Here is a 57,671-nt window from a genome sequence, read left to right on the forward strand (position 1 = left end):
TTAAGACTAATGTAAGCTGATGGTGGACTATTTAATATGAAAAGATACGTCTATTTGCGGAGGGAAAAGAGATCAATAAAATGTACAATGAGGGTGTTAATCGTAATATTTTACGAGTGTATGGAGGTATTTTTATGGAACGATTATGGACGAAATCATTTATTCAAATGACTTTCGCAATGTTATTTTTATTTACAGGATTTTATTTACTTGTTCCAACGCTCCCGCTCTTTATTAAAGAGATAGGTGGCAATGAATCGCAAGTTGGACTCATGATGGGAATGTTTACAATAGCTGCTGTTGTAATACGACCGATTATTGGAGGAATGTTAGATCAATATGGTAGAAGATCCTTTATTATTTTCGGACTCATCTTTTTTGGATTAACGATGTATTCCTATAATATAGCATCGACTATTGTCCTTTTAGCTGTTTTACGTGTTATTCACGGAGTAACATGGGCTGTTTCTACAACAGCTGTTGGAACAGCAATAACGGATATTATTCCAGATTCACGCCGCGGTGAAGGTATGGGTTGGTACGGGATGGCGATGACAATTGCAATGGCGATCGGACCTATGATTGGATTATGGGTTGTGCAAAATTATTCATTTCATGGTCTGTTTTTATTAGCGACGTTGTTATCTTTTATGGCAGTCGTATTATCACTAATAACGAAGATGCCATTTACGCCACAAAAAGAAAAAGGGAAAATTCAGCTATTTGAGAAATCCGTATTAACAATCACGATTGTAGTATTCTTTTTATCGTTTGCATATGGAGGAATAACAACCTTTTTACCGTTATTTGCATCATCAATTCATGTAAACCCGGGAACTTTCTTTCTTGTATATGCAATTGCATTAACAATTGTAAGACCAATTTCAGGGAAACTATTAGATAAGTATGGAGAAGTATTCATCATACTCCCAGCATTATGTATTACTATTTTAGCTATAGTTGTTTTAACTATTTCAAATGGTTTGTTAGGTGTAATTATCGCAGCAACATTATACGGTATTGGATTTGGATCAGCGCAGCCAGCTTTGCAAGCGGCAATGCTTACAATTGTTGATCCGAGTAAAAGAGGAGTTGCAAATGCTTCATTTTTTACAGCGTTTGATTTAGGAATCGGGTTAGGTGCTATTTTACTTGGAGTTGTTTCACAAATGTTTGGTTATCGTATTTTATTTTCAGGGAGTGCAATTTCGGCATTAATAGCCTTAATTATTTTCGTCTTCTTTGTAAAACAACGATTAGGAAAAAAAGAGTTTGCGTAAACTGGAGGAATAAAGATGAAAATTTCAATTGATCGTAAAGCTCTGCAATGGTTCCAGGAAGAATTACGTATAAAGCACGGTGAATCTGTACGTTTTACTGTAAGGTACGGAGGGGATAGTTCAATTCAGCCCGGATATTCTTTAGGGGTTGTTGCTGAGAAACCAGAGGGGGAAATAGTGTCAGTTGAGAAGGAAGGTATTATATTTTTTGTAGATTCTGATGATCTTTGGTATTTTCAAAACTATGATTTATTTGTAAGTTATCATGAGGAGATGGAAGAAATTCAATTTAATTATGTAAAATAATAACTTTATTAAAAATGAATAAGTTTTATATAAAAATTATATTTAAGAGATAGTGAAATAAATATCATATAGTAACGAGCTGTATTTATGTACAGCTCGTTTTTTTATTTCTCAAATAAAATTAGAATAATTGTATATTTGGCGGTGTTATATGAAAAATCTTTATATCTTGTTTTTGAAAATACGCAAAGAAGTCTATTCTTTCTTTATAAAATATAAGAATTATTTTCAAAAAATTGTATTGTTACAGTAAGAAAAGTGTAGGAAACTTATCATTATAAAATAAATTGAAATCTTCTAAAAACTCTGATACATTGAAATAGAAATGTAGTTTCACAATATTGTAAAGGCTTACAGTTATGTGCACGAAGATCTATTAGGATTGGAGGAAATAATGATGAAAGCTGAAGAAAAATTTTCCCCGGGATTAGATGGTATAGTGGCAGCGGAGACGAAAATCTCGTTTCTTGACACAGTAAAAGGTGAAATTGTAATTCAAGGGTATGACTTAATCGAACTCTCAAAAACAAAAGAGTATTTAGACATTGTGCACCTTTTATTGGAGGAACACCTACCGAATGAAGATGAAAAAGCAACACTTGAAAAGAAATTAAAAGAAGAATATGCAGTACCAGAAGGTGTATTCAACGTACTAAAGGCATTGCCTAAAGAGACGCATCCCATGGATGGATTACGTACAGGTGTGTCAGCGTTAGCTGGTTACGATAATGATATCGAAAACCGCTCGTTAGAAGTGAATAAAAGCCGAGGGTACAAGCTGTTAAGTAAAGTGCCAAACATTGTAGCGAATAGCTATCATATTTTAAATAATGAGGAGCCAATTGAACCTCTTAAAGAATTATCTTATAGTGCGAATTTCTTCTATATGTTAACTGGTAAAAAACCAACTGAACTTGAGGAAAAGATCTTTGATCGTTCCCTTGTTTTATATAGTGAGCATGAAATGCCAAACTCTACATTTACAGCTCGCGTTATTGCATCAACACAATCAGATTTATACGGTGCTTTAACAGGTGCAGTTGCATCTTTAAAAGGAAGTTTACATGGCGGTGCAAATGAAGCGGTTATGTACATGCTTTTAGAAGCTGGTAATGTTGAGAAATTTGAAGAGTTATTACAGAAGAAATTATATAACAAAGAAAAAATTATGGGCTTTGGACACCGTGTTTATATGAAGAAGATGGATCCAAGAGCACTTATGATGAAGGAAGCTTTAAAACAGTTATGTGATGTAAAAGGTGATTATACACTATATGAAATGTGTGAAGCTGGAGAAAAGATTATGGAAAAAGAAAAAGGAATTTATCCAAATCTTGATTATTATGCAGCTCCAGTATATTGGATGCTAGGTATTCCAATTCAACTTTACACACCTATCTTCTTTAGCTCTAGAACAGTGGGATTATGTGCGCACGTTATTGAGCAACATGCAAATAATCGTTTGTTCCGTCCGCGTGTAAATTATATTGGCGAGCGACATGTACTTAGTAAATAAGAACAACTGGGGAGTTGTTAGCACCGCCCGCCAGATGGGTGTTTGACCGACACCCATCATTAATAATAACGAATTTTCGACAGAAAGGGAAGGATAGCATGATTAAAACAAATGAAATTAAGCAAAAAGATGCATTATTAGAAGAGATTACGGATTATGTATTAAATAAAGAGGTTACTAGTGCAGAAGCATTCAGTACAGCTCGTTACGTATTACTTGATACACTTGGATGTGGAATTTTAGCATTACAATATCCAGAATGTACGAAATTACTAGGACCAGTTGTGCCAGGAACAGTCGTGCCAAATGGTACACGTGTACCAGGTACGTCTTATGTACTAGATCCAGTAAAAGGTGCATTTAATATCGGATGTATGATCCGTTGGTTAGACTATAACGATACTTGGCTTGCAGCAGAGTGGGGACATCCATCTGATAACCTAGGCGGAATTTTAGCGGTCGCAGATTATATTAGCCGTGTTCGTATTTCAGAAGGAAAAGAAGCTTTAAAAGTACGTGAAGTATTAGAAATGATGATTAAAGCACATGAAATTCAAGGCGTGCTGGCTTTAGAAAACAGCTTAAACAGAGTTGGTCTTGACCATGTATTATATGTAAAAGTAGCAACAACTGCAGTAGTTGCGAAAATGCTTGGCGGAACACGTGAAGAAATCTTTAATGCATTATCACATGCGTGGATTGATAATTCTAGTCTTCGTACATATCGTCATGCTCCAAATACAGGCTCACGTAAATCATGGGCTGCAGGTGACGCAACGAGCCGCGGTGTTCATCTTGCAATGACTGCTCTAAAAGGTGAAATGGGTTATCCAACAGCATTATCTGCGCCAGGATGGGGATTCCAAGATGTATTATTCAATAAACAAGAATTAAAATTAGCAAGACCACTAGAGTCATATGTAATGGAAAATGTATTATTTAAAGTGTCATATCCAGCAGAATTCCATGCACAAACAGCTGCAGAATGTGCAGTGAAGTTGAATCCGGAAATTAAAGAGAGATTGGATGAAATTGACCGCATTACAATTACAACTCATGAATCAGCAATTCGTATTATTGATAAAGAAGGTCCATTAAATAACCCAGCTGATCGTGATCATTGCTTACAATACATTACGGCAATTGGTTTATTAAAAGGAGATATCGTTGCAGACGATTATGAAGATGCAGTAGCAAACGATCCACGTGTAGACGAATTACGTAATAAGATGGTTGTTGTTGAAAACAAACAGTACAGTTTAGATTACCTTGACCCGAACAAGCGCTCAATCGCCAACGCTGTTCAAGTTCACTTTAAAGATGGCACAGTAACAGAAAATGTGGAATGTGAATATCCACTTGGTCACCGTTTCCGTAGAGACGAAGCAATTCCAAAAGTTGTTCAAAAATTCACTGCAAATATGGCAGGTCATTATTCTAGTAAGCAACAAGAACAAATTCATGAAGTTTGTTTAAATGAAGAAAAGCTAGAAAATATGAATGTAAATGAATTTGTAGATCTATTCTTAATTTAATAATAGGGGGAATTTAGAATGGCTTGGGTTGTGAAAAAGCAGTCAACACAAGAGGAGCTTGCGAATCGATTCCGAGCTTTAGTAGAAGCAAATGAAATTTTGCAAATTCCAGGTGCTCATGATGCAATGGCGGCTTTAGTTGCAAAAAATACAGGTTTTTCAGCTCTTTATTTATCAGGAGCTGCTTATACTGCAAGTAAAGGCTTACCAGATTTAGGTATCGTGACGTCTACTGAAGTGGCTGAGAGAGCAAGAGATTTAGTAAGAGCTACAGACTTACCTGTTCTTGTTGACATTGATACAGGATTTGGTGGTGTACTAAATGTAGCGAGAACAGCTGTAGAAATGGTGGAAGCGAAAGTAGCAGCTGTCCAAATTGAAGATCAGCAATTACCAAAAAAATGTGGACATTTAAATGGTAAGAAACTTGTTACTACAGAAGAATTGGTTCAAAAAATTAAAGCGATTAAAGAAGTTGCACCGAGCTTATACATTGTAGCACGTACTGATGCTCGCGGCGTTGAAGGATTAGATGAAGCAATTGAAAGAGCAAATGCATATGTAAAAGCAGGTGCAGATGCAATTTTCCCTGAAGCGCTTCAATCAGAGGAAGAATTCCGTCTATTTAATAGCAAGGTAAATGCACCTTTACTTGCGAATATGACTGAATTCGGAAAAACTCCATATTATAGTGCAGAGGAATTTGCGAATATGGGCTTCCAAATGGTTATTTATCCTGTAACTTCACTTCGCGTTGCAGCGAAAGCGTATGAAAATGTGTTTACTTTAATTAAAGAAACAGGTTCTCAAAAAGATGCACTTTCTAATATGCAAACGAGAAGTGAATTATACGAAACAATTTCATATCATGACTTTGAAGAGTTAGATACTGGTATTGCAAAAACAGTATTATCAGAAGATCAATAGATAAAGCAGCGAAGGCGATGAAAATACATCTTTGGCAAAATAAAATGCTTGATGTGAAAAATCATCGCCTTCTATTTTCAAAAAAGATATTCCACTCATCGTAGACGAGCATAAGCAAAAAGCTATGAAAGCCGAATGATAGGGGGATACATATGGAGAAAACGAAGTTACCATGGGATGAATTTTTTTCACTCAATAAAGATATAAATCATACTTACTTTACACCAGAAGATTTTTCAGGTGATGAAGATTTAATCGCAAAAACGACAGAACAATTCGTTAAACAAGAAATTGTTCCACAAATGGAGAATATTGAACAACATAACTATAAAGTTTCTCGTCAATTATTTGAGAAAGCTGGGGAACTTGGATTATTAGGCATTGAGGTACCAGAAGATTATGGCGGGTTCGAGTTAGGAAAGGCTGTCTCAGGTCTTGTAGCAGAGAAAATGGGTTACGCTGGTGCGTTTAGCGTTTCTTTTAATATACACGCTGGTGTCGGTACATTGCCTTACATATATTATGGAACGAAAGAACAGAAAGAAAAATATTTACCGAAAATCGCATCGGGAGAATGGATTGGTGCTTATGCTTTAACTGAGCCAAATGCTGGTTCGGATGCATTAAGTGCAAAAACAAGCGCCGTATTGAATGAAGAGGGAACAGCTTGGAAGTTAAATGGTGAGAAGCAATGGATTACAAATGCTCATATGGCAGATGTATACGTTGTTTTTGCGAAGACAAATAAAGGAATGACAGCGTTTATTGTCGAAAGAACATGTGAAGGTGTATCTATTGGATTAGAAGAAAAGAAAATGGGGATTAAAGGTTCTTCAACAGCGACTCTTATTTTAGAAGATGTTGTCATCCCTGCTGAAAATGTTTTAGGGGAAGTTGGGAAAGGGCATCACGTAGCCCTTAATATTCTTAACTTTGCAAGACTTAAACTTGCTTTTGGAAATATTGGAACAGCAAAACAAGCAATTGGTTTGTCGGTTCAATATGGAAAAGAGCGAAAACAGTTCCAAACGGAATTAGTAGACTTTACGATGATTCAAGAAAAAATTGCAAATATGATCATTGCTACATATGGAGCAGAAAGTGCAGCTTATCGTACAGCAGGTGTAATCGATGAAGCAATTCATGAGAGCGATGAAGATCTTATGAAGAAAATGTCCCAATTTGCAATTGAATGTGCACTTAATAAAGTGAACGCTTCTGAAACACTTGCTTATATCGTAGATGAAGCTGTACAAATTCATGGTGGTTATGGTTATATGCAAGAGTATGAGGTAGAACGATTATATCGTGATGCTAGAATTAGTCGTATTTTTGAAGGAACGAATGAAATTAATAGATTAACAGTTGCCAAAATGTTAATGAAGCAAATCGAACAATTAGAAGATACTGAAGTAGAAAGTGATGTAGCAAATGTCGAAAGAAACCATCGTTACATTTTATTAGCGAAAAAATTGTTGAAACAATCTTTGAAAACGCTCTCTAAAACTCCAGGTCTAAAAATCGACCAAGAACAAGAATATTCACGTGTAATTTCAAATATGTTGACGGACGTGTACGTCATGGAATCAGCGTTTTTACGTACGAGAAAAGCGGTAAGTAAAAATGGTGAGGAAAAAGAACGTACGAAGCAACTCATAACGGATGTTATTTGTGAAGAAGGATACCGTAAAGTAGAAGAAGCAGCGATTTCTGTACTTTCGGCGGCTGTCACAGAAGAACAAGATAGACATGTGATTTTAGCTGAAATCCGTCAATTATTAGTACCTTTATACACGAACGTATTTACGAAGAAGAGAGAAATTGCGAAAGCTATTATAAATCGCGGGAAATATATTGTGTAAATAGGAGGAAAGCGATATGAAAAAGATTGGTTTTATCGGTTTAGGTAACATGGGTCTTCCGATGTCAAAAAATCTAGCTAAATCAGGTTACACAGTATATGGCGTGGACTTAAATAAAGAGGCAGAAGCGTCCTTTGAAAAAGAAGGCGGAATTATCGGTCTATCAATCTCAAAACTAGCAGAAACATGTGATGTAGTTTTTACAAGTTTACCTTCACCTCGCGCTGTTGAAGCGGTATATTTTGGAGCAGAAGGATTATTTGAAAATGGTCACTCGAATGTAGTTTTCATTGATACAAGTACGGTATCGCCGCAGTTAAACAAACAATTAGAGGAAGCTGCAAAGGAAAAGAAAGTAAACTTTTTAGCAGCACCTGTGAGCGGCGGTGTAATTGGAGCCGAAAATCGTACATTAACGTTTATGGTTGGTGGATCAAAAGAGGTATATGAGAAAACGGAATCTATCATGGGCGTTCTAGGCGCGAACATTTTCCATGTTAGTGAGCAGATTGATAGTGGTACAACTGTTAAGTTAATTAATAACTTATTAATTGGTTTTTATACAGCTGGTGTAAGTGAGGCTTTAACATTAGCGAAAAAGAACAATATGGATTTAGATAAAATGTTTGATATTTTAAATGTAAGTTACGGCCAAAGCAGAATTTATGAACGTAATTTTAAAAGTTTTATAGCACCTGAAAACTACGAGCCAGGATTTACTGTGAACTTATTGAAGAAAGATTTAGGGTTTGCAGTTGACTTAGCTAAGGAAAGCGAACTCCATTTACCGGTAAGCGAAATGTTATTAAATGTATATGACGAAGCGAGTCAAGCTGGATATGGTGAAAACGATATGGCTGCTTTATATAAGAAAGTTAGCGAGCAATTAATTTCTAATCAAAAATAAATTATACAAAGGAGAGAATACAATGATTACAACTGAAATTAAACGAGTGAGAAATCACATTAACGGTGAGTGGGTTGAATCGACAGGTACGGAAGTAGAAGCAGTTCCAAATCCAGCGACTGGAAAAATTATCGCTTACGTTCCACTATCTCCAAAAGAGGATGTTGAAAAAGCTGTTGAAGCGGCAAAAGCAGCATTCGAAACATGGTCTAAAGTACCAGTTCCGAATCGTTCAAGAAATTTATATAAATATTTACAGCTATTACAAGAAAACAAAGATGAGCTTGCAAAAATCATTACGCTAGAAAATGGTAAGACGCTAACGGATGCAACAGGTGAAGTACAGCGTGGTATTGAAGCGGTAGAACTTGCAACATCGGCACCTAATTTAATGATGGGACAAGCGCTTCCGAATATTGCTAGCGGAATTGATGGATCAATTTGGCGCTACCCAATCGGAGTTGTTGCTGGTATTACACCGTTCAACTTCCCAATGATGATTCCATTATGGATGTTCCCACTTGCAATTGCTTGCGGTAATACATTCGTATTAAAAACATCGGAAAGAACGCCACTTTTAGCGGAGCGACTTGTAGAATTATTCTATGAAGCAGGTTTCCCAAAAGGCGTATTAAATTTAGTACAAGGCGGAAAAGATGTTGTAAATAGCATTTTAGAAAATAAAGATATTCAAGCTGTTTCGTTCGTTGGATCTGAGCCGGTAGCTCGTTACGTATATGAAACAGGTACAAAACACGGAAAACGTGTACAAGCGTTAGCAGGTGCGAAAAACCATGCGATTGTAATGCCAGATTGCAATCTTGAGAAAACAGTACAAGGTGTAATTGGATCTGCATTTGCAAGTAGTGGAGAGCGCTGTATGGCATGCTCAGTAGTAGCAGTAGTGGATGAAATTGCTGATGAATTCATTGATGTATTAGTAGCAGAAACGAAAAAATTAAAAGTAGGCGATGGCTTTAACGAAGATAACTATGTTGGACCATTAATCCGTGAATCTCATAAAGAGCGCGTTTTAGGCTATATTAATAGCGGTGTAGCAGATGGGGCAACTTTATTAGTAGATGGCCGTAAAATTAATGAAGAAGTTGGAGAAGGTTACTTTGTAGGTGCGACAATCTTTGATGGCGTGAATCAAGAAATGAAAATTTGGCAAGATGAAATTTTTGCTCCAGTATTAAGCATTGTACGTGTTAAAGATTTAGAAGAAGGTATTAAACTAACAAATCAATCTAAATTTGCAAACGGTGCGGTTATTTATACGTCAAATGGTAAACATGCACAAACATTCCGTGATAACATCGATGCTGGTATGATCGGTGTAAATGTAAACGTTCCAGCACCAATGGCATTCTTCGCATTTGCAGGAAATAAAGCTTCATTCTTTGGTGATTTAGGTACAAATGGTACAGATGGCGTTCAATTCTATACACGTAAAAAAGTTGTAACTGAGCGCTGGTTTTAATATAGAGTAAACAGCCAAATCAGCTATTAAATGAAAACCACCACCACTATTAATAGTGGTGGTGGTTTTCATCTTGTTAATTATTTTTTTCAAAAGCTAGTTTAATACCAAATCCAATTAGGACGACTCCTGTTAGCCCTTGAATATAACGTTGCGTCTTTGGTTTTTTCATAAAAGCACTAATTTTATCAATTAAAAATATATAAAATGCAAACCAAATGACTGTTAAAACGAGGTAAGTAAGGCCCATTACAAGAAGTTGAATAAATGTATTATGATTTGGATTTAAAAATTGCGGTAAAAAAGTTAAAAAGAAGACTGCAACTTTAGGATTTAATAAATTTGTAAGAAATCCTTGGCGAAAGCAAGAAGTATGTTCGTTTTCATTATTCAAAGATAGATCATTTGTATCTAAGTTTTCTTTGTTTCTTACTGCTAAAAGGGCTTTAATACCGATATATATTAAATAGAGAGCCCCAACGTACTTGAAAATAGAAAATAAAAGAGCTGACTTTACAATAAGTGCAGAAAGACCAATTACAGCAGCTAAAGTATGAATTAATAGTGCAATACATGTACCAAACACTGTTTTCACTCCACCGATTTTACCAGCAACCAATGTGTTTTTCGTAGCCATTGCTGTATCTGGACCAGGTAAAATGATAAGGCAAATAGACATAATGATGAAAAGAAGATAATTTTCTATCATAGCCGCCCCTCCTTTTTATTTTTAGAATATTTGATTAAAATCAGTGTAGCACAAAAATGGATTTAATAAAATTACATTTTATTAAAAATTATTAAATAAAAAAGGCTATATAGTAGCTGTAATTACACTACTATATAGCCTCGATTTTATCCCGCTATTTGCGAGTAGTAAGATTTCCACCGCACAAGATTTAACTGGAGCAAAGAAGTTAGGTGGGGGATGAACAAAGCACCCACTCATTACAGTTTCATATTATGCATTAAGTAAATTAAAGAAACGATTCACATCTTCTTCTGAAACGTCAATTAACTGTTTATATTTATAATTCGGATTTTGATCTTTATCAACGACAACGGAGCGTACTCCTTCGAAGAAATCTTCATGTCTCATGAAGTTTTTAGCAAGTATAAGGTCCGTAGCGAAACATTCTTCAACGGATTTATCTTGTCCATCAATAAACTGTTTTAATGTTACTTTTAGTGAAATAGGTGATTTTGATAACAGTGTTTCTTTCGTTTTTAGAGCAAAGGAGCTTTCATCTTTCTCCAATGAATGGATGATTTCTTCAATTGTATCGTAAGCAAAATGTGAATTAATTACTTCTAATGAAGGAGTCAGCTCGCTTTCTAAGTTTGGAGCAGTTGCGAATGTACGAATAACTTCTTTTAAATTAGTATGTACATCAACTTCTTTATGCCAATTTACACTTTCAAGTTCAGTAAGAAACTCTGGTAATGAATCAGATGTCATAAAGTAATCAGCAGCATTAATAAATAATACGTCAGAAGCTTTTAAAATAGATGCTGTTAAAGCAACGAAGCGTCCTGTATATCCAGGTGCTTTATTTAAGAAATATGCAGCTCCGACGTCTGGGAAGAAGCCGATATTCATCTCTGGCATTGCCCATTTCGTACGTTCAGTTACAATGCGATACTTCGCACCATTTGTAAGACCGACACCACCGCCCATTACAATTCCATCTAAACAAGCAATAATCGGTTTTGTATATTGATAAATATATGTATCAATTTCATACTCTTCTTCAAAAAAACGTTCTGCATGTTGCAATGCCACTTCATTGGAACGCGCTTCATAAAGAGTTTTAATGTCGCCACCTGCACAAAAACCTTTTGTGCCAGCTCCTTTTAACACGATAAGTGCAATACGCTCATCGTGTTCCCACTCTTTAAGTTTTTGTCCGATAGGTTGTAACATGTCATAAGATAAAGAATTAAGTGCTTTTGGACGGTTTAAAGTAATTGTTGCAACGCCGTTTTCACTAACAGAAAATAAAACGTGTTCAGTCATAATGCATCCTCCTTTACATATCTTCTTATTCTTAATTCTTGATATGTACTGAAATGTCCTTTATAAATTTTGTCAAAAGTTGACGGTAAATATTAATTTGGTCACCGCATATTTTGACGAGTTATCTTTGCAGGATTTCAGAGACTGAGGGGGAATATTACAACATTACTGTAAGTGTAATTATTTGAAGTTATAATGATAAAAGCGCTATTATATAGGTGTGAATTGTTCATTATCAATTCTAAAAAGAGTGTTTGAAGAAAAAATGAATCGTACAATTGTAATAAAAAATTTTACACTGAATTAGAAATAGAGAAAGGAGAAATCGGAATGCCAGGACCTTTACTATTGTCGGTTATTATTTTGTCTTCTTTAATGATAGGGATAACGCAGTATTTTCATCATACAGATACGACAGAAGAAGTGAAGGATAAAGTACGTCTCGTATTTCCGATTTTTATAATATCTATTTCATTCTGTATTTTATTAAATAAAGATGGGTACATTGTCGCAGTGTTCTCATTTTTCGTCGCAATCGTTTTAATTACCGTTTTATATTATGTAATGAAAGACTTTATACAAAAATAAAGATGTCACAATAGGCATTTTTATTTTGGAGAAAATATAAAATTTCACATACCGTATTTTATATAAAATACATAAAACATATAACAATAGAAAAGTGTGTACTTTGCTGTGTATGTACTTGTCAATCTTGCATAGCCACTATACTATTAAAATGTAGAGATTATAAAAAGGGGTTGTATCTATCATGAAATTTGAGATGCACACAAAAATTATTTCAAATGAAAAAGAAGTAAGATTACATATTGAAGAAAATATATTTCAATTAATATTGGATGGTTATCACTTATTTACAATTCAAGAAATATTGCCTTTATATAAATCAAATGAAGAAAGAATTGGAAGTGCAACGATATTGAAGCTAGAGTGGGAGAACGGAAAAACTACAATAAACTATCAACTCGTTTCACTAAAATCAGTAAATTAAAAGGAGTAGAAAAATATGAAGTTATTTCATACAGCGGATTGGCATTTAGGTAAGCTTGTTCATGGCGTGTATATGACTGAAGACCAAAAGATTGTATTAGATCAGTTTGTACAGGCTGTTGAAGAAGAAAAACCAGATGCTGTAATTATTGCAGGGGATTTATATGACCGAGCAATTCCACCTACAGAAGCAGTAGACTTATTAAATGATGTGCTGCAAAAAATAGTTATTGATTTACAAACACCAGTTATTGCAGTAGCTGGTAATCATGATAGTCCGGATCGTATCCATTTTGGGAGTAGTTTAATGAAAAAACAGGGATTACATATTGCAGGCCAATTTCAATTCCCGTATGAACCTGTTGTACTAAATGATGAATATGGAGAGGTTCACTTCCATCTAATACCGTATGCAGACCCAAGCATAGTTAGACACGTGTTGAAAAATGAAGATGTACGTTCTCATGATGATGCGATGCGCATTTTTATGAATGAGCTCTCTGAAACAATGGATAAAGAAGCTAGACATGTATTTGTTGGACATGCATTTGTAACTTCTTCAGGAGAAGCGGAGGAGAATACAAGTGATGCAGAACGACCACTTTCAATTGGTGGTGCTGAATATGTAAATAGTCATTATTTTGATAAGTTTCATTACACAGCGCTTGGACATTTACATCAAGCGCATTTCGTACGTAATGAGACCATTAGATATTCAGGTTCACCACTTGCCTATTCAATTTCTGAAGAGAAACATAAAAAAGGTTATTACATTGTAGAACTGAATGAAACTGGTGAAGTAGCAATTGAAAAAAGGTTACTTTCACCACGTCGTAAAATGCGAACAGTAGAAGCGAAAATAGATGAATTATTACAGCACCCAGTAAGTGAAGATTACGTATTTGTAAAATTATTAGATGAAAACCCTGTCTTACAGCCAATGGAGAAAATACGATCTGTATATCCAAATGCAATGCACGTTGAAAGAGCGATGCAAAGGCGAGAACTCACAGATACAAATGAAGTAACGGTTTCAAGACATAAAACGGATGATTTATCTCTTTTAAAGGCTTTCTATAAAGAAATGAAAGGGTTAGATTTATCAGAAGAGAAAGAACGTCTATTTATAGATGTATTACAAACAGTGCAAGAACGGGAAGGTGAACGAGGATGAGACCGATTCAGCTTATTATGACAGCATTCGGGCCATATAAACAGAAAGAAGTAATCGATTTTGAAGATCTTGGAGAACATCGTATTTTCGCTATTTCTGGGAATACGGGAGCTGGAAAAACAACGATTTTTGATGCGATTTGTTATGTGTTATATGGTGAGGCTAGTGGAGAAGAACGTAGTGATACGAGCATGCTTCGAAGTCAATTTGCTGATGATGATGTTTATACAAGTGTAGAACTAACCTTTCAATTAAAAGGGAAACGCTATGAAATAAAAAGACAACTTGGACATAAAAAACAAGGGAATAAGACCATTACAGGACATGCAGTAGAATTATATGAAGTTATTGATGGAGAAAACGTTCCAGCCGTCGATCGTTTTCATGTAACAGACGTAAACAAAAAAGTGGAAGATTTAATTGGGTTAAGTAAACATCAATTTAGTCAAATTGTTATGTTACCACAAGGTGAATTCCGAAAACTATTAACATCTGAGACGGAAAACAAAGAAGAGATTTTACGTCGTATTTTTAAAACGGATCGTTATAAATTAATGCGTGAGTTACTTGATCAAAAGAGAAAACAATGGAAAGATGTTTTACAAGAAAAACAAAAAGAGAGAGAGCTCTATTTCCGTAATGTTTTTAAATTACCAATCCGTGATGGAGCATTATTAGAGACATTAGCGGCACAAGAACATGTAAATACGCATCAAGTAGTAGAAGCGTTAGAACAAGAAACAACAGTGTATAAGGCAGAGGTTGAGCAATTACAAGTAGAACAAGATGTTCAAACGAAGCAATTAAAGGATGCAGAAACACGTTTTCATGCAGCAAAATCTGTAAATGAGAAATTTATAGATTTACAACAAAAGAATGAGAAATATAACACTTTACAAGAGAACCGTGCAGCAATTGAAAGGAAAGAAAAATCCTTTAAACGTGCGGAACAAGCAAAGCGCTTATTACCATTTGAACAATGGTATGAAGAAGCGATGCAAAATGAGCAGAAAGCTGAAAGTTTGTTAAAACAGATAATCGTCAAACAAGAACAGATAATGAACAGCTTTGAACTTGCTCAGGAGAAGTATGAAGTAGTAAAGAATAAAGAAGCTGAACGAGAAGAGGCTAAAAAACTTGTTCAAAGATTAGAAGAGTTACAAGCAATCATTGAATCATTAGCTGAGAGAAAGCTGAATTTACAAAATGCCGAAATTCAAATAGGGAAATTAAAAGAAAGTATGCAAAAGTTGGATCAACAACTAGAAGAGCATACAAGCCAAAAACAGAGAATGTCTGATGAATTGCAGCAATTAGAACAAGCACTTGAGCAATATGTAGCTAAAGTAGAAGAACTAACGAATATGCGAGAAGATGCAAAAGTTTTAAAGCAAGCGTATGATGTTTGGCAAGAAAAACAAAAATTCGAGCAAGAAAAAGAAGTGGCAAATAATAAAATGCACGTGGTAGTTCGTGCATATGAAAACATGGAGCGCCGTTGGTTAAGTGAACAAGCTGGTATATTAGCTCTTCATTTACATGACGGTGCATCTTGTCCGGTATGTGGTAGTACGAATCATCCGCAAAAAGCTACAGAGCAAAGTAATGCGATCGATGAAAAAGAGTTAAACGATTTAAGAGATAAGAAGAACATTGCTGAAAAATTACATGTGCAAGTAGAGGAGAAATGGAATTTTTATCGACTACAATATGAACAAGTGATAGAAGAAGTTGTGAAGCGTGGCTATAACTCCGAAAAATTAGTTGAAACATATAGTGTACTTGTTCAAAAAGGAAAACAATTAGCAGCAGACGTTAATACGTTAAAAGCAAGTGAAGAAACACGTAAGCAGATTGCTGCGAACATGAAAAGCGTAGAAGAAAGAATAGAAGAACTTCAGAAACAAAAACGGGAAGTAGAAATAATGCAGCACCGTACAGAAATGGAGTGCATGCAACTTCGTACGTCATATGAACATGATAAACGAAATATTCCAGAAAACTTGCAAACAGTACAAGCTTGGAAAGCACAGTTTGACCAAGCTATGCACGAACTTAGGTTAATGGAGGACGAATGGAAGAAAGTGCAGGAAGCGTATCAACATTGGCAAAATGAAAATATACGTATTCAAGCAGAACAGAAAGGTGCTTCTAATCAATTTGAAAGTGCAAAATTGAAGAAAGAAGAGACTTTCGCACGCTTTATGAAAGAGCTAGAACAAAGCGGATTTACAGATCAATTCACGTATAAAGAAGCCAAATTAAGCGATGCCGAGATGGAGATGTTACAGAAAGAAATTCAAGGTTATTATTCATCTCTTGAAGTGCTTGCAAAACAAATTGAAGAGCTAAACTCAGAATTAAAAGATAAAGAGTATATGGATATTACATCTTTAGGTGAACACATAAAAGAACTAGAAATTAATCTCGATATAATTAAAGAAAAACGTCAACGTGCGCAAAATGCAGTAACATATATTTCTGATTTACATGAAAACATTAGAAGTATTGACGAACAAATTCACGAGGAAGAAAAAGCCTTCCAAGAACTTGTTGACTTATATGAAGTAATGAAAGGTGATAACGAGAGCCGTATATCATTTGAACGTTACATTTTAATTGAGTATTTAGAACAAATCGTTCAAATCGCAAACGAACGACTACGTAAATTATCAAATGGACAATTTTATTTAAAACGAAGTGAACGAGTTGAAAAAAGAAACCGTCAAAGTGGATTAGGCTTAGATGTATACGATGCATACACTGGCCAAACACGCGATGTAAAAACACTTTCCGGCGGAGAGAAATTTAACGCATCACTTTGCCTAGCGCTAGGGATGGCAGATGTCATTCAAGCATATGAAGGTGGTATTTCCATCGAAACGATGTTCATCGATGAAGGGTTCGGTTCATTAGATGAAGAATCATTAACGAAAGCAGTAGATGCTTTAATTGACTTACAAAAATCAGGCCGATTTATCGGTGTCATTTCACACGTACAAGAATTGAAAAACGCAATGCCAGCTGTATTAGAAGTAACGAAGCAGAAGGATGGGTGTAGTCAGACGCGGTTTGTGGTGAAGTAAGCTTAAAAAATGGAGTAGGGAATCTACCGATACTTTTAGTGTCATATATATGAATAATAAAACGTCGTCTCTTCATATTGGAGGCGACGTTTTATTTTATAAAATATCTATGAATTATCTGTAGAAGGCGGCGTATTCTCCAAACGATTATAAGCTTTAAAAGCTGAAATTGCTGAAATAACCCCGCCTACTAAAAATAAAGTCGATCCTCCAACTAAGATGATACGACTGACATATGTTTCCCGTGCTTCTTCGACTTCTTCTTGTAACGCTGTAGGCATATGAATCCTCCCTTTATAAAAGTTGTTTTATAAATAGTATATACAAACGCCTAAAATGTGTTAAAATAACTGATGATTTTATGCAGTGGGTAATTAGATGAGTAGGATGCGAGTGGCTAAGTAAATCTTCATCACAAATTTATGTGAACTTCACATAGAGCACATATTAACATTGTATTATGTATATGTACCAAATAAATAAATAAATAAAGTGAATGTAAGTTCTGTTTTCAAAAATTTAAAATCCTTTTATTTCTATATGAAAGTTTTAATCAAGGGTTTTAAAAAATTTGGAAATAGATCTTATGAATATGGAATTCATATAAAAGGGGAATGTCTTATGACAACATATACGAGTGAAATGAGAAAAACTTTAGTTTCAGAAGAAGATGTAGATATTTTAAAAATTATGGCGCATCCAATCAGACTGCAAATTGTAAATGAATTAAGTACGAGAAAAACTTGTAATGTAACACAATTAACAGAGTTACTGAATATTCCGCAATCTACTGTTTCACAACATTTATCAAAAATGAAGGGTAAAGTGTTACGAGCAGAGAGAAGAGGTTTAGAAATTTATTATCATATTAACAATTTAAAAGCGAGTAAGATTGTTAATGTTTTAGGGTATATAAACTAGTGAAATATTTTTATATAAAATAGCCCCTGCTGTTGAGCAGGGGCTATTTTGTGTTGTTTTATGTATTTGTATTTAAAACTTTATAGTTTTTATGATTTACAATTGTTCGATCAAATTCAAAAGTACCACCGCTTACATTTGTAATTTCAACTAAGACCGATTCAGTATAAAGTTTTAATACAGATCCTGTAATCTTTAAATTATTTCGTTGAAAAAGTATAGTATCCCCTACGTTTGCTTTCATAGTACCTCCTCATTAAAGACAGAAATATTTTTTTATTATATATATTAAACCACGGATAGATATATTAGTGAATATTTAGTTTTATTTATTGGAAAAAAATTTGTGATTTTATAAAAAATAAGGTGAATCGAAGTATAAAAAATTTTTCTATTGTATTTAATCAGTAGTTTTTTGTATTTCATCCTTCGTTTTTTGTAACTGATTCCATGTTTTTGACGCTCTATCTTGTAAGTGCTTACATAAGCGAAAACATCTTATACAATGAAGGTGTCAAATCAAAAGAGGTGACCAAAATGAACATAAAAAAAGTAAATTTAGCGAATAGCATTGAAATAGAAAGAGGAGGCGGAAAGGTATGAAAAAATCAACTGTTAATCCATGGCTTGTTGTCCTTGGCACAGTTATAGTACAAATGGGGCTTGGGACGATATATACATGGAGTTTATTCAATCAGCCTTTAGTTAGTAAATACGGTTGGAGTCTTAACGCTGTTGCGATAACTTTTTCAATTACTAGTCTTTCTTTAGCATTTTCAACTTTATTTGCGAGTAAATTGCAAGAAAAATGGGGACTTCGTAAACTTATTATGATAGCTGGATTAGCATTAGGACTAGGGTTAATACTTAGCTCACAAGCGTCCTCATTAATATTACTTTATGTACTAGCAGGAGTTGTTGTAGGTTATGCAGATGGTACAGCATATATCACTTCACTATCAAATTTAATAAAGTGGTTTCCAGAGCGTAAAGGTTTAATTGCTGGTATTTCTGTCTCTGCATATGGTTCAGGTAGCTTAATCTTTAAATACGTTAACGCAAAGTTGATTGAATCAGTTGGTGTATCGCAAGCATTTATATACTGGGGTTTAATTGTTACAACTATGATTGTAATTGGTGCTTGTTTAATCCATCAAGCTGCAGATCAAGGAGCAGTTCATGAAACAAAAACTAAGGAATACACAACGAAAGAAATGTTAGGCACAAAACAAGTATACTTATTATTTATCATGTTATTTACATCATGTATGAGTGGCTTATACTTAATTGGTATGGTAAAAGACATTGGTGTTCAACTTGTAGGGCTTAGCGCAGCAACAGCAGCTAATGCGGTGGCTATGGTTGCAATCTTCAATACATTAGGTCGTATCATTTTAGGACCGTTATCGGATAAAATTGGGCGTTTAAAAATCGTTACTGTTACTTTTGTTGTTATGGCGAGTTCAGTCTTAGTTCTAAGTTTTGTAGATTTAAATTATGGTATTTACTTCGTATGTGTAGCAAGTGTAGCGTTTTGCTTTGGTGGAAATATCACTATTTTCCCAGCTATTGTTGGTGATTTCTTCGGTATGAAAAACCATAGTAAGAACTACGGAATTGTGTATCAAGGATTTGGATTTGGGGCGCTTGCAGGTTCCTTTATCGGTGCACTTCTAGGTGGATTCAAACCAACGTTCATGGTGATCGGTGTATTATGTGTCGTGTCATTCATTATCGCAATTTTAATTCAAGCACCTAAACAGAAAAAAGAACAAGAAGAAGAGTATCGCAGCGTAGCATAAGTATACAAATCTTCTATAACACTATGATTACGAAAAAGCATCCTATTCTATTAATTAGGATGCTTTTTTTATGAGTTATTTTAACAAGGTTAAATTACTTTTGTGATTTTTATAGATGTAAAAGTGAGTGGAATACCCATTTGGAATATAATAAATTGATACATCATATTCGAAATATATATTAAATCTTAAATGATAAAGAAGACATTCATTAGTATTTGTAAGATATATTTTCAGAAAAATATTGAGAAAATATATACTTGAGTTTTTCATAAAGCATTGTAAATGAACGTATCTCTAGTTTATCTTCTTCAATTTTAAAAAGAGGAGTTTGAATTTTATTTATAATATAAGTACATTTAATGCGTTTAGGTATGATTTTATTAAGAAGCATTAAAATACTTTATCTGAAAAATAAAAAAAGATTGACAAGTTTATTGAGAAACATTATCATTTCGGTGTAAGATAGTAAATGAAAAACATTATCAATAAAATGGATTTTAAAGTAATGCGCACTTGACCAATTAGTTTAGTAAGTGTATTATTTTTTACAACATGACTGATAATGAAAATCAATATCATTTATGTTACTTAATGAAATTAATGTTTATGTGAAAGGATAGAGAAAATGAACTTAGGGGAATTTGATGGGCAAACAGTTTTAGTAACAGGTGCAGCACAAGGCATAGGCAGTGTTGTTGCCAAAATGTTTTTAGAAAGAGGAGCCACAGTTATTGCGGTTGATCAAAATGAAGAGGGGTTAAATGTACTCTTAAATCAAAATGAATTAAATAAAACACGTATGAAAACGTTTCGTTTAGATGTGAGTAATAGCGCTGCTGTTGAAGACATGGTAAATCATATTGCAAATGAAATAGCGCCAATAGATATTTTAATAAATGTTGCAGGGGTTTTACGTATGGGACCAATTCATTCGTTAAGTGATGAAGATTGGAATAAAACATTCTCTGTAAATACTACAGGGGTTTTCAATATGTCCCGAGCGGTAAGTAAAAATATGATGTTAAGAAAATCAGGGGCAATTGTTACAGTCGGTTCAAATGCGGCAAATACGCCGAGAATGGAGATGGCAGCGTATGCTGCGTCAAAGGCTGCAACGACGATGTTTATGAAATGTTTAGGACTAGAGCTTGCGGCATACAATATACGCTGCAACTTAGTTTCTCCAGGTTCTACTGAAACTGAGATGCAAAGATTACTATGGGCTGATGAGAATGGAGCTAAAAATATAATTACTGGTTCTCAAAATACATATAGACTCGGAATTCCATTACAAAAAATTGCACAACCTTCAGAAGTTGCTGAAGCAGTGTTATTTTTAGCCTCAGATAGAGCAAGTCATATTACAATGCACAATTTATGTGTCGATGGCGGTGCTACGTTAGGAGTTTAATAAAAATTCAGGAGGTTATTATATTATGAATGAACATATAGCTGTAAAAGAATTGTCAGAAAAACTTTTAGAAGATTATAAGACTGAATCTTCATTCTTTTTCGCTTCACCAACTCGAACTATATTAGCAGAAGGAGAGTTTACTACAGTAAAGCATCGTGAAATTGAAAATTTCCCAGAGCTTGTGCAAGCGACATTAAGTAATGCGAAACAAGCTGGAAATCCAAATCCTATCGTTGTGGGTGCTTTGCCATTCGATCGTAGAAAAGAAGTCCAACTTATCGTACCAGAATATAGTAGGATTTCTGAGCGTTTACAATTGGATACAACAAATCAGCTTGAAACAAATGAGAACGTAACATTTGAAATGACGCCAGTACCAGACCCTGAAGTTTATATGAATGGTGTGAAGCAAGGAATTAAAAAAATACAGGACGGTGATTTAAAGAAAATCGTTCTATCTAGATCGTTAGATGTTAAATCTTCGGAAAAGATTGATAAGCAAAAACTTCTGCGAGAATTAGCAGAACATAATAAGCATGGTTATACATTTGCTGTGAATTTACCGAAAGATGAAAAAGAGAACAGTAAGACGCTAATTGGAGCAAGTCCTGAATTACTTGTTTCACGTAATGGTATGCAAGTTATTTCTAATCCGTTAGCTGGTTCAAGGCCACGTAGTGAGGACCCAGTAGAAGATAAAAGAAGAGCAGAGGAATTACTTTCTTCTCCAAAAGATTTACATGAACATGCGGTAGTAGTTGAAGCGGTTGCTGCTGCACTTCGTCCGTATTGTCATACATTACATGTTCCAGAAAAGCCATCAGTTATTCATAGTGAAGCGATGTGGCATTTGTCTACAGAAGTGAAAGGTGAACTGAAGAATCCAAATACTTCTTCTTTACAATTAGCAATTGCCCTTCATCCTACGCCAGCAGTTTGCGGAACTCCAATGGAAAAAGCAAGAGAGGCTATACAGCATATTGAGCCATTTGACCGCGAGTTCTTTACAGGAATGCTAGGATGGAGCGATTTAAATGGAGATGGAGAATGGATTGTTACAATTCGTTGTGCTGAAGTACAAGAAAATACACTGCGTTTATATGCAGGAGCTGGAGTTGTTGCTGAGTCAAAACCAGAAGATGAGTTAGCAGAAACATCAGCTAAGTTCCAAACAATGCTAAAAGCTTTAGGGTTAAGAGATAGTTCACTTAATGAAAAATAGGGGGAAGAAAGAATGCTAGTAGGTTATACAGAATGGCCAAAAGAATTTGCCGATCATTATCGAGAAGAAGGATGTTGGCTTGGTGAAACATTTGGAGGAGTGTTAAGAGAGCGGGCTGAGAAATATGGAGATCGAATCGCGGTTGTAAGTGGTAAGAAGCATATAACATATAGTGAACTTGATAAAAATGCAGATCGTTTAGCAGCAGGTTTACTGAATTTAGGAATAAAGAAAGAGGACAGAGTTGTAATCCAGTTACCTAACATTATCGAGTTTTTCGAAATATGTTTTGCACTATTTCGAATTGGAGCGCTTCCTGTCTTTGCACTACCTTCACATCGAAGCAGTGAAATTAGTTATTTTTGTGAGTTTGGCGAGGCGAGCGCTTACGTTATTTCAGATAAGGCTCTCGGTTTTGATTATCGAAAACTAGCAAGAGAAGTGAAAGAGAAAGTGCCAACTTTACAACGTGTAATTGTAGTGGGGGAAGAAGAAGAGTTTGTGAACATAAATGATCTGTATATGGATCCCGTCTCATTACCAGAAGTTCAGCCAAGTGATGTTGCATTTCTCCAATTATCAGGAGGGACAACAGGTCTTTCTAAATTAATTCCTAGAACACATGATGACTATATTTATAGTTTACGTGTAAGCGCTGAAATTTGTAATTTGAATGCAGAAAGCGTCTATATGGCAGTTCTTCCAGTAGCACACAATTACCCAATGAGTTCTCCAGGGACATTTGGAACTTTCTATGCGGGTGGAAAAGTGGTATTGGCAACTGGTGGTAGTCCAGATGAGGCATTTGCTCTTATTGAAAAAGAAAAAGTTACAATTACAGCGCTCGTTCCGCCATTAGCAATGATTTGGCTTGATGCTGCATCTTCTCGTAATACCAATTTATCGAGCCTAGAGGTTATTCAAGTAGGTGGTGCTAAGTTTAGCGCTGAGGTTGCAAGACGTATACGCCCTACATTTGGATGTACGTTACAGCAAGTATTCGGTATGGCGGAAGGATTAGTGAACTATACAAGATTAGACGATCCGGAAGAAATTATTATTCATACACAAGGTAGACCAATGTCTGCACTCGATGAAGTACGAGTTGTTGATGAAAATGACAACGATGTACAACCTGGCGAAGTAGGTAGTTTATTAACAAGAGGTCCATATACAATTCATGGTTACTATAAAGCTGAAGAGCATAATGCACGATCATTTACAAAGGATGGATTTTATCGCACAGGTGATCTTGTAAAAGTAAATGAACAAGGATACATCATTGTAGAAGGAAGAGATAAAGATCAAATTAACCGTGGTGGTGAGAAAGTTGCTGCGGAAGAAGTTGAAAATCATTTATTAGCACACGATGCGGTCCATGACGTAGCAATTGTATCTATGCCTGACGATTATTTAGGTGAACGCACCTGTGCTTTTGTTATAGCCCGCGGACAAGTTCCGGCAGTAAGTGAATTAAAAATGTTTTTAAGAGAACGTGGTATAGCGGCTTATAAAATTCCAGATCGAATTGAATTTATTGAATCATTCCCGCAAACAGGAGTCGGAAAAGTCAGCAAAAAAGAACTACGTAAAGTCATTGCTGAAAAACTTATTACAGTAAAACAATAATAAAAACCGGAAGGAAGTGATTAGATGGCTATCCCATCTATTTCAGTATATAAAATGCCAATTGAATCAGAACTACCAAAAAATAAAGTGAATTGGACACCAGACCCGAAACGTGCAGTACTTTTAATTCATGACATGCAAGAATATTTTCTTGATGCATATAGCGATAAAGAATCACCAAAAGTAGAACTTATTTCAAATATTAAAATGATAAGAGAAAAATGTAAGGAACTTGGTATACCAGTTGTTTATACAGCACAACCTGGTGGACAAACGTTAGAACAAAGAGGTTTATTACAAGACTTTTGGGGTGACGGTATTCCTGCTGGACCAGATAAAAAGAAAATTGTTGATGAACTTACTCCTGATGAGGATGATATATTCCTAACAAAATGGAGATATAGTGCATTTAAAAAGACAAATCTATTAGAAATATTAAATGAACAAGGAAGAGATCAACTCATTATTTGCGGTATTTATGCGCATATTGGATGCCTTTTAACAGCTTGTGAAGCATTTATGGATGGTATAGAGCCGTTCTTTGTAGCAGATGCAGTTGCTGATTTTTCACTAGAGCATCATAAACAAGCATTGGAGTATGCATCTAATAGATGTGCAGTAACGACATCAACAAACCTACTGTTAAAAGATTTACAAAGTGTAAAAGGTGATGAGAGTGAAGGAATCATTATACAGGAAGTGCATGAACTAGTTGCACAACTACTTCGTGAGCCAGTAGAGAGTATTGATATTGATGAGGACTTATTAAATAGAGGGCTTGATTCGGTCAGAATTATGAGTTTAGTAGAGAAGTGGCGTCGTGAAGGGAAAGAAATCACTTTTGCAGATTTAGCAGAACGTCCAACTGTTGCAGGTTGGTACAGTTTACTATCTTCACAAACAGCACAGGTGCTGTAACAAATAGACTACATAATAAAGGGGTAGTAAAGAATGCCTAACAGTCAAAAGATTCGTCATTCGTTATCATCTGCGCAGTCTGGTATGTGGTTTGCGCAACAATTAGATCCGCTTAATCCGATATATAATACTGGGGAATATGTAGAAATAAACGGAAATATTTATCAAGACATTTTTGAATTAGCTGTACGTAAAGTTGTAAGGGAAGCAGAGGCACTTCACGTCCGCTTCGAAGAGGATGAAATTGGCCCATGGCAAGTTGTTGAAGAATCACAGTTTCATATGCATTTTATTGACGTTCGTAAAGAAGAAAACCCTGAAGAAGCTGCTAAAGTATGGATGAAAAATGATTTATCTATACCAGTCAATTTGAAAAAAGATATATTATTTACTGAAGCACTTATTCAAGTTGAAAATAATCGTTTCTTTTGGTATCAGCGCATCCATCACATTGTGATGGATGGCTATGGATTTTCACTTCTTAGCCAAAAGGTAGCGAATGAGTATACATCACTTATAGAAGAAACAAACAAGAGTGAAAAGCCATTTGGTTCTCTTGCAAAAGTCGTGCAAGAAGATATCGAGTATCGTGAGTCTAAACAATTTCAGGAAAATCGTACTTTTTGGTTAGAAAAGTTTGCAGATGCCCCAGAAGTTGTAAGTTTGGCAGAACGAGCACCGAGAACATCAAATGGATTTTCACGAGAAACAGCTTATTTATCTAGTTCTAGCACGAAAACTTTACTAGAAGATATCAATATTTCGTTAACAAGTTGGCCGGAATTCATTGTGGCTGTAACAAGTATTTATATGCATAAATTAACAGGTGAAAATGATATTGTTTTAGGTTTACCGATGATGGGACGTCTAGGTTCTGTATCTATTCATACACCAAGTATGGTAATGAATTTAGTTCCACTTCGTATTACAGTAACTCCAAATATAACTCTTGCGGAATTATTGCAGCAAGTTTCTAAAGAAATCCGAGATGTACGTCGCCATTATAAATACCGTCATGAGGAATTAAGAAGAGACTTAAAGTTACTAGGTGAAAATCAAAGGTTGTTTGGACCGTTAGTGAATGTTATGCCTTTTGATTACGGGCTTAATTTTGCTGGAAATCGTGGTATTACGCATAACTTATCAGCAGGACCTGTAGATGATTTATCGATAAATGTATATAAACGTTTTGATCAAAATGAGCTAATGATTCATTTTGATGCGAATCCCGAAGTATATAATGGCGCAGAGCTAGCATTGCATAAAGAAAGATTTATGAATCTATTTGAATTAGTAATAAATAATTATGAGAAAAACGAGCCGATTGGAAAAATAAACATTACTCTGCCTGAAGAAAATCATAAAGTTTTATTGGAATGGAATGAAACGAAGGAAGACGATGAGTTAATCAGTTTACCTATATCATTTGAAAAACAAGTGCAAAAAAATCCAAATAAACTAGCGATTACTTGTGACGGTGTAATCCTTACGTATAAAGAGCTAAATGAACGAGCGAATGAACTAGCACATTATTTAGTAGAAGAAGGAATACGACCAAATCAGTTTGTAGCTTTAGTATTCCCTAGATCAATAGAAATGGTAGTTAGTATGCTAGCAGTCTTAAAGGCTGGTGCAGCGTATTTACCAATAGATCCAGAATACCCAGCAGAAAGAGTTAATTATATAGTAAATGATGCAAAACCAGTTTGTATCATAACACATTCATCTGTTTCATCTAAGTTAGTTATAGAAAAGGATATGAAAAAAATTGTATTAGATGACGAAGAAACGAAACTAGCGTTACATACATATTCTCGTATGAATATAGCATGTAAGAATGATGTATCACTTTTAAACCCAGCCTATACAATATATACTTCAGGCTCAACAGGAAACCCAAAAGGTGTAATTGTTCCTATGAGAGGTTTAAGTAACTTTTTAATGGCTATGCAGCAAAAGTTTTCATTAAATGAAAATGATCATTTATTAGCAGTTACAACGTTTGCGTTTGATATTTCTGCTCTAGAAATTTATTTACCTCTTATTAGTGGTGCAAGTTTAACAATTGCGCAAAAAGAAGACATACAAGAGCCATCAGCATTAACGACACTTTTACAAGAAGAAAGAGTGACAATTATGCAGGCTACACCGACGCTTTGGCAGGCGTTAGTAACTGATTATCCAGAGAAGCTACAAGGGCTAAATATACTTGTTGGTGGTGAAGCTCTCCCAGCGCATTTAGCAAATAAATTAAAAGAATTAGGTTGTTCAATAACTAATTTATATGGACCAACTGAAACGACGATTTGGTCTACTTTCATGAACATTGATGAAGGTGAAAAGGGTATACCACCTATTGGAAAGCCAATTTGCAATACAGAAGTGTATGTATTGGATGCAGGGCTACAACCAGTTCCACCTGGAATTATTGGTGAATTATATATTGCAGGGGAAGGACTTGCAAGCGGATATTTAGGAAAACCTGAGTTAACAGCTGAACGGTTTGTTGCAAATCCTTATGGAGAATCAGGGAAGCGCATGTACCGTACAGGAGATCTTGTGAAATGGCGTAGTGATGGTGCGTTAGAGTACATTAGTCGCGCAGATTATCAAATTAAAATTCGTGGATTCCGAATTGAATTAGCTGAAATTGAAACGGTATTACAACGACATGAAAATATTCAACAAGCGGTAGTAATGGTACGAGAAGATCGTCCAAATGATAAACGCATCATTGCGTATATCGTTGCAGAAGAAAAGGAACCGATTAATCTTTCAGAAATTCGTTCTTATGTTTCAGAAAGTTTAGCGAATTATATGATACCATCGGCATTTGTTGTGCTAGAAGAATTACCATTAACGCCAAATGGTAAGGTTGACAGAAAGAAATTACCTGCTCCTGATTTTAATGGAATGAACAATGAGAGAGTTGCTAGAAATCCGAAAGAAGAAATATTATGTGATTTATTTGCAGAAGTACTAGGTGTTTCTCGAATTAGCATTGATGATAATTTCTTTGAAATGGGTGGACATTCACTTCTCGCATCTCGTTTAATGGCAAGAATTCGTGAAACGTTAAGTGTGGAATTAGGAATCGGGAAACTATTTGAATCACCAACTGTTGCCGAACTGGCGAAACAATTAAACCATGCAAAAAGTGCAAGACCAGCTATTCAGAAAGCAAGTAGGCCAAATGAAATTCCACTTTCATTTGCACAGCGCAGGTTATGGTTCTTAAATTGTTTAGAAGGTCCAAGTCCTACTTATAATATTCCGCTAGTCATTCGTATGAATGGAATATTGAATCGGGAAGCATTACAAGGTGCTTTTTATGATGTAGTTGAGAAACATGAAACACTTAGAACAATTTTCCCTAACGTATTAGGTAGTTCCTATCAGAAAATTTTAGATATGGAAAACTTAAATCTAGAAATGGTAATAACTAATACATGTAAAGATGAATTAGAAAGTGTACTTTCAAAGGCGGTAAGATATAGTTTTAACCTCGATATTGAGCCGGCAGTTCGTTTGCAACTTTTTACAGTGAGTGAAACCGAACATGTATTATTAATTCTATTGCATCATATTGTAGGTGATGGCTGGTCATTACAGCCGTTAACGAGAGATTTTACAGCGGCGTATAAAGCACGATGTCAAGGTGACAGAGTTCAGCTGGAGACACTACCAGTTCAATACGCAGATTATGCACTTTGGCAACAGCAATTGCTAGGTGATGAAACGACACCAGAGAGTCTTATTTCAACACAATTAGATTTTTGGAAAGAAGAACTTAAAGGTTTACCAGACCAAATGGAGTTACCTACAGATTTCCAGCGTCCAATTGAGACGAGTTACCGCGGGGAAACAATTCATTTTCATATAGATGAAGGTATGCATAGTAGGTTAGTAGAGCTTGCACGTAAAAATGGAGTTAGTTTGTTTATGGTATTGCAAGCAGGGCTTAGTGCACTATTTACAAGATTAGGTGCAGGCACTGATATACCAATTGGAAGTCCGATTGCTGGAAGAAATGATGATGTACTTTCAGATATTGTTGGTTTATTTGTAAATACATTAGTGTTACGTACAAATACGTCAGGAGATCCAAGTTTTAAAGAATTATTAAATAGAGTGAAGCAGGTAAATCTTGCAGCTTATGAAAATCAAGATGTTCCATTTGAAAGGCTTGTTGAAGTGTTAAATCCAGTACGTACTCGAAACAGCCACCCGTTGTTTCAAGTTATGTTAGCTTTTCAAAATACACCAGAAGCAACGTTTCATGTACCAGGTTTAGAAGCGAGCCTTGAAATTCAAAGCGTTGGTTCTGCAAAATTTGATTTAACATTTGAAATTATTGAGAGTAACGAGGTTGATGGTACTCCGAACGGTTTACATGGATTACTAGAGTTTAGTACCGATTTATATAAACGTGAAACGGTTCAAAAACTAATAGAACGATTCATTTTGTTATTAGATGATGCAGCTACAAATCCGGATCAATCAATTGGCAGATTAGAAATATTAACTGTAGCAGAGAAAAATACAGTGTTAGAAAAGTGGAATGGTGGTTTTCAAATTGCACCAGAAATGACATTGCTACAATTGTTTGAAAAGCAGGCTCATATAAATGCAAATTCTATAGCTGTTGTCTTTGAAAATAAGAAATTAACTTATGAAGAGTTAAATAGAAAAGCAAATAAAATTGCTCGATTCCTAATAGCAAAAGGGATTGGTCCTGATCAACTCGTTGCTTTAGCGATGCCAAGATCATTAAACATGGTTGTAAGCTTATTAGCTGTTCTTAAAGCTGGTGCTGGATACCTTCCGTTAGATCCAGATTACCCAGCAGACCGCATTTCATTTATGCTACACGATGCGAAACCATCATGTGTTTTAACGAATTCAGAAGTGGAAATTGAATGTGATGAGACACTAAAAGTTTTAGTTGATGATGTGAAAGTAATAGCAGAAGTTGAGAAATATAGTGATGACAATATTGATGAAGTGGAACGAATTAAGCCATTATCTCCATCACATATTGCTTACGTTATTTATACGTCAGGCTCAACGGGTAGACCGAAAGGCGTTATGATACCTCATCAAAATGTAGTAAGACTTTTAGGAGCAACTGATCATTGGTTCCAGTTTGACGGAAACGATGTTTGGACGATGTTCCATTCATACGCTTTTGATTTCTCGGTTTGGGAAATTTGGGGACCTTTATTATACGGAGGGCGTTTAGTTGTAGTTCCACATACTGTAAGTCGCTCACCGAAAGAATTTTTACAGCTTCTTGTTAAAGAAAAGGTTACGGTTTTAAACCAAACTCCATCAGCGTTCTATCAATTGATGCAAGCAGATCGTGAAAATGAAGAGATTGGCCAAAAATTATCTTTACGATATGTTGTTTTTGGAGGAGAAGCACTTGAGCTAAGTCGCTTAGAAGATTGGTATAGTCGACATCCTCATAACGCACCAAAGCTTATTAATATGTACGGTATTACGGAGACGACAGTACATGTTAGTTATATTGAATTAGATGAAACTATCGTCTCTTTACGAGCAAATAGTTTAATTGGGTGCAGTATACCTGACCTTAAAGTGTATGTGTTAGACAACTATTTACAACCAGTGCCACCTGGAGTAGTTGGAGAAATGTATGTTGCAGGTGCAGGGCTTGCGCGTGGATATTTAGGAAGAGCAGGATTAACGGCTGACCGCTTTATCGCAGATCCATTTGGAAAGCCAGGTACAAGAATGTATCGTACAGGAGACTTAGCTCGCTGGCGTAAAGATGGGACGCTAGATTATATAGGACGTGCAGATCATCAAATAAAAATTCGTGGATTCCGAATTGAATTAGGAGAAATAGAAGCAGTCATAATGAAGCACCCTAAAGTTGAGCAAGTAGCCGTTATTGTACGGGAAGATCAACCAGGGGATAAACGGTTAGTTTCTTATATCGTTGCATCAAATAATGAAGCGATTGATACGAATGAAATGCGTCAGTTTGCTAGTGGTAGTTTACCAGATTATATGGTTCCATACGCTTTTGTAGTAGTAAATGAGTTACCTTTAACTCCAAACGGTAAATTAGATAGAAAGGCATTGCCAGCTCCAGAATTTATCGCATCATCTTCTAGTCGTGGTCCAAGAACACCGCAAGAAGAAATGTTATGTGACTTGTTTACAGAAGTGCTAAGTGTACCTCAAATTGGAATTGATGACGGATTCTTTGATCTTGGTGGGCATTCACTCCTTGCAGTACAGCTTATGAGCCGCATTAAAGAGGCGCTTGGAGTGGAACTAAACATTGGTACTTTATTTGCAGCACCGAATGTTGCAGGGTTAGCTGAAAGACTTGAGATGGGGAATGGTCAAAGTGCACTTGATGTGTTGCTTCCATTACGAGCAAGCGGGGATCAATTACCACTATTTTGTGTACATCCAGCAGGTGGATTAAGTTGGTGCTATGCAGGACTTATGAAATCTTTAGGAACAGATTATCCAATCTATGGTGTACAAGCACGTGGTATTGCTAAAAATGAAGAACTTCCAAAAAGTTTAGAGGAGATGGCGGCGGATTACTTGAAACACGTTCGTGAAGTACAGCCTCATGGACCATATCGTTTATTAGGTTGGTCGCTTGGAGGAAATGTTGTGCATGCAATGGCGGCGCAATTACAAAATGAAGGGGAAAAAGTAGAATTACTCGTTATGCTTGATTCTTACCCTGGACACTTCTTACCGAATACGGAAGAGCCTACTGAAGAGGAAGCGTTAATCGCATTACTTGCTTTAGGCGGATATGACCCAGATAACATGGATGGTAAACCACTTACAATGGAAAGTGCAGTTGAAATCCTTCGTAAAGATGGAAGTGCATTAGCAAGTCTTGAAGAAGAGACTATATTGAACTTGAAAGAAACATATGTAAATTCAGTAGGGTTGTTAGGGAAATATGTACCGAAAGTTTATAACGGGGATATCTTATTCTTTAGATCTACTGTTATACCAGACTGGTTTGATCCTATTTCTCCAAATACGTGGCTAAATTATTTAGATGGGCAAATTGTGCAGCATGATATTGACTGTAGACATAAAGATTTATGTCAGCCAGGTCCACTTACGGAAATTGGACAAGTATTAGCGAAATATTTGCAGAATAAGAAAGGGGTAAGTAGAGTATGACGAATCCATTTGAAAATGATAATTACACATATAAAGTATTAATAAATGAGGAGGGCCAGTATTCTCTCTGGCCTGCTTTTCTCGATGTACCTATTGGCTGGAGTGTCGTATATGAAGAAGCTAGTAGGCAGAGCTGCTTAGAATATGTTGAATATAACTGGAAAGATCTGAATCCAAAAAGTAATCAAGTTCGTGAAAAAACATTAGCAGGAAAACGATAATGAAAGCAAAACTAAATCCAAAAGTAGTCGTAAGTATCGTTTATATAACTGCGATGTTTATGGCTGCGATGGACGCAACGATTGTAAATGTAGCACTACAAACGATAAGTAAAGAACTACAAGTACCTCCATCTGCAATGGGGACGGTTAATGTTGGGTATTTAGTTAGTTTAGCTGTTTTCCTTCCGATTTCTGGTTGGTTAGGAGATCGATTTGGTACGAAAAGAGTATTTTTAATTGCTCTTTTCGTATTTACAATTGCCTCTGCTTTATGCGGAATGGCTAACGATATTACTTCATTGAATATTTTCCGTATCATTCAAGGTGCTGGTGGAGGGCTTTTAACACCGGTCGGAATGGCGATGTTATTTCGAACATTTTCACCAGAGGAAAGACCGAAGATTTCTCGGTTCATTGTACTTCCAATTGCTGTAGCACCAGCAGTTGGTCCTATCATAGGTGGTTTCTTTGTAGATCAAATGTCTTGGCGTTGGGCATTTTATATTAATCTACCGTTTGGAATCGTTGCATTGCTATTTGGACTTCTATTTTTAGCAGAGCATGTTGAAAAATCAGCTGGTCGCTTTGATTCTCTCGGCTTTATTTTATCAGCACCAGGATTTGCGATGCTCATATATGCACTCAGCCAGGGGCCATCAAAAGGGTGGATTTCTCCAGAAATTATGAGTACTGGGATAGCTGGGGTTGTATTCATTACATTGTTTATAATCGTAGAACTGAAAGTAAAGCAACCGATGTTAGATTTACGCTTATTAAAAGAACCAGTCTTTAGAAAGATGAGCCTTATATCATTATTTTCATCAGCTGGTTTACTAGGAATGTTATTTGTTTTTCCACTTATGTATCAAAATGTGATAGGAGTTTCCGCGCTGGAATCAGGACTTACGACATTTCCAGAGGCGATTGGATTAATGATTTCTTCACAAATTGTGCCATGGTCATATAAAAATTTAGGAGCGCGAAAGGTAATTTCTATTGGATTAATTTGTACCGTGGTTATCTTTGTTTTATTAAGTTTTGTAAATCACGATACGAATCCGTGGCAAATCCGCGCATTATTGTTTGGTATCGGTATTTTCTTAGGTCAATCTGTCGGTGCGGTTCAATTTTCTGCCTTTAACAATATCACGCCGCCTTCTATGGGAAGAGCGACTACTATATTCAATGTGCAAAATCGACTAGGTTCAGCAATAGGAGTAGCTGTTTTAGCTAGTATACTAGCTGGTTTTGGAAGTAATAACGCTCAATCCGATTTTTTACCATATCAAGCAGCACTAATTGGATCAGCAATATTTTTGCTCATAGCACTACTATTTTCTTTACGTATTTCCGATAAAGAGGTAATGTCAAAGAAGAAAGAAAAAACATTATCTGTATCAAAAAAAGAGAAAGTACTTGTCAATGAATAACAATATACGTATGCTTTCTTATGAAAATTGATATTCGTTGAATAAAGGAGAGTTTACATGATAGAAAGTAAAGTTGTAGATTCTGTTCCAACTTTGAATGAGAATGATTGTCAAATATGGTGGGCAAGAATTTCGGATTTACAATCATGGCATTACAAATTACTAAATGATATAGAGCAAGAGAAAGCAAATTCGTATCACCATTCGGCAGATCGAGCTCGTTTTATAATAGGTTGCGTAATAAGTAGATTAGTTCTCGGTAAGATACTTTCTATGTCACCAGTCCAAGTACCAATTGATCGAATGTGCTCAGTATGTAAATTGCAGCATGGAAGACCACAATTACCAGAAGGTATGCCGCAATTATCCGTTTCACATTCAGGTGAGTGGGTTGTCGTTGCTTTTACAAAATCTGCACCTGTTGGCATAGATGTAGAACAAATGAATCCAAATGTAGATGTTATGAAAATGGCAGAAGGTGTATTAACAGACATTGAAATAGCGCAAGTTATGAAAATGCCAAATGAACAGAAAATAGAAGGATTTTTAACATATTGGACTCGAAAAGAAGCGGTGCTGAAAGCGACAGGTGAAGGACTAATGATTCCGCCAGTACATATTACAGTATCAGCTCCAAATGATCCTCCAAACTTGTTGGTTTTTAAGGATAGACAAGAGTTAGCAAGTAATACAATGATGGAAGATGTAAGGCCTAGTTTAGATTATAGGGCCTCTGTTGCAATATTCAGTAAGGAAGTGACTGAAATTACGCAATTAGATGCGGCAGCACTTTTAAATCTTAAATAAAAAAATTATAGAAGAGGTGTTCCTCATGTTAGTAGCGGAAAATAGAAAGAATGAATTCACTTATAACGTACAAGCAATTAAAAATATTTTATTTTCTGGAGATACATCATCCATTCATGCTTTAGAAAAGCTTTTAAATGATACAGTTCAGTTTGATGTTATTGAACAAGAGGCACTTGGTAGACAGTACATTCCGAAAGAAGCAAAGAATTTCTTTGATAAAGATGGAACGTTTCTTTACCGTGTATCTAATGTTAGTTATAAAGGCAAGGTGTTATCTGAAAATCTAATTTTTGCAGACACTTCGTTTTTACCGGACGCAATAAAGAGTGAATTAGAGAGTGGAAATATTCCTGTTGAAAAGCTTATAGAAAAGATGGAAGTAAGAAGAAATGTATTATATGAAGGATATCAGCCATCTGGAAATATTATTGAATTGTTTGATGGATGTTCTGTTACAGCGAATGTGTATCCAACTAGAAAGTATCAAATTGTAAGTAAATGCAAATGTGTATTTTATATTTGTGAAGTGTATCATGCAGAGAATATAAAGCAATTGCTTAAATAAAACCAAGAAACCAGCCTATAAAATGGCTGGTTTCTTGGTTATTTAACAGCTTCTTTTAATTCTTTACCTGCTTTAAATGCAGGAACTTTACCAGCGGCGATTTGAATTTCTTCGCCAGTTTGCGGATTACGTCCTGTACGAGCAGATCTTTCGCGCACTTCAAAAGTTCCAAAACCGATTAGTTGAACTTTATCGCCAGATTGTAATGCATTAGCAATTGTGTCAAATACGGATTGTACAGCTGCAGAAGCGTCCTTTTGAGAAATATCAGCTGATTGAGCTACGTTTTTAATTAATTCTGTTTTGTTCATGTTTTCACCTCATAAAAAAATTTTTGGAATGAATGTTTTAGTATAATAGATAGTAAAGATAAAGCTATCACTATGATTAGATAGAATACTATATAATTATGTTAATTTCGTTGCAAGAGACTGAATCCCTTCTATTATTTAGGGATTAATTAAGAATCGATGCATATAAAAAGCTTTAATATGAGGATGAGGGGGAGTATATGAATGATTTTTCGTGAAAAAAATGAGAAGGAAAGTATATTAATTCGTCAACATGATCATGGTTTTTTAGCTGGAGAGATTGCAAAACATATAAAAGAAGACTTTTTTGAAAGTAAAACATATTTAAAAGAAACAGTTGATGCAATATATGAGCATGACAGAGGATGGATAGAGCTTGATAAAGTACCAATTTTGAATGATGCTAAAAATATTCCATATACATTTATGGATTGTCCAAGCCCATTACGTTTTGTTTTTTATACGATTGGTTTGAATGAAATTGAAAATTCTAATCCATACGGGGCATTGCTTTGTAGTAAACATTTTTTATCATTTCCACTAAACGAGGAAGATGAAGAGATGATGTCATTTTATAAACATGAATTAGAACGACAAAAAAGAATTTTAAAAACGTTAACAAAGGAACAGTTTGCGATGTTCGATAAACATTATAGATTATTAAAGTTTTGTGATGAACTTTCTTTATACGTATGTATGAATAAGCCTGGTGTCAAAAAGAAAGATGAAATTGATTTATTTAAAGATGGTTTTGAAGGAACAGAAATGTTTAATAGTAAAGAGGAGAAACTTATTCAAGCTGAATGGGTGGACGAGGAAATAATTCGGATTACACCATTTCCATTTCAAACGGAATTTTATACGTATGTAAAATATAAAACGATAAATAAGCATGAAATGAAAGAAAAAGGGATTGCAAAGGCTGATAGAGAATCAGAAATGAAGAAACAAACCATTCGTTTCATACAATAAGGAGGTAATATAAATTGAAAGATTATATATTAAAACAGTGTGATTATCATGCTTGGGCTAATACAAGATTATTCAATCGATTAAAAGAGTTACCAAACTATGAGACAATTTTTAAGGAGCAGATACAGAGTGTATTTCCATCCATTAAGGATACTTTTGTGCATATTTATATTACAGATCAAGTGTGGTTACATATATTGCATGGTAAAAGCATGAATGAAGCAATACAAGACCGAGAAGATTTACGAAAACAAATTGAAACTAAATCGTTACATGAATTAGAAAAAATGTTTGAAAACATGGCAAATCAATATAAAGATTTTTTAATTACAATACAAGATGTGAATGCTGTATTTGTTATTGAGAATCCATATGTAGGGAAATTAGAAACTTCGATTTTAGAATTAGTGCAACATGTCGTAAATCATGGTACATATCATAGAGGAAATATAACAGCGATGATCCGTCAACTTGGTCATTCGTCGACAATGATGGATTTTGTACTGTATTTACATATGGTTAAAAAGCAGGGAGAGTAATATAGTTTGTAAGAAGGAGAGGCTTTAATTATAGAAGTCTCTCCTTCTATTTTATTCCGCATTCATGGTAGATCGACTGATTAAAGTTTTCTTAAGAAGCTTTATTTTCTTGTAATTGCTTAGCGTATTGTACAGCCTTATATGCATTGACTCTACCGTTTTTCCAGTACGTACCTGTACCACTAATTTTATCAGAAGTTGATTCAATAATTTGGCGGATTTGTGTATTACTATATCCTTGATTTGCTAAAAGAGCAGCGACTCCTGCAACATGAGGTGTTGCCATAGATGTACCACTTAATGATTGATACGTGCTTCCTTTATATGTTGAATATATATTTGAACCTGGTGCTGCAACATCTACCCAGCTACCATAAGTAGAAAATGAAGATTTTCTATCTGATTGATCTGTAGAACCAACTGCAATTACTTCGCTGTAATAAGCAGGGTAATTAGCTTTTGTATTTCCAGCATTTCCAGCAGCTGCAACTATAACAGAGCCTTTATTCCATGCATATTGAACGGCTTGTTGTAATGCAGTACCACCATTTGGAGCTCCTAAACTTAAACTAATTACTTTTGCACCCGAATCAGCAGCTTCTCGAATACCTTGCGCTACAGCATCAAGAGTACCACTTCCTTGATTATCTAATACGCGGACAGCATAAATTGAAGTTTGTGGGGCAACACCAGCAATTCCGACGCTGTTATTCGTAAGTGCTCCAGTAATTCCAGCGCAATGTGTACCATGACCATTACCATCATCAGATGTATTGTCGTTATCAACATAGTCATGCCCGTAAATTACTTTCGAAGCCAAATCAGGGTGTGAGCCTTGAACTCCTGTATCAATAATAGCTACTTTTACACCAGGATCACTTCGTTGGCTATCCCAAGCTTGTGGAGCTTGAATCTTTTGTAATCCATATTGATTATTAAAATATGGGTCGTTTGGAGTCCAAAAGGCGTGAACGTAATAATTCGGTTCTGCATATTCCACATCTGGATTATTTTTATAACTCTTTATTTTTTCTTTTACAGTACCTTTTGAAAATTGTACGACTTCAAAACCTAACTTATCATCTTTAGATAAGACATTAGCTCCGACAGATTTATGAAAAGATTGCACATTACTTAAAGATGTATTTTGTTTGAACTTAACGATTAATTGGTTAGGAACGTAATCAGTAGATGATGTTTCAGCACTTGAAGCATTCGTGTTAAAGAAGAAACCACCAATAATAAATGATAAAACAGATAGGAAAACAATGATTTTGTTTTTCAAAAGATTTTTCCTCCCTTTTCTTGGATGAGTTTTTCAGCGACACTTTAATGTCGCATTCCTTTTCAACTATATAGTTAGACCATACGATTTATGACATTTATGTGAAAAACTTTTGGAGGAATAAAAAGGAGTAAACATTGATATAAATATATTTTTAATGATAGTAATTAAGTAAAAGAGGGGATGAAAAAAGGAATGCCCATCATGTATGAGTCATTCCTTTTTTCATAGATTAACTTGCCTGTTTTTTATTATTTTCTTTCAATTTCTCTGCTTGTAAAAAGCGATTCGTTTCAGCAACAACAATACTACTTAATCCAATTAGACCAATTAAGTTTGGAATGGCCATAAGTCCATTTGCAATATCAGCAAATGTCCATACGATTCCTAGCTTTAAATTAGCACCAATTGCAATCATGACGATAAAGATTGCTTTATAATATTTAACAGCACTTTCTCCGAATAAATAAGCTACACATTTTTCTCCATAATACGACCAGCCTAAAATAGTAGAGTAGGCAAATAAAATAATTGCGATACCGAGAATCATACTACCAGCAGTACCAAATACAGATTGGAATGCAAGTGTTGTAGCTTCAACGCCAGTTTTACCAGATTTCCAAGCACCTGTAGTAATTAATACTAGTCCTGTAATTGTACATACAATAAACGTATCTAGAAAAGTACCAGTCATTGAAACTAAAGCTTGTTTTGCAGGGGAATCAGTTTTTGCAGCCGCAGCAGCAATTGGTGCACTCCCTAAACCAGCTTCGTTCGCAAATACACCACGCGCCATTCCGATTTGAATAGCTGATGCAACTGTTGCCCCAATAAAACCACCAGCAGCTGCTGTACCATTAAATGCACCAGAAAAAATAAGTGAAAATGCTTCAGGAATTTGGTCGTAGTGATAGAAAATAATTATAAGACCAGCAATTATATAAAAGAAAGCTTTAATAGGAACAACATATCCCGTCACTTTCCCAATTTTTTTTACACCGCCTAAAATAACAATTGCGATTAAAAATGCCATTAGTATACCAGTTAAAGCAGGAGGGAAAGAGAAATTAATTCGCATTGCCTCTGCAACTGAATTAGATTGCACCATATTACCAATACCGAAAGAAGCAGTTGTACCGAATATAGCGAATAATACTGCTAGCCATTTCTTACCTAAACCACGTTCTAAATAATACATTGGCCCACCTGAATATTCACCATTTTCATTACTAACACGGTATTTCACTGCAAGTATTGCTTCAGCATACTTTGTTGCCATACCGAACAATGCGGTAATCCACATCCAAAATATTGCACCAGGTCCACCTATAGTAACAGCTGTTGCAACACCAGCTATATTTCCCATACCAATCGTTGCGGCCATAGCTGTCATAAGTGCTTGGAAGTGACTGATATCTCCAGAAGAAGTAGTATCTTCTGATTTTTTAAAAGCTAGTTTGTGAGCGTATAATAGTTTACTAAACTGTAAACCTTTTAAACGCACTGTGAGAACGACACCAGTTCCAACGAGTAGCAGCAAAGTTGGTAATCCCCACACGTATTGATTTAGTTGTTCTAATACTTTACTTACTGTCTCCATCTTTATTCTCCTTTTTTAGAAAAAATAAAAACCACTTCAAGTAAATGAAATGGTCTCTGGAGAAACAAGGGATAGAAAAATAAACCGATACAATCGGCTTTTTCTTTCGCTTGTCTCTGTCCTTTTACCTGAGAGATTATCCGCTAAAGTAGCGGATTTGCTCCTTCGGTGCTCGTTTTCCTCCGCGCTCTATAAAAGCGAGAGGGAGTCTCTCCAGAGATTCGTCCCCATGCAGTTCTACTTGTAACCAAGACCTGAGAGTTTCAAAGTTGGTATAACAACTTTTTGCCCCGTCGGTAGATCAATAGACCTTCTCCTGAATGGTTCATCCGAATTATAAAATTTATAAACACATTGATTGTAAATCAATAAAAATATTATAGACATACAAATTGTGAATTGCAATCATTTTTTATTTTAAAATAGTAAATAGTTTTATTTTTTTGTAAGTCCTAATTTATCTTCAACTTCATTTAAAGTAGATAAAGCGATGACAATATGTTGATCCGCAAGTCCTAAAGCTTGTGTTGTTTTTTCAATAGTTTCATTGGTTGGAATAGAGTTATTTGTTCCGTCTATAATCAAATTTGCTGCATTTTTCATGAAATTTGATGCGGATTTAAACTGAGTTGTGAATTGAAGTAGTTGTTTTTGTATATCTATATCTGTGATGTTTTCTTCAATTTTAAGTGTGTCTATTTCGTTCATAATTGTTTCATACTGCTTGGAAACGGCATTCATTGTAACTAATAGTTTATTTCGATCTACTGAATCTCCATTCGTGTTAATCTCTTCCCAGGCAGGCAACCAATCTTTTTCGATGATGTTATTATAAGTAGTAGTCAATTCATTAATTTTAGGTTGTAATTTCGTTTTGAAAGTTTTTGTATCCGCTGTTTCTACAGGTGCTTTTTCGTTGTTATTTTTAACATTAGTAACGTAGAAAATTGTACCGAAAATGATGAAAATAGAAATAATAACTGTCCATTTAGTAAAAAGTAATTTCTGCAATATGTAACGCCTCCAAAATTTAAAAACTTATAATTATAATATATAACAATAATGTTGTTTTAAGTAGAGAAAATAGGTTAGAAATGATTTAAAATATATCTTTTCTATACATAAATAATTAAAGTTAGTAAAATGATGAAAGTTATATGTGAGAAAAGAGGGTTTTTAGTGAAAATGAATAGAAGAAAACTAGTTTCAAGTATTTCAATGGCTATGTTATTAGTTGGTGTAATTGCATTCATATTTATGAATAAAGAATCTAAATTTAAAGGTTTTCCAGTACCAATGTCAGCAATTCATATTAACGATGATAAGGAAGAGGACTATCAATATATAAGTGTAATGCCAATTACAAAGGCGAGTGGATGGGAGAACTTAGGGGAAAACGGGCATACTGTTAGTTTTAAAAAAGGGGAGCGGAAGGTAGCAGTAGTACATTATCCAGGAGACATTACGTATTATTTATTTGAAAAATAATTGATGATAAAAGGGATAGGGAGTAGATGATAATGTAAGATTGTTTACTTTCTATCTTTTTTGGATTTTAATTCTGAATTGTTTGAATTAAAATTATTATGCGTATAGAATAAAATAATATGTTTTATTGAATGATATAGATAATAATGTTATGTAAACTATAATCAGGGGAAGAAAGCAAATCAAGAGATTTTAATTTTTATATTTTAGATGTATTTTTACACGGTAAGTATTCCAATAATCAACTTACAACATTTACGGAGGGCATCAAACTTTGAATAAGTAATGGAGTTGATAACAAAATAAATTAACGTTTGTGTATATGGAAAAATAGAAAGTATGGCGAGTGGGAAATGTATCGGATCATAAGGGGGAATTAAAAATGTTACTAAAAACAATCTACTGTAAGGTGGAAGAAGAGAAAAAGGAATTGTTTTCAAATGCGCAAGAAAAATGGCGTGATATACAGCACCTAGATGGTTTTCATGGACAATTTGGTGGATGGAATGAAGATGAGGCATGTGTATTTACTTTATGGGAAGATAGAAGTGTATATCAATCATTTATGAATGGTGCTCACGATACAATTTATTTAAATAGTAATCAAGAGGATACGTTTCTTTCATGTGAAATTGAATTATTTCAAACGTTGTATGATATAACTGATATGCATTTGAAAGACGTTGTAATAGAGGGAGCATTCGTAAGAGTTGCTATATGTGATGTAAAGTTGGAAAAGGAAAAGCATTTTTTACATAAGCAAGAAACAATTTGGAATAAAGGAATGGAAAAAGCAAAAGGAATGCTAGGTGGGGTAGTTGGGAAGTCTTTAAAAAATGAAAATCGTTACATAGTGTTAACGTATTGGAAAGATGAAATAGCGCACCAACATTATGTGGAAGAGATTTTCCCAGATTTATATAAATTAGCTAATATTCATGAAGATATAGAAAAGATACAAGGAAAACAAGCTGTATGTAAGGAAGAATGGCTTGTATATTAAACGCTGAAAAAGTGCATAAATGATTGTATAATAACGATATTTTCTTATAAACAAGCAATTAATAGAAGACGTTATATACCCTTTCATGTTAATATATTTAAGTTATAATAGGAGGCTTACCCTTTTGTATTGTACGGTAGAAGCAGTGTGAGCTTGAAATTTTTTTTAGAAAAGGATGTGCCTAATTTGCGTATTAATAAATTTATTAGTGAAGCTGGAAAAGCGTCTCGACGTGGAGCGGATAAACTAATTAATGAGAGAAGAGTAATTATTAACGGTAAGGTTGCAAAAATTGGTGACCAAGTAAATCCAGGTGATGATGTACGAGTAAATGGAGAGCAGCTTCGAATTGCTCGAGATCACGTATATATCGCTTTAAATAAACCAGTAGGTATTACATGTACGAGTGAAAAAGCTGTAAAAGGTAATATTATCGATTTAGTGAACCATCCTTTACGAATTAGTCACATTGGACGTCTTGATAAAGACTCAGACGGTTTAATTTTATTAACGAATGATGGTGATATTGTTAATGAAATTTTACGTGCTGAAAACAAACATGAGAAAGAATATATCGTTTCAGTAGATAAGCCAATTACACCTGATTTCTTAGAGAAAATGGCAGCGGGTGTTAAAATTTTAGGAACAAAAACGCTTCCTTGTGAGGTTACACAGTTATCAAAATATGAGTTCCAAATTATTTTAACACAAGGGCTAAATCGTCAAATTCGCCGTATGTGTGAAGCTTTAGGTTATCAAGTATACACGTTAAAACGTACGAGAATTATGAATATCGAATTGAATAATTTACCAGTTGGGCAGTGGAGAGATTTAACGAAGAAAGAGAAAAGACGTCTATTTGCAGACTTAAATTACGAACCACAAGATTGGTAAAATTGTGAAGTGAAACCAAAAAAATTTGGTTTCACTTTTTTAATTAAATAAATAATTTTTTTAAACACTTGCAAAAATAAAATGAATAAGATATATTAAATAACAATAAATGGATGTTTTACAAAAAGCAAAGAAAAGGACACGAGTTATTTTACCCGGTTATACAGAGAAGGAAGGAAAGCTGAGAACTTCCTAACGCAGAAAAATAACTTACCACCTTAGAGCTGCACTAGGGAAATTAAGTATCTAGTGCCGTGTATGCGACGTTATCGCAAAAGAAGCCATTATGTTTTTTGTGATGGGAATCTGGGTGGAACCACGGATATAAGCATATTCGTCCCTATATTTAGGGATGAATATGCTTTTTTGCATTCAATTTCATAATAAGCGAAGAAAAGGACACGAGTTATTTTACCCGGTTATACAGAGAAGGAAGGAAAGCTGAGAACTTCCTAACGCAGAAAAATAACTTACCACCTTAGAGCTGCACTGGGGAAATTAAGTATCTAGTGCCGTATAAACGACGTTACCGTAAAAGAAGCCATTGCATTTTGTGATGGGAATCTGGGTGGAACCACGGGTAAAAGCACGCTCGTCCCTATGTTAGGGATGAGTGTGCTTTTTATTATGAAATGGAGAGATGAAAAATGAAAGAACAAATGATTGAAATTAAATTTCCAGATGGTAGCGTGAAAGAATTTGGAAAAGGAATTACTTTAGAAGAAATTGCGGGATCTATTAGTAGTAGTTTGAAAAAGAAAGCAGTCGCGGGGAAAGTAAATGATGGATTATATGATTTACGCCGAAATATTGAAGAAAATGCGGAAGTAGAAATCATTACTATAGATTCAAATGAAGGTGTAGAAATTGCAAGACACTCTGCGGCACATATTTTAGCGCAATCTGTAAAAAGAATGTATGGTGATATAAATCTTGGGGTAGGGCCTGTTATTGAAAATGGATTTTATTATGATATGGATTTTCCAAGTAGTGTAAACGTAGAAGATTTACGAAAAATCGAAAAAGAAATGAAAAAGATTATAAATGAAAATATAAAGATAGAACGAGTTGAGGTTTCTCGAGAAGAAGCAGCAAAACTGTTTCAAGAAATGAACGATCGCTTGAAATTAGAACTTTTAGAAGCAATTCCTAGTGGGGAAAGTGTAACACTATATAAACAAGGTGAATTTGTAGATTTATGTAGAGGGCCACATTTACCATCAACAGGTTATTTGAAAGCATTTCAATTAACTCACGTTTCCGGTGCATATTGGCGAGGTGATAGTAATAACCAAGTGCTTCAGCGCATATATGGTGTTGCATTCTCTTCTCAAAAAGAATTAGAAGAGTATTTACATTTCGTTGAAGAAGCAGCAAAAAGAAATCATCGTAAGTTAGGCAATGAGCTTGAGTTATTTATGTTTTCTGAAGAGGCTCCGGGAATGCCGTTTTATTTACCGAAAGGACAAATGATTCGTAACGAATTGGAAGCATTTTTAAGAGAAATTCAAAAAGAGTACAATTATCAAGAAGTACGCACTCCGTTCATGATGAACCAAGAAGTATGGGAGAAATCAGGGCACTGGGGACATTATAAAGATAATATGTATTTCTCTGAAGTAGATAATAAAAGTTTTGCATTAAAACCGATGAACTGCCCAGGGCACATGCTTATGTTTAAAAATAAATTGCATTCTTATCGTGAATTACCGATTCGTATGTGTGAATTTGGTCAAGTACATCGCCATGAATTTAGTGGTGCGTTAAACGGATTATTAAGAGTACGTACTTTCTGCCAAGATGATGCACATTTATTTGTAACTCCAAAACAAATTGAAGATGAAATTAAATCAGTAATGGCGCAAATTGATTACGTATATAAAACTTTTGGATTCGAATATGAAGTAGAGCTTTCTACTCGTCCAGAAGATTCAATGGGTGATGATAAATTATGGGAGCAAGCAGAAGCGGCATTAGAAAATGTGTTACAATCGCTAAATTATAAATATAGACTAAATGAAGGTGACGGTGCTTTTTACGGGCCGAAAATTGATTTTCATATTAAAGATGCTTTAAATAGAAGTCACCAATGCGGAACAATCCAGCTTGATTTCCAAATGCCAGAGAAATTTGATTTAAATTATATAGATGAAAATAATGATAAGAAAAGACCAGTTGTTATTCACAGGGCAGTTTTAGGGTCATTAGATCGCTTCTTAGCAATATTAATTGAGCACTTTGGAGGTGCGTTCCCGGCATGGGTGGCACCAGTTCAAGTGAAAGTAATTCCAGTTTCAAATGCAGTACATGAACAATATGCCAATGAGATTACACTTAAATTAGCACAAGCTGGCGTTCGTGTTGAACAAGATGCACGAGATGAAAAATTAGGATATAAAATAAGAGAAGCACAAATGCAAAAAGTACCGTATGTTCTTGTTATTGGGGATAAGGAAATGGAAAACGGAGCTGTAAATGTACGTAAATATGGAGAAGAGAAGTCAGAAGTTGTTGCGCTAGATGTATTTGTGGCAAGTATTGAAGAAGAAATAAAGAATAGAAAATATTGATTGTAAAGAAAACACACTATTAGAAATTAGTGTGTTTTCTTTTTTATCTTACAAAAATGTAAGGTAAATGTAAGCGAAATCGAGGGAACGAGTTGTAGAAAAATGAGAATATGAAGTAGGAAATAGGATCATGTTAAGGGTGTAAATCTTATTGGATGAATAATTAAAAAATTCTTAAGAATTTACATGACAAAATAATAAGAAATATGTGAGAAATTGATTTTATACAAAAGGGATGGAGTGAAAGAGATGTCAACAAATGTAGTTACTGTAGAAAGTGTAGAAAAAACGTATGGGAAAAGAAATGAGAATCAGTCAAAAGCATTAAGAGGCGTATCGTTAAGTATTAAAGAAGGAGAATTTGTCGGGATCATGGGGCCTTCTGGATCTGGAAAAACGACATTACTTAATGTGATAAGTACACTTGACCAGGCGACAGGTGGTAGTGTGACGATAGCTGGTACAAATATTACTTCTATGAAAGGTAATGCATTATCAGATTTTCGATCTCAAAAATTAGGTTTTATCTTTCAAGATTTTAACTTACTAGAAAATTTATCAATTTATGAAAATATCGCTTTACCACTTTCTTTGCAAGGCGTCCCATCAAGTGAGATTACTGGAAAGGTAAATGACGTTGCGAAGAAATTAGGCATCACTGAAATTTTAACAAAATATCCGACGGCTGTTTCTGGGGGACAAAAGCAAAGAACAGCGGCGGCAAGAGCTTTAGTACATAATCCAGCAATTGTATTAGCAGATGAACCGACAGGCGCGCTTGATAGTAAAAATGCAAAAAGTTTATTAGAAGCGATGCAAGATTTACATGAAAATCATAATGTAAGTATATTAATGGTTACACACGATGCATTTAGTGCAAGTTATTGTGAGCGTATTTTATTTATTCAAGATGGTCTTCTTTATAAAGAATTAAATCGTCAAGGCACTCGAGAGAATTTCTATCAAGACATTTTAGGTGTGCTCGCTCATATGGGCTCAGCTGCTGAGTCTAAGTAGGGGGCGAAACTATGTTATTTAAATTATCACGTCATAGCATGAAAAAGATGTTAAAAGATTATATGGTTTTACTTATTGGCCTAGTTATTAGTATTAGTATTTTCTACATGTTCCAAACGATGGCGATGAATAGTGAATTTACGAAAGATAATAGCCTAATTAGTAGTATTAGACTCGTCTTTTGGGTAGGTGCAATACTATTATCTTTCATTACTGTATTTTATATTATATATGCCAACTCTTTCTTACTCACGTTAAGAAGAAAAGAACTCGGTATGTACATGATGCTTGGTGCAAAAAAGAAAAAAGTAGCACAGTTATTATTTATTGAAACATTCGGTATGGGTATTGTCAGTATTATTATCGGTATTTTAGTAGGGATGTTACTTGCAAGTGTAGCAGGAAACTTTTTAATGAATGGAATGGAAATTTCAGCAAAAGGTAGTTATGCATCTGTATACACACCAGCAATTTTAGTTACAGCTATTTTCTTCTTAATACTATTTTTCATTACTGGCTTAATGAACAGTGTCCGATTGTTACGTAAAACTGAACTAGAGTTAATTCGTGAAGATGAAACACTAGATGAAGTAAAGAAAAGTAAAACTCGCATTATTATAATGACAGTACTTGGTGTATTACTAGTAAGTACAGGGTACTATTTTATGATCAATGTAAAAATATATGCTGAATTAGGTTTTATTATAGCAACCATCGTTACAACACTTGGAACATATTTTATCTTTAGTTCATTACTCCCATTTTTTGTGATGAAAATTAAGGGGAATAAAAAACGAAATGAAACGGGCTTAAATAGTTTTACATATGCACAGCTACGCTTTCGAGTAAATAGTTTATCGAGAGTATTAGGTACTGTAGCAATGTTAATTGCATTAGGCGCAGGTGCGATGACGGCAGGTATGGCTTTCCAAAAAAATGTAGGTATTATGACAGACTTTTCTCGTGTATATGATGTTGTAATTCATGATCCGAATGATCAAGACAAAGCTGCCTTAAAAGAAATGGAAATTGTTGAAGAAAGCAAGTACAACTATAAAGTAGATGGAGAAGCGGTTTATTATTTACGTAACGACTTAACTGCGAAACCACCACTTGTTTCAGACCATTTTGATACAAAAACGTTAAAAGAGCCTGTTCGTAAACGTGTGACTGAACCTTTAACTGAACCTGTATATTCAGCTTTAGAGGCTCCTGAATTAGCAAAATTCCCTCAAATGCCAAAGGATTGGGAAGACGCAGTTGTAAGAGAGATACAAATTACGCATAATCAATTTAGCGGAAAACCAGTAAGAATTGCAGACGAAGAGCATTATAAAGGAATTCAAGGAACAGAACACACTGTAACATTAGCAAAAGTAGATGATATGAAAAAATATAAACCGTTATTGATCGAAATAGACAAGAGACAAAAAGCACAAATTGAAAAAGCAACAGGTGAAAAGGTAGACTTATTTACGAAAATGACAATTTATCAGTTTATGAACAGCTTCATGAGCGGAACAATGTTTATGGGATTTTTCCTCGGAATTGCCTTTTTAGCAATGATGGCAAGTTCCCTTATGTTCAAAATATTAACAGGTGCTTCTCGCGACGTACGCCGTTATGAAATGTTACGAAAAATTGGTGTGAGACGCAGTATGTTAACGAAAAGTATATATAAAGAAATTTCATATTTATTTATCTTCCCAGCGATCATTGGCATTTCTCACGTTTTAGTAGGGCTTAACTTATTTAGCTTTATATTAGTTGACCCGTTTGTGAAAGTGTGGGTGCCAATAGGAATTTTCTTAGTCATTTATTTCATTTATTACTGGATAACTGTTCAACTTTATAAAGGTATGGTAATGCCGAAAGAAGAGGTAGCTAAATAGTTTATGAAAAGAGTCCTTGTGTTGAGAATAAGGGCTCTTTTTTTATGTTTTTTATAAAGAAGGAAAAGATTGGATAATGGTCGAAAAATATAATGTAACTTCCAAGAAATGACTAAAACAATACTATTTTGTCGAGAGAAAGGATACGAAGTATGAAAGAAATGCTACAGTTATTTCGCAACAAAGTGTATGCACGTTTTTTTCTAGCAAATATTTTAGAGCGACTCGGTTCTATGATAGCTGGAATTTCTTTAATGTTTTATTTGCTAGATCAATACGGAAAACAACCAGTTTACGCAACGATGACACAAATTATGATTGCATTACCTGCATTAATCTTTTTTCTATTGGTAGGGACAGTAGTGGATCGATTTGATAGACAACGTATATGTACAGTAAGTAACATATGTTGCTCGCTCTGTAATATTGGAATCCTAATTTCGCTTTATTACGGGATGATTATACTTGTCTTTATATTTTTATTTTTGGAAAATGCGTGTATACAATTTTTCTCTCCAGCAGAACAATCGATGATACAGGGAGTAGTTGAATCAGACCAATACGGTGCAGCAGCGGGTATTAATCAAATGGTAAATAGTTTGTATGCTTTGTTTGGTGTAGGAATTGCAACGATGGTGTACTGGACTTTTGGAATTTACGGGAGCATTTTAGTAAATACGCTCACTTTTATTATGAGTGGTATTTTGATTCAAACAATCTCCATTCCAGAAAAAGTTCGTTTACCAAATGGTAGAACAAAATGGAAAGAAGTTAATTTGAAGATGTTAATAACAGAGTTTAAAGAAGGGATTAGGTATATATACCAAAATGAAACTTTAAAAAAATTACTTTTAGGATTTATCGTATTTGGATTATTAAATGGTGTTTTAAGTGTATCCACTACTTACATATTAAAATACAAACTAGCTCCAGAAACGTATGAAAGTTTAGCAATGGTGGGCGGTGTAGTTGGAGGGATTTCATTACTAATTGGAAGCATAGTAGCAACGAGTATAGGTAAGAAATATGCGCCAAAATCTATTATAGTTTTTGGTATGGCAGGCTCAGGAGTCTTCTTTGGTATGTGTTACTTTGTAAATTACGTATGGTCTTTTTATGTATGTATCGCTTTAGCGACATTCTTTTTACCGTTTATTAATGTTGCAATATCAGGATGGATGTATGAGATCGTAGAAGAATCGTTTATGGGGCGTGTTCAAAGTTTGCTAAGTCCATTAACGACAGGGTTTCAATTGTTATCTCTTGGAGCGATAGCTATGTTATTCCCGAAATGGATTGAGGCGGATACTTTGTATATTATTTTATTTGGTTTATTATTTTTTGTTACGTGTTTATACCAAGCTATTTTACCTAGTGGGCAAAAGCGAGTACATGTTGTAGCTAAAGAGATGTGACATATTTAGCTCTTTTTGTTTCTAGATATTCTATCGAATGGTAAGGGGTAATAGTTATGTTCATGCGAACTGCTAAGTGGTGTTGGATTACTTGTTTACAATTATTAGCTGCAATTCTATGTATAATCTGTTTAGGTGCGCTCCCTCGATTATTTAAGGGATTGCAAATTGATTTAATCGGTTTTTGGAACACAATTGTGTTTATTGGAGGAAAGTTACTCCGACCATGGGAAATTACATATGGATTTCGAGACTCAAGAAAATTATTTCCACAAATATGGATTCATTATATTGAAACTATGATTGTATTTCTATCAGCTTTTTTACTATCTTTGCTTATAGCGTATGTACTTGTTGTTTGGGTATTGCAGCGTTCTCATATGAAGCAAAAAATGTGGAATGGAGTTTTTCTTACGCTAGAGAGTATACCGGATATATTACTTATTTTATTATCACAACTTCTTGTCGTAATTGTTTTTCAAAAAACAGGTTTTATGCCAATAAAACTTGCTGGATTAGGAGAAGAGAGAGTACGATTGTTACCGATTATATGTCTTACAATACCAACAACGTTATTATTTATTAAACTATTGTTATTACGTTTTAAAGAAGAAATGGAGAAAGATTATAGTATATTTGCGAAGAGTAAAGGACTAAGTTTGCAGCATATTTTAACACATCACGTTTCAAGGAATGTTTTATTGACGACAATCTACTATGCGAAAACAAACATTTTATTTATGCTATCCAATTTATATATTATCGAATGGATTTTCAATACATATGGAATGTTTGTTTTTGTAAAAGAAAATTCTAAATTAGAAATATTTACAGTGAGTCTAGTTATATTATACGTTCCGCTTTTTATACTATTTCGTATATTACATACGCTTTTACAAAATGTTATAAGGGAGCGTGTGTAACATGTGGCAAGTTGTAAAAAGAGATGTGAGATTTTGGATAGGTGTTACTTTTCTGAGTGTACTAATGATTATTAGTATTGGATATACGTTATTTTTCGATGGGAATGTTCGTGAACTTACGATGATGTATAACGAAAAAGGAGAACTAGAGGCTGCGCCATTTTTGCCATCAAGTAAATTTTGGTTCGGAAGTGATACGAAAGGCCGTGACCTTGTCCAATTAATAATAGAAGGCGCGAAATGGACAGTTGGAGCGAGTATAATTATAGCAACTTTACGAGTTATAGTTGGAGGAGGGATTGGTTTACTTCTTGGTATGTATGGTAAGCGATCATTCCCAGTTATCTCATCCTTTTTTGATCCATTCAGTATCGTACCGATGGTTATGATTTCTTATTTTATGTTAAATGAAGTTTTAACGTTTGATAGTGGAGCGGAAGTTGTGCCGTTGTATTTGCGGGTGACATTTCAAATTATAGTTCTTACATGTTTTGCTGTACCAACAGTTATGTTGTATGTAGCGCAAGAAGTTAAACGTATTAAGAAAGAAGAATTTATGTTGGCAGCCACTGTGCTTGGCGGGAGTAAGTCGCAGAGGTTGAAGCGCCATATATGGCCTCATATGTTACCATCATTTCTTTTATTAGCAGCACAACAATTTGTGAGTACTTTATTACTTCTTTTACACCTTGGTTTGTTGCAATTATTTTTTGGTGGAACAATCACCTTCAGTGGAATGGATCCAGATAGTGTAACAAAAGAATGGACCGGCCTAATTGGTCAAAACTTCCGCCACTTAACTACTCATACATGGATTGTACTTATACCGATTGCTTTTTATAGTATGACAATTTTAGCTGGAAACCTTATTAGTAATAGCATGCAAGATGCGATTAAGCTAGGAAATGTGAGAAGGTCAAGGCGGGAAGGGAGAGAAGTGCAAGTAGAGAAACAAGTACAACCAACTATGAATGACTTTTCTTTTTATAGGGAGATACAAAAGTAAAGAAAGATAGCTGAAGACAAATCGTTTTCAGCTATCTTTTTTCGCTTAAAGTGGAGGTAAATCAATCTTACCTTCTTCAAATAATTCTTTTATCATATGCTTCGTATAACCAGCGGCTTGACCAAATGTGATTTTTGCTGGCATTGGTGCTTCGTTAGCATCTACAACTACATCAATAATACACGGTTTATTTTGTTTTACTGCATTTTCGAAAGCGGGAAGGAGTTCATCTAAATTCTCAACACGGTATCCAATACCTCCACACGCCTCTGCATATTTTGCAAAATCAGGGTTCGTTAAATCTGTTTCGAATTCGATGTTACCCATGACTTCTTGCTCGAATTTAATCATCGCAATTTTATTATTGTTTAATACGACGACAACGATTGGTAATTTATATTTTACAGCTGTTACGAAGTCATTCATCGTCATTCCAAATCCGCCATCACCACAAACTGCAAATACTTGTTTATCCGGGAATGCAATTTTTCCAGCAAGAGCACCAGGTAAACCGCAACCAAGTGTTGCGAGCCAGCTTGAAATGACAAATTGCTGGTTTGTCATACGGAAGTGCCTTGCGGTCCATACTGTTACATTTCCGACATCGACTGATAGAATTGCGTCATCATGTGCTACTTGCTGCAGAGCATGCATAACGCGTTGTGGTTTAATTGGAATAGAAGAATCTTCTTCTTGATCGTGTAATTTTTCTTCCCACTTTTTCATCATTTCTTGATGATGTTCTAAGAAAGAATGGTCTGTGTGTTTTTCAACATTTTCAATTAACCATCGTAATGTTTTATCAGCATCACCAGCTAAACCAATATCTGTCGCATAACGTTTTCCGATTTGGGCAGGATCTGTATCGATATGAATTGTTTTTGCTTTTTCAGGTAAGAAACCAGTGAACGGATAAGAAGTACCAACCATAATTAAAGTATCTGCATGTTTCATTGCTTCATAAGAAGGTTTCGTTCCGATTAATCCTAATCCACCGATACAAAGAGGATGCTCATCAGGAATAATTCCTTTAGCAGGTAATGTAAGTACGATTGGAGCACCAATATGTTCTGCCAATGCAAGTAAAGATTCTCTCGCATGTTTTGTTCCTTTTCCAGCTAAAATCACAGGCTTTTTCGCTTCATTTATTGCGAGTTTCGCTCCGTCTAAATCTTCTTTTTGTGGAAACAACTCAGGTAAAGTAAAAGAAGTATTTGTAATACGAGCACCATTTTTCACTTCGAATTTCGGGACATCATCTGGAATTGTAAGAACGGATACACCTTTTTTCGTATAAGCCATTCGAATTGCTTGATTCACTACGGCAGGTAGTTGCTCTGCTGACATAATACGCTGGTTATAAATCGCAACATCATCAAACATTCTTTCTAAATTTACTTCTTGGAAAAAGTCCGTTCCAAGTAAATCGGTTTCTACTTGACCTGAAATTGCTAGAACAGGGGCTTTATCGAGTTTCGCATCATATAAACCATTTAATAAATGAATAGCACCAGGTCCTGCAATTGCCATACAAACGCCAAGTTTTCCTGTTAATTTCGCATAGGCAGCCGCTGCTAATGCACCAGCTTCTTCATGGCGAACTTGAATGAATTTAATTTTATCTTGTTTTTTTCTTAAAGCTTCAATGATAGAATTGATGGAATCTCCAGGCATACCGTATATGTGTTCTACTCCCCAGTCAATTAATAAATCAACTAATGCTTCACCGGCTGTTTTCCCAAACATAATTGTTCCTCCTTATAATAAGTAGATAACATTATGTTTTGGATAAAAAGGAAAAATATACAAATAAGAAAATTTATCTGGTTATTTGTGACCTATGAATCAGTGTGGGAGGCACAAAAGTTTCACTTTAGCAACTTTAATGATGACCAGCGAATAAAGTGAACACTGTTATTAGTAAAAAACCACTAGTTGCCCACATTAGAAATGTAAGGAAAGAGAGCTGTTTCTTAGCTTTCCAAAGCATTTCATGAATTGTGACATATCCAAGTGAACCGATAGCACTTCCCATAATGAGGCCTTGCAGGTGAAGAGCTTTTCCTTCCATCAAAATGCCAAAAACTGTGCCAGTACCGAGAATAAGAGAAAGTAATAAAGTCGTTAATAAAAAGGAAATATATTTATGTTTTGTAAAAAGAAATGGAATAATTAAAGCTAATCCTTCTGGAATATGGTGAACGACAATTGCTATTAAAAAGGGAATGGCAGAGTCATTATGATTTATAAAAGCTGTACCTAACGCAAATCCACTCGGTATATTATGAATAAATATAGCGAAAGAGAGAAAAAGGAAGGTTTGCCATGCTTGTTGATCTTTTTTATGTATCATTGGATGGTGACAATAGTTATCTAATAAGCTCATAACTAAAATACCGATAGCTATACCAAGTATAGGCCCAACCATTTCGTAGCTTGAAAATGTTTCAGGAATAATTTCAAGGGATAAAAGCCCAAGTAAAATACCACCACATAATGCGTATAAACGATGCATCTTTTCTTCAATAAGTTGGCGTGTTGCTACTCCAACAGCACCTCCTAAAAGTAATCCACCGAACGAAAAAAATGTTACAATCATTGGAATCCATAAACGTTCCATAGTATCACACTCCGATTCTATTCCCTTATTTTTAGCTTACGAAAAGGAAAGTTAGATTAGTCCAAGTAATTGTGTTTGATTATAGAGAAAAAAGTAGTGATTCGTTATAATTTATATATTAAATTTAAGTGAGAAAATGAAAAGGGGAATTGGTTATGCAACAAATTAAAAAAATAGGAAACTCATTTTGGTATATGACACCTGTTTCTGAAACAGATAGACCTATCTTAGGAATGGTTGTTGGACAAGAAAAAACTTTAATGATCGATGCAGGGAATTCAGAGGAACATGCACAATTATTTTTAGAAATGTTAAAAGAAAAAAATGTATCGAATCCTGATTTTGTAGCACTAACGCATTGGCATTGGGATCATATTTTTGGATTGCCTGTATTACAAAATGCTTTAATTATTGCGCATATTGAAACGAAAAAAGAAATGCAGTCACTAGTATCTTATGAATGGACAGATGAAGCGTTGGATGCACGCGTAAAAGAGGGTACTGAAATTGCATTTTGTGCGGATTGCATAAAAAAAGAGTTTGAAGAAAAAGCGAGAAATATTAACATTATTCCTCCGGCCTTAACGTTCCAGGATCAAATTGAATTAGATCTTGGTGAGGTGACATGCGTGTTAAAACATGTGGGCGGAGATCATGCACATGATTCAGTTGTTATGTACATAAAAGAAGAAAAGATATTGTTTTTAGGGGACTGTATATATGCAGATATTTTTTCCTCGAAGTGGAACTATACGACGAAAAGAACGTTTGCATTAATAGATGAATTAGAAAAATTTGATGCTGAGACATATATTCTTTCTCATGGGGAAGCGATAAATCGAGAGGAGTTTTTACAAGAGATTCGCATGTTAAAAGCAGTAGGAACTTATACAGAAGCTCATAAGGGCGATGAAGAGAAGATAAAGGTAGCGTACAAACAAGAACTAGATAGAGAATTAAATGAAGATGAGTTAGAAACAATAACGTATTTTGTCAATGGTTATGAAATGAATAATCTGTAAGACACTACATTAATCAAATATAATTAAATTGCACAAAAAGAGTATTGAAATTTAATTCAATACTCTTTTCAATAGTTAAATGTGTAGTTTCAACCAAATTCTAAATATGGGGGTTCATCGTCTGAAGTGATTTCAATCTATTTATTTTTCGTATAGATAGTGATTCAAGTAGAAGCTTTCTTTGCTAATTCAGTAATATACTCGAAGAAAGTATCATGTTTTACATCGTAAACGACATTTACAGGTCGTCCATTAGCAGTTTCCTCTGTACGTCCTTGGCTTGGTCCGTATGTATGAACGATACTATTAATTGTTTTAGTTTTTGCAAGGTTAGTGTTTCCGACAAGCGCGGTAGTTAGTACATCCCATAAATAGTAGGTAGAGTTCGTTGAGAAGTGAACGAGAGGGGGAACCATTGCATAGCATTGACCAAGGAAATCCATACCAATATACTTTCGTTCTTTTGCCCATTGTTCACGTATGTTTATAGTTAACGGAACTTGGTTTGTACTTTCTAGTGTCACTAAGTCGATTTTAATTTTTGCATCCCATACACGAGCCACTGCTTCAGGGTCCCAAAACGAATTCCACTCAGCTGTTCCATCATGCTCTGGTTCATGTACATTGCCTGCTGTAAGAAATGTACCACCCATCCAAACGAGACATTCAATTTTATCTTCAATTATGGGAGCTTCATATAACGCACGAGCAAGGTCAGTTAGGGGCCCGGTAAATAATAAAGTTGTTTTTCCTTCCGTTTGTAGAAGTGTTTCTATTAAATGGTGATGTGCAGGCTTTGCTACCATGGGTGTTACAACTTTTCCAGACTCATTTAAAATTGGTAAAGCATCTACATAAAATGCATGCATCCGCCAGTCTTTCGGAAACGGGTTTTGCCCGCGAGAGTTTGAAGCGGCTACTGCAATATTATCTTTGCTGAAGCGATCAATAATTTTACGACTTGCAGACATTGCAGGTTCTAAATAGCAGTCTGCTGGGATAACAGATACACCGGTAAGTTCAACGTTTTCCATTTGAAGTAATAAAAATAATGAAATTAAATCATCTACGCCGCCATCATGATTGAAGTATACTTTTTTCTTCATTGTAATCTCCATCCTATATGATTTAGTTAGAAATTAAATATGAATTGAGGAAAAGTCATCAATAATTTCCACCACTTCAATTTCTCCATTAATCAGTAGCTCAGGAAGCTCATTTCTAATATTTCCTTTCCAATACTTTCTAGCTTGTTCGATTTTTTGAGAAAAAGGAATACCATCTTCTTTCGGTAAAAGATTCCCGTCACCTTCAAAAGACCTTCCGATTACTCGTAGTTTAACAATCTGTAAAACTTCTCGATTGTAAGAATCAAATAATGCTTTCCATTTTAAAGTATCTTCATAGCTTTTTGAAGCGTATAAACAAGATAACCTGGAAGGGTATTCAGGGAATTCTTGTAGTCTAACCATTTCTACAATTGTTTCTCTAACTGCTCTAATTGTTTGATCCATATAACTCATAACTACTTTAGCATTTTCATTATTTATATGTAATTCGTCATTTTTATAGTGATTATTTAAAATTTGTATGCCATCTTCACCATTAGCATTTAATTGTTCTCTTTCAAAAAAGAAGTGATATAGAGTATTTTGTTGATTTTTGTTAAAAGGAATCATTTGTCCAATATGCATTTTTTTCCTTGTTACGATGTGATATGCGTAAAATTCTGCTTCATTCATGGTTATCCTCCTAGTAATAATGTAATGCAATGTTAAATTTAGTAATTCAACATTGAAATATATAAAACCTTTATAAGTAAAAGTGAGAATTTGAGTTGAAAGTAAAGAAAATACATGAAAACGTTTTAAATTTGTTCACAAA

47 protein-coding genes, 1 riboswitch and 2 other annotated features are annotated in these 57,671 nt (G+C 34.8%); of the genes, 35 read left to right on the forward strand and 12 right to left on the reverse strand.

The window, feature by feature from the left end; translation table 11 throughout:
- The first annotated feature begins 134 nt into the window (after positions 1-134).
- The 8 genes from CQ064_RS21030 (at position 135) to CQ064_RS21065 (ending at position 9,816) form a co-directional block, all read left to right on the forward strand.
- Positions 135-1,280, forward strand: a complete 1,146-nt coding sequence (locus CQ064_RS21030; RefSeq protein ID WP_014482022.1) for an MFS transporter — start codon at positions 135-137, stop codon at positions 1,278-1,280.
- Between the two features lie 15 nt (positions 1,281-1,295).
- On the forward strand, positions 1,296-1,586 hold the full coding sequence (locus CQ064_RS21035; protein ID WP_000703228.1) for a HesB/YadR/YfhF family protein: 291 nt from the start codon (positions 1,296-1,298) through the stop codon (positions 1,584-1,586).
- 394 nt (positions 1,587-1,980) lie between these two features.
- Positions 1,981-3,102 carry a citrate synthase gene (gene mmgD, locus CQ064_RS21040; protein ID WP_001987369.1) on the forward strand — a complete coding sequence of 374 codons (1,122 nt, stop codon included), beginning with the start codon at positions 1,981-1,983 and terminating at the stop codon, positions 3,100-3,102.
- Positions 3,103-3,200: 98 nt separating this feature from the next.
- Positions 3,201-4,637, forward strand: a complete 1,437-nt coding sequence (gene prpD, locus CQ064_RS21045) for a 2-methylcitrate dehydratase (protein WP_000598140.1) — start codon at positions 3,201-3,203, stop codon at positions 4,635-4,637.
- Between the two features lie 18 nt (positions 4,638-4,655).
- Positions 4,656-5,564 carry a methylisocitrate lyase gene (gene prpB / locus CQ064_RS21050; protein ID WP_000312640.1) on the forward strand — a complete coding sequence of 303 codons (909 nt, stop codon included), beginning with the start codon at positions 4,656-4,658 and terminating at the stop codon, positions 5,562-5,564.
- 152 nt (positions 5,565-5,716) lie between these two features.
- Positions 5,717-7,426: an acyl-CoA dehydrogenase family protein gene (locus tag CQ064_RS21055; RefSeq protein WP_000415995.1), complete on the forward strand. Its 1,710-nt coding sequence runs from the start codon at positions 5,717-5,719 to the stop codon at positions 7,424-7,426.
- A 16-nt stretch (positions 7,427-7,442) separates the two neighbouring features.
- Positions 7,443-8,333 carry an NAD(P)-dependent oxidoreductase gene (locus tag CQ064_RS21060; protein WP_000719400.1) on the forward strand — a complete coding sequence of 297 codons (891 nt, stop codon included), beginning with the start codon at positions 7,443-7,445 and terminating at the stop codon, positions 8,331-8,333.
- A 22-nt stretch (positions 8,334-8,355) separates the two neighbouring features.
- Positions 8,356-9,816: a CoA-acylating methylmalonate-semialdehyde dehydrogenase gene (locus tag CQ064_RS21065; RefSeq protein ID WP_000633369.1), complete on the forward strand. Its 1,461-nt coding sequence runs from the start codon at positions 8,356-8,358 to the stop codon at positions 9,814-9,816.
- Between the two features lie 76 nt (positions 9,817-9,892).
- Here the strand turns inward: CQ064_RS21065 and CQ064_RS21070 are convergent, their stop codons facing one another.
- Both CQ064_RS21070 and CQ064_RS21075 read right to left on the reverse strand, forming a co-directional pair.
- Positions 9,893-10,525 carry a LysE family translocator gene (locus CQ064_RS21070; protein WP_000572348.1) on the reverse strand — a complete coding sequence of 211 codons (633 nt, stop codon included), beginning with the start codon at positions 10,523-10,525 and terminating at the stop codon, positions 9,893-9,895.
- 252 nt (positions 10,526-10,777) lie between these two features.
- Positions 10,778-11,833 (reverse strand): enoyl-CoA hydratase/isomerase family protein, encoded by a 1,056-nt coding sequence (locus tag CQ064_RS21075; RefSeq protein ID WP_000134922.1) that lies wholly within the window; start codon positions 11,831-11,833, stop codon positions 10,778-10,780.
- Between the two features lie 330 nt (positions 11,834-12,163).
- On the opposite strand from CQ064_RS21075, the gene CQ064_RS21080 reads away from it, so the two are divergent.
- From CQ064_RS21080 to CQ064_RS21095, 4 genes are all read left to right on the forward strand, one after another.
- On the forward strand, positions 12,164-12,421 hold the full coding sequence (locus CQ064_RS21080) for a hypothetical protein (protein ID WP_001119409.1): 258 nt from the start codon (positions 12,164-12,166) through the stop codon (positions 12,419-12,421).
- A gap of 184 nt (positions 12,422-12,605) precedes the next feature.
- Positions 12,606-12,845, forward strand: a complete 240-nt coding sequence (locus CQ064_RS21085) for a DUF2584 family protein (protein ID WP_000667344.1) — start codon at positions 12,606-12,608, stop codon at positions 12,843-12,845.
- 15 nt (positions 12,846-12,860) lie between these two features.
- Positions 12,861-14,018, forward strand: a complete 1,158-nt coding sequence (locus CQ064_RS21090; RefSeq protein ID WP_000765150.1) for an exonuclease SbcCD subunit D — start codon at positions 12,861-12,863, stop codon at positions 14,016-14,018.
- Positions 14,015-17,104 (forward strand): AAA family ATPase, encoded by a 3,090-nt coding sequence (locus CQ064_RS21095; RefSeq protein WP_001247452.1) that lies wholly within the window; start codon positions 14,015-14,017, stop codon positions 17,102-17,104. The genes CQ064_RS21090 and CQ064_RS21095 overlap by 4 nt, the downstream gene beginning before the upstream one ends.
- 107 nt (positions 17,105-17,211) lie before the next feature.
- Here the strand turns inward: CQ064_RS21095 and CQ064_RS33685 are convergent, their stop codons facing one another.
- The gene (locus CQ064_RS33685) at positions 17,212-17,385 is read right to left on the reverse strand and encodes a hypothetical protein (RefSeq protein ID WP_001141668.1); all 174 of its coding nucleotides are present in this window, start codon (positions 17,383-17,385) and stop codon (positions 17,212-17,214) included.
- 340 nt (positions 17,386-17,725) lie between these two features.
- Here CQ064_RS33685 and CQ064_RS21105 point away from each other — a divergent pair, with 340 nt between their 5' ends.
- Positions 17,726-18,025, forward strand: a complete 300-nt coding sequence (locus CQ064_RS21105; RefSeq protein ID WP_000214801.1) for an ArsR/SmtB family transcription factor — start codon at positions 17,726-17,728, stop codon at positions 18,023-18,025.
- A 58-nt stretch (positions 18,026-18,083) separates the two neighbouring features.
- Here CQ064_RS21105 and CQ064_RS21110 read toward each other — a convergent pair whose 3' ends face one another.
- Entirely contained in the window at positions 18,084-18,269 is a 186-nt protein-coding gene (locus CQ064_RS21110) for a YkvS family protein (protein ID WP_000646793.1), read from the reverse strand.
- A 355-nt stretch (positions 18,270-18,624) separates the two neighbouring features.
- Here CQ064_RS21110 and CQ064_RS21120 point away from each other — a divergent pair, with 355 nt between their 5' ends.
- From CQ064_RS21120 to CQ064_RS21170, 10 genes are all read left to right on the forward strand, one after another.
- Entirely contained in the window at positions 18,625-19,827 is a 1,203-nt protein-coding gene (locus CQ064_RS21120; protein WP_000750124.1) for an L-lactate MFS transporter, read from the forward strand.
- Positions 19,828-20,455: 628 nt separating this feature from the next.
- Positions 20,456-21,241: a 2,3-dihydro-2,3-dihydroxybenzoate dehydrogenase gene (gene dhbA, locus CQ064_RS21130; RefSeq protein WP_001048438.1), complete on the forward strand. Its 786-nt coding sequence runs from the start codon at positions 20,456-20,458 to the stop codon at positions 21,239-21,241.
- A gap of 25 nt (positions 21,242-21,266) precedes the next feature.
- The gene (dhbC, locus tag CQ064_RS21135) at positions 21,267-22,466 is read left to right on the forward strand and encodes an isochorismate synthase DhbC (RefSeq protein ID WP_001002072.1); all 1,200 of its coding nucleotides are present in this window, start codon (positions 21,267-21,269) and stop codon (positions 22,464-22,466) included.
- 12 nt (positions 22,467-22,478) lie between these two features.
- Positions 22,479-24,095: a (2,3-dihydroxybenzoyl)adenylate synthase gene (locus CQ064_RS21140; RefSeq protein ID WP_000960112.1), complete on the forward strand. Its 1,617-nt coding sequence runs from the start codon at positions 22,479-22,481 to the stop codon at positions 24,093-24,095.
- A gap of 24 nt (positions 24,096-24,119) precedes the next feature.
- Positions 24,120-25,013, forward strand: a complete 894-nt coding sequence (locus tag CQ064_RS21145) for an isochorismatase family protein (protein ID WP_001007257.1) — start codon at positions 24,120-24,122, stop codon at positions 25,011-25,013.
- Positions 25,014-25,046: 33 nt separating this feature from the next.
- Complete coding sequence (locus CQ064_RS21150) at positions 25,047-32,204, forward strand: amino acid adenylation domain-containing protein (protein WP_001133932.1); 7,158 nt, start codon at positions 25,047-25,049, stop codon at positions 32,202-32,204.
- Positions 32,201-32,425 (forward strand): MbtH family protein, encoded by a 225-nt coding sequence (locus CQ064_RS21155; protein ID WP_000184060.1) that lies wholly within the window; start codon positions 32,201-32,203, stop codon positions 32,423-32,425. Before CQ064_RS21150 ends, CQ064_RS21155 begins: the two co-directional genes overlap by 4 nt.
- Complete coding sequence (locus CQ064_RS21160) at positions 32,425-33,855, forward strand: MDR family MFS transporter (RefSeq protein ID WP_000644935.1); 1,431 nt, start codon at positions 32,425-32,427, stop codon at positions 33,853-33,855. The genes CQ064_RS21155 and CQ064_RS21160 overlap by 1 nt, the downstream gene beginning before the upstream one ends.
- Positions 33,856-33,912: 57 nt before the next feature.
- On the forward strand, positions 33,913-34,662 hold the full coding sequence (gene sfp, locus CQ064_RS21165; RefSeq protein WP_000573028.1) for a 4'-phosphopantetheinyl transferase Sfp: 750 nt from the start codon (positions 33,913-33,915) through the stop codon (positions 34,660-34,662).
- A 25-nt stretch (positions 34,663-34,687) separates the two neighbouring features.
- Positions 34,688-35,230: a hypothetical protein gene (locus CQ064_RS21170; RefSeq protein WP_000959124.1), complete on the forward strand. Its 543-nt coding sequence runs from the start codon at positions 34,688-34,690 to the stop codon at positions 35,228-35,230.
- Positions 35,231-35,268: 38 nt separating this feature from the next.
- On the opposite strand, the gene CQ064_RS21175 is transcribed toward CQ064_RS21170, so the two are convergent.
- On the reverse strand, positions 35,269-35,541 hold the full coding sequence (locus CQ064_RS21175; protein ID WP_001043905.1) for an HU family DNA-binding protein: 273 nt from the start codon (positions 35,539-35,541) through the stop codon (positions 35,269-35,271).
- 204 nt (positions 35,542-35,745) lie between these two features.
- Between CQ064_RS21175 and CQ064_RS21180 the strand changes: the two genes are divergently transcribed.
- Together CQ064_RS21180 and CQ064_RS21185 are read left to right on the forward strand one after the other, a co-directional pair.
- Positions 35,746-36,513: a DUF3891 family protein gene (locus CQ064_RS21180; protein WP_000577299.1), complete on the forward strand. Its 768-nt coding sequence runs from the start codon at positions 35,746-35,748 to the stop codon at positions 36,511-36,513.
- A 14-nt stretch (positions 36,514-36,527) separates the two neighbouring features.
- The gene (locus CQ064_RS21185) at positions 36,528-37,052 is read left to right on the forward strand and encodes a DinB family protein (protein ID WP_000656263.1); all 525 of its coding nucleotides are present in this window, start codon (positions 36,528-36,530) and stop codon (positions 37,050-37,052) included.
- Positions 37,053-37,143: 91 nt separating this feature from the next.
- On the opposite strand, the gene CQ064_RS21190 is transcribed toward CQ064_RS21185, so the two are convergent.
- From CQ064_RS21190 to CQ064_RS21200, 3 genes are all read right to left on the reverse strand, one after another.
- The gene (locus tag CQ064_RS21190) at positions 37,144-38,337 is read right to left on the reverse strand and encodes a S8 family peptidase (protein ID WP_000790922.1); all 1,194 of its coding nucleotides are present in this window, start codon (positions 38,335-38,337) and stop codon (positions 37,144-37,146) included.
- A gap of 232 nt (positions 38,338-38,569) precedes the next feature.
- Positions 38,570-39,937: an alanine/glycine:cation symporter family protein gene (locus tag CQ064_RS21195; RefSeq protein WP_000451041.1), complete on the reverse strand. Its 1,368-nt coding sequence runs from the start codon at positions 39,935-39,937 to the stop codon at positions 38,570-38,572.
- A 106-nt stretch (positions 39,938-40,043) separates the two neighbouring features.
- Positions 40,044-40,164: riboswitch (glycine riboswitch) on the reverse strand.
- A gap of 208 nt (positions 40,165-40,372) precedes the next feature.
- A complete protein-coding gene (locus CQ064_RS21200) occupies positions 40,373-40,948 on the reverse strand; it encodes a hypothetical protein (protein ID WP_001170868.1) in 576 nt (191 codons plus the stop codon).
- A 132-nt stretch (positions 40,949-41,080) separates the two neighbouring features.
- Between CQ064_RS21200 and CQ064_RS21205 the strand changes: the two genes are divergently transcribed.
- The 9 genes from CQ064_RS21205 (at position 41,081) to CQ064_RS21245 (ending at position 52,145) form a co-directional block, all read left to right on the forward strand.
- Positions 41,081-41,425: a hypothetical protein gene (locus tag CQ064_RS21205; protein ID WP_003270499.1), complete on the forward strand. Its 345-nt coding sequence runs from the start codon at positions 41,081-41,083 to the stop codon at positions 41,423-41,425.
- 382 nt (positions 41,426-41,807) lie between these two features.
- On the forward strand, positions 41,808-42,428 hold the full coding sequence (locus CQ064_RS21210; RefSeq protein ID WP_000925163.1) for a YdbC family protein: 621 nt from the start codon (positions 41,808-41,810) through the stop codon (positions 42,426-42,428).
- 186 nt (positions 42,429-42,614) lie between these two features.
- Complete coding sequence (rluF, locus tag CQ064_RS21215) at positions 42,615-43,322, forward strand: 23S rRNA pseudouridine(2604) synthase RluF (protein WP_001222162.1); 708 nt, start codon at positions 42,615-42,617, stop codon at positions 43,320-43,322.
- A 121-nt stretch (positions 43,323-43,443) separates the two neighbouring features.
- Positions 43,444-43,667, forward strand: a binding site (T-box leader).
- Positions 43,668-43,703: 36 nt separating this feature from the next.
- Positions 43,704-43,925 (forward strand) — a binding site (T-box leader).
- 44 nt (positions 43,926-43,969) lie between these two features.
- On the forward strand, positions 43,970-45,892 hold the full coding sequence (gene thrS / locus CQ064_RS21220; RefSeq protein WP_000663045.1) for a threonine--tRNA ligase: 1,923 nt from the start codon (positions 43,970-43,972) through the stop codon (positions 45,890-45,892).
- A 249-nt stretch (positions 45,893-46,141) separates the two neighbouring features.
- The gene (locus tag CQ064_RS21225) at positions 46,142-46,909 is read left to right on the forward strand and encodes an ABC transporter ATP-binding protein (RefSeq protein WP_000106426.1); all 768 of its coding nucleotides are present in this window, start codon (positions 46,142-46,144) and stop codon (positions 46,907-46,909) included.
- 11 nt (positions 46,910-46,920) lie between these two features.
- Positions 46,921-48,801, forward strand: a complete 1,881-nt coding sequence (locus tag CQ064_RS21230) for an FtsX-like permease family protein (RefSeq protein ID WP_000897861.1) — start codon at positions 46,921-46,923, stop codon at positions 48,799-48,801.
- Between the two features lie 143 nt (positions 48,802-48,944).
- Positions 48,945-50,216, forward strand: coding sequence for an MFS transporter (locus CQ064_RS21235; RefSeq protein ID WP_254907413.1), 1,272 nt, complete (start codon positions 48,945-48,947; stop codon positions 50,214-50,216).
- A 56-nt stretch (positions 50,217-50,272) separates the two neighbouring features.
- Positions 50,273-51,139, forward strand: coding sequence for an ABC transporter permease subunit (locus tag CQ064_RS21240; RefSeq protein WP_000481001.1), 867 nt, complete (start codon positions 50,273-50,275; stop codon positions 51,137-51,139).
- A gap of 1 nt (position 51,140) precedes the next feature.
- The gene (locus CQ064_RS21245) at positions 51,141-52,145 is read left to right on the forward strand and encodes an ABC transporter permease subunit (RefSeq protein WP_000267896.1); all 1,005 of its coding nucleotides are present in this window, start codon (positions 51,141-51,143) and stop codon (positions 52,143-52,145) included.
- A gap of 45 nt (positions 52,146-52,190) precedes the next feature.
- Here the strand turns inward: CQ064_RS21245 and CQ064_RS21250 are convergent, their stop codons facing one another.
- Positions 52,191-53,891 carry a pyruvate oxidase gene (locus CQ064_RS21250; protein WP_000467228.1) on the reverse strand — a complete coding sequence of 567 codons (1,701 nt, stop codon included), beginning with the start codon at positions 53,889-53,891 and terminating at the stop codon, positions 52,191-52,193.
- A gap of 136 nt (positions 53,892-54,027) precedes the next feature.
- A complete protein-coding gene (locus CQ064_RS21255; RefSeq protein ID WP_000440632.1) occupies positions 54,028-54,765 on the reverse strand; it encodes a ZIP family metal transporter in 738 nt (245 codons plus the stop codon).
- A 155-nt stretch (positions 54,766-54,920) separates the two neighbouring features.
- On the opposite strand from CQ064_RS21255, the gene CQ064_RS21260 reads away from it, so the two are divergent.
- Complete coding sequence (locus tag CQ064_RS21260) at positions 54,921-55,787, forward strand: MBL fold metallo-hydrolase (protein ID WP_001184107.1); 867 nt, start codon at positions 54,921-54,923, stop codon at positions 55,785-55,787.
- A gap of 164 nt (positions 55,788-55,951) precedes the next feature.
- Here the strand turns inward: CQ064_RS21260 and CQ064_RS21265 are convergent, their stop codons facing one another.
- Positions 55,952-56,905, reverse strand: a complete 954-nt coding sequence (locus CQ064_RS21265) for a nucleoside hydrolase (RefSeq protein ID WP_003270533.1) — start codon at positions 56,903-56,905, stop codon at positions 55,952-55,954.
- A 21-nt stretch (positions 56,906-56,926) separates the two neighbouring features.
- Positions 56,927-57,529 (reverse strand): DUF2441 domain-containing protein, encoded by a 603-nt coding sequence (locus tag CQ064_RS21270; protein WP_001001050.1) that lies wholly within the window; start codon positions 57,527-57,529, stop codon positions 56,927-56,929.
- Positions 57,530-57,671 lie beyond the last annotated feature (142 nt).

This window comes from Bacillus sp. MYb78, assembly GCF_002975115.1.
Lineage (GTDB): Bacteria > Bacillota > Bacilli > Bacillales > Bacillaceae_G > Bacillus_A > Bacillus_A cereus.

Excerpts from the sequence above, each read along its gene's own strand:
- CQ064_RS21080 (WP_001119409.1), top strand. The coding sequence starts at position 12,164 with ATGCCAGGACCTTTACTATTGTCGGTTATTATTTTGTCTTCTTTAATG.
- CQ064_RS21230 (WP_000897861.1), top strand. The coding sequence starts at position 46,921 with ATGTTATTTAAATTATCACGTCATAGCATGAAAAAGATGTTAAAAGAT.
- CQ064_RS21055 (WP_000415995.1), top strand. The coding sequence starts at position 5,717 with ATGGAGAAAACGAAGTTACCATGGGATGAATTTTTTTCACTCAATAAA.
- CQ064_RS21245 (WP_000267896.1), top strand. The coding sequence starts at position 51,141 with ATGTGGCAAGTTGTAAAAAGAGATGTGAGATTTTGGATAGGTGTTACT.
- CQ064_RS21140 (WP_000960112.1), top strand. The coding sequence starts at position 22,479 with ATGCTAGTAGGTTATACAGAATGGCCAAAAGAATTTGCCGATCATTAT.
- CQ064_RS21255 (WP_000440632.1), bottom strand. The coding sequence starts at position 54,765 with ATGGAACGTTTATGGATTCCAATGATTGTAACATTTTTTTCGTTCGGT.
- CQ064_RS21205 (WP_003270499.1), top strand. The coding sequence starts at position 41,081 with ATGATGAAAGTTATATGTGAGAAAAGAGGGTTTTTAGTGAAAATGAAT.
- CQ064_RS21105 (WP_000214801.1), top strand. The coding sequence starts at position 17,726 with ATGACAACATATACGAGTGAAATGAGAAAAACTTTAGTTTCAGAAGAA.
- sfp (WP_000573028.1), top strand. The coding sequence starts at position 33,913 with ATGATAGAAAGTAAAGTTGTAGATTCTGTTCCAACTTTGAATGAGAAT.
- CQ064_RS21035 (WP_000703228.1), top strand. The coding sequence starts at position 1,296 with ATGAAAATTTCAATTGATCGTAAAGCTCTGCAATGGTTCCAGGAAGAA.
- CQ064_RS21120 (WP_000750124.1), top strand. The coding sequence starts at position 18,625 with ATGAAAAAATCAACTGTTAATCCATGGCTTGTTGTCCTTGGCACAGTT.
- CQ064_RS21225 (WP_000106426.1), top strand. The coding sequence starts at position 46,142 with ATGTCAACAAATGTAGTTACTGTAGAAAGTGTAGAAAAAACGTATGGG.
- CQ064_RS21270 (WP_001001050.1), bottom strand. The coding sequence starts at position 57,529 with ATGAATGAAGCAGAATTTTACGCATATCACATCGTAACAAGGAAAAAA.
- CQ064_RS21240 (WP_000481001.1), top strand. The coding sequence starts at position 50,273 with ATGTTCATGCGAACTGCTAAGTGGTGTTGGATTACTTGTTTACAATTA.
- CQ064_RS21260 (WP_001184107.1), top strand. The coding sequence starts at position 54,921 with ATGCAACAAATTAAAAAAATAGGAAACTCATTTTGGTATATGACACCT.
- CQ064_RS21180 (WP_000577299.1), top strand. The coding sequence starts at position 35,746 with ATGATTTTTCGTGAAAAAAATGAGAAGGAAAGTATATTAATTCGTCAA.
- CQ064_RS21110 (WP_000646793.1), bottom strand. The coding sequence starts at position 18,269 with ATGAAAGCAAACGTAGGGGATACTATACTTTTTCAACGAAATAATTTA.
- CQ064_RS21155 (WP_000184060.1), top strand. The coding sequence starts at position 32,201 with ATGACGAATCCATTTGAAAATGATAATTACACATATAAAGTATTAATA.
- dhbA (WP_001048438.1), top strand. The coding sequence starts at position 20,456 with ATGAACTTAGGGGAATTTGATGGGCAAACAGTTTTAGTAACAGGTGCA.
- CQ064_RS33685 (WP_001141668.1), bottom strand. The coding sequence starts at position 17,385 with ATGCCTACAGCGTTACAAGAAGAAGTCGAAGAAGCACGGGAAACATAT.
- CQ064_RS21250 (WP_000467228.1), bottom strand. The coding sequence starts at position 53,891 with ATGTTTGGGAAAACAGCCGGTGAAGCATTAGTTGATTTATTAATTGAC.
- CQ064_RS21065 (WP_000633369.1), top strand. The coding sequence starts at position 8,356 with ATGATTACAACTGAAATTAAACGAGTGAGAAATCACATTAACGGTGAG.
- CQ064_RS21150 (WP_001133932.1), top strand. The coding sequence starts at position 25,047 with ATGCCTAACAGTCAAAAGATTCGTCATTCGTTATCATCTGCGCAGTCT.
- dhbC (WP_001002072.1), top strand. The coding sequence starts at position 21,267 with ATGAATGAACATATAGCTGTAAAAGAATTGTCAGAAAAACTTTTAGAA.
- mmgD (WP_001987369.1), top strand. The coding sequence starts at position 1,981 with ATGATGAAAGCTGAAGAAAAATTTTCCCCGGGATTAGATGGTATAGTG.
- CQ064_RS21195 (WP_000451041.1), bottom strand. The coding sequence starts at position 39,937 with ATGGAGACAGTAAGTAAAGTATTAGAACAACTAAATCAATACGTGTGG.
- CQ064_RS21085 (WP_000667344.1), top strand. The coding sequence starts at position 12,606 with ATGAAATTTGAGATGCACACAAAAATTATTTCAAATGAAAAAGAAGTA.
- CQ064_RS21145 (WP_001007257.1), top strand. The coding sequence starts at position 24,120 with ATGGCTATCCCATCTATTTCAGTATATAAAATGCCAATTGAATCAGAA.
- CQ064_RS21090 (WP_000765150.1), top strand. The coding sequence starts at position 12,861 with ATGAAGTTATTTCATACAGCGGATTGGCATTTAGGTAAGCTTGTTCAT.
- prpD (WP_000598140.1), top strand. The coding sequence starts at position 3,201 with ATGATTAAAACAAATGAAATTAAGCAAAAAGATGCATTATTAGAAGAG.
- CQ064_RS21070 (WP_000572348.1), bottom strand. The coding sequence starts at position 10,525 with ATGATAGAAAATTATCTTCTTTTCATCATTATGTCTATTTGCCTTATC.
- prpB (WP_000312640.1), top strand. The coding sequence starts at position 4,656 with ATGGCTTGGGTTGTGAAAAAGCAGTCAACACAAGAGGAGCTTGCGAAT.
- CQ064_RS21175 (WP_001043905.1), bottom strand. The coding sequence starts at position 35,541 with ATGAACAAAACAGAATTAATTAAAAACGTAGCTCAATCAGCTGATATT.
- thrS (WP_000663045.1), top strand. The coding sequence starts at position 43,970 with ATGAAAGAACAAATGATTGAAATTAAATTTCCAGATGGTAGCGTGAAA.
- CQ064_RS21060 (WP_000719400.1), top strand. The coding sequence starts at position 7,443 with ATGAAAAAGATTGGTTTTATCGGTTTAGGTAACATGGGTCTTCCGATG.
- CQ064_RS21210 (WP_000925163.1), top strand. The coding sequence starts at position 41,808 with ATGTTACTAAAAACAATCTACTGTAAGGTGGAAGAAGAGAAAAAGGAA.
- CQ064_RS21160 (WP_000644935.1), top strand. The coding sequence starts at position 32,425 with ATGAAAGCAAAACTAAATCCAAAAGTAGTCGTAAGTATCGTTTATATA.
- CQ064_RS21265 (WP_003270533.1), bottom strand. The coding sequence starts at position 56,905 with ATGGAGATTACAATGAAGAAAAAAGTATACTTCAATCATGATGGCGGC.
- CQ064_RS21170 (WP_000959124.1), top strand. The coding sequence starts at position 34,688 with ATGTTAGTAGCGGAAAATAGAAAGAATGAATTCACTTATAACGTACAA.
- CQ064_RS21095 (WP_001247452.1), top strand. The coding sequence starts at position 14,015 with ATGAGACCGATTCAGCTTATTATGACAGCATTCGGGCCATATAAACAG.
- CQ064_RS21075 (WP_000134922.1), bottom strand. The coding sequence starts at position 11,833 with ATGACTGAACACGTTTTATTTTCTGTTAGTGAAAACGGCGTTGCAACA.
- CQ064_RS21030 (WP_014482022.1), top strand. The coding sequence starts at position 135 with ATGGAACGATTATGGACGAAATCATTTATTCAAATGACTTTCGCAATG.